Source organism: Wenzhouxiangella sp. 15190, from assembly GCF_003417465.1.
In the GTDB taxonomy this organism is placed as follows: Bacteria; Pseudomonadota; Gammaproteobacteria; order Xanthomonadales; family Wenzhouxiangellaceae; genus Wenzhouxiangella.
In genome coordinates, this window is the sequence record NZ_QVMV01000029.1 from 1 (window position 1) to 50,477 (window position 50,477).

Annotated in this window: 38 protein-coding genes, 1 tRNA gene and 1 pseudogene; 21 read left to right on the forward strand and 19 right to left on the reverse strand. The window is 63.1% G+C overall.

The genetic code is table 11. From position 1 onward, the window contains the following. The first annotated feature begins 490 nt into the window (after positions 1–490). Entirely contained in the window at positions 491–1,117 is a 627-nt protein-coding gene (locus DZK26_RS08335) for a class I SAM-dependent methyltransferase (protein WP_116897868.1), read from the forward strand. On the opposite strand, the gene mgtE is transcribed toward DZK26_RS08335, so the two are convergent. Then, positions 1,088–2,443, reverse strand: a complete 1,356-nt coding sequence (gene mgtE, locus DZK26_RS08340; protein ID WP_116897869.1) for a magnesium transporter — start codon at positions 2,441–2,443, stop codon at positions 1,088–1,090. The genes DZK26_RS08335 and mgtE overlap by 30 nt on opposite strands. 224 nt (positions 2,444–2,667) lie before the next feature. On the opposite strand from mgtE, the pseudogene rpsF reads away from it, so the two are divergent. The 9 genes and pseudogenes from rpsF to DZK26_RS08385 all read left to right on the forward strand — a co-directional run. Beyond that, positions 2,668–3,093 (forward strand): annotated as a pseudogene (gene rpsF / locus DZK26_RS08345) (30S ribosomal protein S6); the annotation flags it as partial. Positions 3,094–3,228: 135 nt separating this feature from the next. Next, positions 3,229–3,453 carry a 30S ribosomal protein S18 gene (gene rpsR, locus DZK26_RS08350; RefSeq protein WP_116897871.1) on the forward strand — a complete coding sequence of 75 codons (225 nt, stop codon included), beginning with the start codon at positions 3,229–3,231 and terminating at the stop codon, positions 3,451–3,453. Positions 3,454–3,470: 17 nt separating this feature from the next. Then, the gene (gene rplI, locus DZK26_RS08355) at positions 3,471–3,926 is read left to right on the forward strand and encodes a 50S ribosomal protein L9 (RefSeq protein WP_116897872.1); all 456 of its coding nucleotides are present in this window, start codon (positions 3,471–3,473) and stop codon (positions 3,924–3,926) included. 212 nt (positions 3,927–4,138) lie between these two features. Next, positions 4,139–6,766, forward strand: coding sequence for a replicative DNA helicase (locus DZK26_RS08360; protein ID WP_116897873.1), 2,628 nt, complete (start codon positions 4,139–4,141; stop codon positions 6,764–6,766). A 21-nt stretch (positions 6,767–6,787) separates the two neighbouring features. Continuing rightward, positions 6,788–7,897 carry an alanine racemase gene (alr, locus tag DZK26_RS08365; protein WP_116897874.1) on the forward strand — a complete coding sequence of 370 codons (1,110 nt, stop codon included), beginning with the start codon at positions 6,788–6,790 and terminating at the stop codon, positions 7,895–7,897. Between the two features lie 28 nt (positions 7,898–7,925). Next, the gene (miaB, locus tag DZK26_RS08370) at positions 7,926–9,269 is read left to right on the forward strand and encodes a tRNA (N6-isopentenyl adenosine(37)-C2)-methylthiotransferase MiaB (protein ID WP_116897875.1); all 1,344 of its coding nucleotides are present in this window, start codon (positions 7,926–7,928) and stop codon (positions 9,267–9,269) included. After that, a complete protein-coding gene (locus DZK26_RS08375) occupies positions 9,270–10,235 on the forward strand; it encodes a PhoH family protein (RefSeq protein ID WP_116897876.1) in 966 nt (321 codons plus the stop codon). It abuts the gene before it with no gap. Further along, positions 10,219–10,698 carry an rRNA maturation RNase YbeY gene (ybeY, locus tag DZK26_RS08380; protein WP_116897877.1) on the forward strand — a complete coding sequence of 160 codons (480 nt, stop codon included), beginning with the start codon at positions 10,219–10,221 and terminating at the stop codon, positions 10,696–10,698. Before DZK26_RS08375 ends, ybeY begins: the two co-directional genes overlap by 17 nt. 32 nt (positions 10,699–10,730) lie before the next feature. After that, the gene (locus DZK26_RS08385; protein WP_116897878.1) at positions 10,731–11,579 is read left to right on the forward strand and encodes an HlyC/CorC family transporter; all 849 of its coding nucleotides are present in this window, start codon (positions 10,731–10,733) and stop codon (positions 11,577–11,579) included. Here DZK26_RS08385 and DZK26_RS08390 read toward each other — a convergent pair whose 3' ends face one another. Next, positions 11,580–12,782 (reverse strand): bifunctional alpha/beta hydrolase/OsmC family protein, encoded by a 1,203-nt coding sequence (locus DZK26_RS08390; RefSeq protein WP_220337100.1) that lies wholly within the window; start codon positions 12,780–12,782, stop codon positions 11,580–11,582. Between the two features lie 78 nt (positions 12,783–12,860). Here DZK26_RS08390 and DZK26_RS08395 point away from each other — a divergent pair, with 78 nt between their 5' ends. Next, on the forward strand, positions 12,861–14,036 hold the full coding sequence (locus tag DZK26_RS08395) for a DUF4105 domain-containing protein (RefSeq protein WP_181918345.1): 1,176 nt from the start codon (positions 12,861–12,863) through the stop codon (positions 14,034–14,036). Here the strand turns inward: DZK26_RS08395 and cydC are convergent. The 7 genes from cydC to hemA all read right to left on the reverse strand — a co-directional run bounded on the left by cydC (position 14,012) and on the right by hemA (position 22,653). After that, entirely contained in the window at positions 14,012–15,655 is a 1,644-nt protein-coding gene (cydC, locus tag DZK26_RS08400) for a thiol reductant ABC exporter subunit CydC (RefSeq protein WP_116897881.1), read from the reverse strand. The genes DZK26_RS08395 and cydC overlap by 25 nt on opposite strands. Next, entirely contained in the window at positions 15,652–17,340 is a 1,689-nt protein-coding gene (gene cydD / locus DZK26_RS08405; RefSeq protein ID WP_147306634.1) for a thiol reductant ABC exporter subunit CydD, read from the reverse strand. Before cydD ends, cydC begins: the two co-directional genes overlap by 4 nt. 22 nt (positions 17,341–17,362) lie before the next feature. Then, positions 17,363–18,370: a cytochrome d ubiquinol oxidase subunit II gene (cydB, locus tag DZK26_RS08410; protein WP_116897883.1), complete on the reverse strand. Its 1,008-nt coding sequence runs from the start codon at positions 18,368–18,370 to the stop codon at positions 17,363–17,365. A gap of 4 nt (positions 18,371–18,374) precedes the next feature. Next, complete coding sequence (locus DZK26_RS08415; RefSeq protein ID WP_116897884.1) at positions 18,375–19,784, reverse strand: cytochrome ubiquinol oxidase subunit I; 1,410 nt, start codon at positions 19,782–19,784, stop codon at positions 18,375–18,377. A 110-nt stretch (positions 19,785–19,894) separates the two neighbouring features. Further along, entirely contained in the window at positions 19,895–20,302 is a 408-nt protein-coding gene (locus tag DZK26_RS08420; RefSeq protein WP_116897885.1) for a secondary thiamine-phosphate synthase enzyme YjbQ, read from the reverse strand. 6 nt (positions 20,303–20,308) lie between these two features. Then, positions 20,309–21,400 carry a peptide chain release factor 1 gene (gene prfA, locus DZK26_RS08425; protein ID WP_116897886.1) on the reverse strand — a complete coding sequence of 364 codons (1,092 nt, stop codon included), beginning with the start codon at positions 21,398–21,400 and terminating at the stop codon, positions 20,309–20,311. Then, positions 21,397–22,653 (reverse strand): glutamyl-tRNA reductase, encoded by a 1,257-nt coding sequence (hemA, locus tag DZK26_RS08430; protein WP_181918346.1) that lies wholly within the window; start codon positions 22,651–22,653, stop codon positions 21,397–21,399. Before hemA ends, prfA begins: the two co-directional genes overlap by 4 nt. Positions 22,654–22,666: 13 nt before the next feature. On the opposite strand from hemA, the gene DZK26_RS08435 reads away from it, so the two are divergent. The 4 genes from DZK26_RS08435 to DZK26_RS08450 all read left to right on the forward strand — a co-directional run bounded on the left by DZK26_RS08435 (position 22,667) and on the right by DZK26_RS08450 (position 26,157). Continuing rightward, the gene (locus DZK26_RS08435) at positions 22,667–24,400 is read left to right on the forward strand and encodes a tetratricopeptide repeat protein (RefSeq protein ID WP_181918347.1); all 1,734 of its coding nucleotides are present in this window, start codon (positions 22,667–22,669) and stop codon (positions 24,398–24,400) included. Then, positions 24,397–25,008 carry a lipoprotein insertase outer membrane protein LolB gene (lolB, locus tag DZK26_RS08440; protein ID WP_116897888.1) on the forward strand — a complete coding sequence of 204 codons (612 nt, stop codon included), beginning with the start codon at positions 24,397–24,399 and terminating at the stop codon, positions 25,006–25,008. The genes DZK26_RS08435 and lolB overlap by 4 nt, the downstream gene beginning before the upstream one ends. Before the next feature lie 97 nt (positions 25,009–25,105). Then, positions 25,106–25,182: transfer RNA gene (locus tag DZK26_RS08445), tRNA-Gln, on the forward strand. Positions 25,183–25,221: 39 nt separating this feature from the next. After that, positions 25,222–26,157, forward strand: coding sequence for a ribose-phosphate diphosphokinase (locus tag DZK26_RS08450; protein ID WP_116897889.1), 936 nt, complete (start codon positions 25,222–25,224; stop codon positions 26,155–26,157). Positions 26,158–26,380: 223 nt separating this feature from the next. On the opposite strand, the gene DZK26_RS08455 is transcribed toward DZK26_RS08450, so the two are convergent. Together DZK26_RS08455 and DZK26_RS08460 are read right to left on the reverse strand one after the other, a co-directional pair. Beyond that, positions 26,381–27,760: a YfcC family protein gene (locus DZK26_RS08455; protein WP_116897890.1), complete on the reverse strand. Its 1,380-nt coding sequence runs from the start codon at positions 27,758–27,760 to the stop codon at positions 26,381–26,383. 132 nt (positions 27,761–27,892) lie between these two features. Beyond that, positions 27,893–29,683 carry an acyl-CoA dehydrogenase C-terminal domain-containing protein gene (locus tag DZK26_RS08460; protein WP_116897891.1) on the reverse strand — a complete coding sequence of 597 codons (1,791 nt, stop codon included), beginning with the start codon at positions 29,681–29,683 and terminating at the stop codon, positions 27,893–27,895. Positions 29,684–29,840: 157 nt separating this feature from the next. Between DZK26_RS08460 and DZK26_RS08465 the strand changes: the two genes are divergently transcribed. Next, complete coding sequence (locus tag DZK26_RS08465; RefSeq protein WP_116897892.1) at positions 29,841–30,314, forward strand: Crp/Fnr family transcriptional regulator; 474 nt, start codon at positions 29,841–29,843, stop codon at positions 30,312–30,314. Here the strand turns inward: DZK26_RS08465 and DZK26_RS08470 are convergent. Beyond that, on the reverse strand, positions 30,226–31,470 hold the full coding sequence (locus DZK26_RS08470; RefSeq protein WP_116897893.1) for a PLP-dependent aspartate aminotransferase family protein: 1,245 nt from the start codon (positions 31,468–31,470) through the stop codon (positions 30,226–30,228). The genes DZK26_RS08465 and DZK26_RS08470 overlap by 89 nt on opposite strands. An 82-nt stretch (positions 31,471–31,552) precedes the next feature. Between DZK26_RS08470 and DZK26_RS08475 the strand changes: the two genes are divergently transcribed. After that, the gene (locus tag DZK26_RS08475; RefSeq protein WP_116897894.1) at positions 31,553–32,041 is read left to right on the forward strand and encodes an Lrp/AsnC family transcriptional regulator; all 489 of its coding nucleotides are present in this window, start codon (positions 31,553–31,555) and stop codon (positions 32,039–32,041) included. A 283-nt stretch (positions 32,042–32,324) separates the two neighbouring features. On the opposite strand, the gene acnA is transcribed toward DZK26_RS08475, so the two are convergent. The 4 genes from acnA to DZK26_RS08495 form a co-directional block, all read right to left on the reverse strand. After that, positions 32,325–35,069 carry an aconitate hydratase AcnA gene (gene acnA / locus DZK26_RS08480; protein WP_116897895.1) on the reverse strand — a complete coding sequence of 915 codons (2,745 nt, stop codon included), beginning with the start codon at positions 35,067–35,069 and terminating at the stop codon, positions 32,325–32,327. A 129-nt stretch (positions 35,070–35,198) separates the two neighbouring features. Continuing rightward, entirely contained in the window at positions 35,199–35,810 is a 612-nt protein-coding gene (hflD, locus tag DZK26_RS08485) for a high frequency lysogenization protein HflD (RefSeq protein WP_181918348.1), read from the reverse strand. Beyond that, a complete protein-coding gene (mnmA, locus tag DZK26_RS08490; RefSeq protein ID WP_116897897.1) occupies positions 35,807–36,943 on the reverse strand; it encodes a tRNA 2-thiouridine(34) synthase MnmA in 1,137 nt (378 codons plus the stop codon). Before mnmA ends, hflD begins: the two co-directional genes overlap by 4 nt. A 552-nt stretch (positions 36,944–37,495) precedes the next feature. Continuing rightward, on the reverse strand, positions 37,496–38,401 hold the full coding sequence (locus DZK26_RS08495; RefSeq protein WP_116897898.1) for a LysR family transcriptional regulator: 906 nt from the start codon (positions 38,399–38,401) through the stop codon (positions 37,496–37,498). Between the two features lie 136 nt (positions 38,402–38,537). Here DZK26_RS08495 and aceB point away from each other — a divergent pair, with 136 nt between their 5' ends. Together aceB and aceA are read left to right on the forward strand one after the other, a co-directional pair. Then, positions 38,538–40,163, forward strand: a complete 1,626-nt coding sequence (gene aceB / locus DZK26_RS08500) for a malate synthase A (protein WP_116897899.1) — start codon at positions 38,538–38,540, stop codon at positions 40,161–40,163. 18 nt (positions 40,164–40,181) lie between these two features. Further along, positions 40,182–41,477 carry an isocitrate lyase gene (aceA, locus tag DZK26_RS08505; protein ID WP_116897900.1) on the forward strand — a complete coding sequence of 432 codons (1,296 nt, stop codon included), beginning with the start codon at positions 40,182–40,184 and terminating at the stop codon, positions 41,475–41,477. 90 nt (positions 41,478–41,567) lie between these two features. Here the strand turns inward: aceA and DZK26_RS08510 are convergent, their stop codons facing one another. From DZK26_RS08510 to DZK26_RS08520, 3 genes are read right to left on the reverse strand one after another with little or no spacing between them, the layout of a single operon-like run. Continuing rightward, positions 41,568–41,873, reverse strand: a complete 306-nt coding sequence (locus DZK26_RS08510) for a circadian clock KaiB family protein (protein ID WP_116897901.1) — start codon at positions 41,871–41,873, stop codon at positions 41,568–41,570. After that, positions 41,873–43,564, reverse strand: coding sequence for an ATPase domain-containing protein (locus tag DZK26_RS08515; protein WP_116897905.1), 1,692 nt, complete (start codon positions 43,562–43,564; stop codon positions 41,873–41,875). The genes DZK26_RS08510 and DZK26_RS08515 overlap by 1 nt, the downstream gene beginning before the upstream one ends. A gap of 22 nt (positions 43,565–43,586) precedes the next feature. Continuing rightward, positions 43,587–47,468 carry an EAL domain-containing protein gene (locus DZK26_RS08520; RefSeq protein ID WP_147306636.1) on the reverse strand — a complete coding sequence of 1,294 codons (3,882 nt, stop codon included), beginning with the start codon at positions 47,466–47,468 and terminating at the stop codon, positions 43,587–43,589. Between the two features lie 239 nt (positions 47,469–47,707). Here DZK26_RS08520 and clpS point away from each other — a divergent pair, with 239 nt between their 5' ends. Both clpS and clpA read left to right on the forward strand, forming a co-directional pair. Next, positions 47,708–48,043 carry an ATP-dependent Clp protease adapter ClpS gene (gene clpS / locus DZK26_RS08525; protein ID WP_116897906.1) on the forward strand — a complete coding sequence of 112 codons (336 nt, stop codon included), beginning with the start codon at positions 47,708–47,710 and terminating at the stop codon, positions 48,041–48,043. A gap of 83 nt (positions 48,044–48,126) precedes the next feature. Continuing rightward, the gene (gene clpA, locus DZK26_RS08530; protein WP_116897903.1) at positions 48,127–50,403 is read left to right on the forward strand and encodes an ATP-dependent Clp protease ATP-binding subunit ClpA; all 2,277 of its coding nucleotides are present in this window, start codon (positions 48,127–48,129) and stop codon (positions 50,401–50,403) included. Positions 50,404–50,477 lie beyond the last annotated feature (74 nt).

The window sequence follows — 50,477 nt, forward strand, 5'->3', positions numbered from 1 at the left end:
TCCCTTAGCAGGGGAGCGCCTTCAGCCACTCGGCCACCTCTCCGTAAACCTGATTGTATCCGCCGCACTCATGCGGCATCTCCCGGATTGTCGACCCGGGCGGTCCTGCCGGACCGCGAGAGGTCGGGATGGACTGCGCGCCTTTCGGCGCTTGCCCTCCGCTTCGCTCCGGGTAGCTCCGCCGACTTCGTCGGCTGCGCATCGAACTCGCTGGCGCTCGGTTCGAACCCTCGATGGAGCTACAAACCCCATACTCCCTTAGCAGGGGAGCGCCTTCAGCCACTCGGCCACCTCTCCGGAAAACTGATTTTCAGGCCCGCCCGGCGTGAGCCGGGGAGCAAGGGCGAGCATTGTACCGCATGCGTTTTGGCGATGCTCGCCGCCCGAGGCGCGAAAGGATAGCGGCAATTGCTTTTGCGGTAAACCCCGGCGATACCGAAATTTCGCGATAGAATGATTAGCTGATCTGCTGACTATCCAAGGAGCTTTCGTGGAAGGCAACGGCAAAGCGCCACCCAAGCGCTCGACGCGCAGCATCGATTTCTTTCGGGGCTTCCTGCGCAGCCCCGAGCAGGTGGGATCGATCATTCCGAGTTCTCGCTTTCTGGAACGCCGCATCATCAATACTTCCGGAGTGGCCTCGGCCAGAACCGTGGTCGAACTGGGGCCGGGCACCGGCGGCACCACGCGCGCCATTCTGGCCGCCATGCCGGAGGATGCGCGTCTTTTGACCATCGAGCTCGATCCGCAGTTTTCGTCCATTCTCGAGGCGATCGGCGACCCCCGCCTGATTCCGCACACCGGCAGCGCGGCTGACCTGGCCGATATCCTGGCCGAGCACGGCCTGGGCGCGCCGGACGTCGTGATTTCGGGTATCCCGTTTTCGACCATGCCGCGCGAGATCGGGTTGGCGATCATCGCCGCCGTCCGCGACAACCTGGCGCCGGGTGGTCGATTCGTCGCCTACCAGTTCCGCGGGGCCGTGGGGCGCATGGGCAAGGAAGTCATGGGCGAGCCCGAGGTGGAGATGGAGATACTCAATATCCCGCCCATGCGTTTTTATACCTGGCAGGTAGACGGTGCGAGTTCAGAGGCCGAGCACCGCACTGGCGATTGAGAAGTAGATCAGGATGCCGCCCACGTCGGCCACCGATGTGATCAGCGGTGTGCTTGCGGTGGCGGGGTCCAGTTTGAGGCGCTGCAGAAGAAACGGCAGCAGCACGCCGATCATGCCGCCCATGACCACCACCGCGAGCATGGCCAGGCCGACGATCAGCGCCAGCTCGAGGCCGATATCCGACCCGCCGCGCCAGGCGCCGATACTGGCGACCGCGGCCGCCATGGTCAAACCCAGCATTACGGCAACCGACAGTTCCTTGCCCCACATTTTCAGCCAATCCGTGGCCGCCACGTCGCCGGTGGCCAGCGCGCGGACCATGAGCGTGGCCGATTGGCTGCCGGCGTTACCGCTGCCGGCGATGATCATGGGCAGGAAAAAGACCAGGCCGATGACGGCCTCGATTGACGGCTGGTACAGGGCAATGGCCAGGCCGCTGAACAGGTTGACGACGATCAGGATCATCAGCCACCCGATACGTTTGCGGTACAGAAAGACCGGGCTGGCCTCACGCATCGACACGTTGAGGCGGCTGCTGCCGCCGAACTTGTGGAAGTCCTCGGTGATTTCGGCCTCGGCCACGTCCATGATGTCGTCGACCGTGACGATCCCGAGTAGCACGCCGCTTCGGTCGGTCACCGGCAGGGTGCTGATGTCGTAGTGCTGGATGGTCTGAACCGCCTGTTCGCGGTCGGCGTCCGCCTCGATCCGGATCACGTCTTCGTCCATCAGCGCTTCGACGTGCGCGTCCTGCTTCGTGAGAATGAAATCCTTTAGCCGGATGGCATCGAGCAGCTTGCCCCGCTCGTCGGTGACGAACACGAAGTTGACGGTTTCCCCGCGATGGGCTTCGTGGCGGATGTGGTCGAGGGCACGGGTCACGGTCCACTCGGGTCGCACGGAGACGTACCGTGTCGTCATCAGTCGCCCGACCGATTCTTCCGGATAACCGAGCAACTTCAATGACTGCTTGAGATCCTCCGGGCCGAGCAGCTTGAGAACGCCTTCGAGCTCCTGCGGTGCCAGGCTTTCCAGGAAGGCGGTACGGTCGTCGGGTACCAGCTCTTGCAGGATGCGGCGGGCCTGGTCTGGCTCGAGGTCGCTGATGACTTCCTGCTGTAGCCCGTGGCTGAGATAGGAAAAGGCGTCGGCGCGTCGTTCATCGGGCAGGGTATCGAGCACCTGCAGGCGGCCTTCCCGCCCCATCTGCGACAAGGCCCTGGCGATGTCCTGAACGGCCGTTTCCTCGAGCCGTTGTTCAAGTTCCTCTTTCCGGCCCGAATTCTGGAGGATGAGCAGTTCGTCGATGACGCCTTTTTCGGTCATGCGCAGAGGGCCTCCCGCTGGCTGTGGATTTGGCGGTAGCAGATCGCTCCGTCAAGAAGGCAGGGCAACGGTGCTATTGCCCGAAGCCCGACCCGCGGTATACAATACCCGGCTTGTCCAGAATTGGGCAATCCCTTGCTCCACGGCGGCTGTTTACCGGCCTGGCCGGGGGCTTTGCAGGCCGGGGCCGGACCCCGGACTTGGAAATCCACGAGGAGTCGACAATGCGACATTATGAAATCGTTCTCCTGGTCCATCCGGACCAGAGCGAACAGGTGCCCGGTATGCTCGAACGCTACCGCAGCCTGGTCGAGGAAAAAGGTGGCACTGTCCACCGCAGCGAAGACTGGGGCCGCCTGCAGTTGGCCTACACCATCGCCAAGCTGCACAAGGCGCACTACCTGATGGTCAACATCGAGTGCGACGGCGAAACCCTGTCCGAGCTCGAAAGCATCTTCAAGTTCAACGACGCCATCCTGCGTCATCTCATCGTCCGCAAGGACAAGGCCGAGACCGAACCTTCGGTGATGCTCAAGCGCAAGGAAAGCAAGGACGAGCGCGAAAGCGCCCGTCGCGAGCGCCCGGACGATAGCGACAATCGGGGTGAAGACGAATCCGAAACTGTTTCCGACACGGATTCCGCGGAAGATTCGGGCGACGACGCCGCAGAAGATTCGGGTGTTGCCGCGGAGGATTCTCCGAGCGGCGAGTCGGACGATGAACCGGAAACCGAGTCGCCCGATGACGCGGACGACGACGACAAGCACAAGGCGGAGGGCTGACCCATGGCGCGATTCATGAGAAGACGCAAGTTTTGCCGTTTCACGGTCGAAGGTATCGAGGAAGTCGACTACAAGGACGTGGAACTGCTCAAGGACTTCATTGGCGAAACCGGCAAGATCGTCCCGAGCCGCATTACCGGCACCAAGGCGCGCTACCAGCGTCAACTGGGCACCGCGATCAAGCGGGCCCGTTACCTGGCCCTGCTGCCGTATACCGACAACCACTGATCGCTTGAGGTGACGTCATGAAGCTGATTCTGCTTGAAAACATCTACAACCTCGGCGAGCTGGGCGACACGGTTACCGTGAAAGCCGGTTACGGCCGCAACTTCCTGCTCCCGCGCGGCCTCGCCGTGCCGGCGACGAAGGACAACGTCGAGAAGTTCGAGGCCCGCCGCGAGGAACTGCAGCGCCAGGCCGACGAACGCGAGGCGGCTGCCGAGGCCCGCAAGGAAGCCATCGACGCGCTAGAGGATGTGCGCTTCGAAGTGCCGGTCAGTCCGGAAGGCCGCTTGTACGGCTCGATCAATCCGCACGAAATTGCCGGCAAGCTCACGGAAATGGGTTACCCCGTGGAGAAGTCCGAGGTCGACATGCCCGAAGGACCGATCCGCGAGCCCGGCGAGTTCGTCGTCGGCCTGATTCTGCACGCCGACGTGCAGACCGAGCTGAAGATTACGGTCGCCGCCGCCGAGAGCTGATGGCCGGTACCCGGTCGAAGCGGTCGGGTACGGTTTCTCAGGGAAACCACCGAAGACGCCGATTCCGATGGCTCTCGCCGCTTTCGGGCTGTTGGTCGAATCGGTGGTTTTCTCATTTCTGACAATCGGCCACGGACGGTTGGCCACGCACGCCGAATCGGGTCTATACTGATCGGCCCTTCGCCCACCATTCGTTCCGGTTCATAGAAACAGTGGCAGAACCCCGACTTTCCACACTCAGCAACGTCAAGGCGCCGCCGAACTCCAACGAGGCGGAACAGTCCTTGCTGGGTGCCCTCATGTTGGGGCCGGACGTTTGGGACCGGGTCGCCGACCAGGTCGATGAAGTCGATTTCTACCGCGAGAACCATCGCCTGATCTTCCGCGCCATCTCCGAACTGGCGCAGGAGGGGCAGCCCTGCGATGCCGTAACGGTGACCGAGTGGTTTTCGCGCCACGACAAGCTCGACAAGGTCGATTCCGGCGCCTATCTGACGATGCTGGCCAACGAAACGCCGGGGCCGGCGAATGCCGCCGGCTATGCGCAGATCGTGCGCGAGAAGTCGATCCTGCGCCAGCTGATCGAGATCGGTACCCAGATTGCCGACAACGCGCTGCAGACCGCCGGCCGTAATTCCAAGGAGGTGCTGGAAGAGGCCGAGCAGCGGATCTACGCGATCGCCGACCAGGGCGCGCACCGGGCTTCCGGCTACGTCAGTGTTCGCGACGTGATGGCCGACGCCATGGACCTGCTGAATGAACTGCAGCAGAACGAGGGCGATCTCACGGGGGTGCCGACAGGCTTTAACGAACTCGACAAGCGCACATCCGGCCTGCAGGACACCGACCTGATCATCGTCGCCGGTCGTCCCTCGATGGGCAAGACCTCCTTTGCCATGAACATCGCCGAACGGGCGGCCATCCGCCACAAGGTGCCGGTCGCCGTATTCTCGATGGAAATGTCCGATACCCAGCTGGTCATGCGGCTGTTTTCGTCCCTGGGCCAGATCAATCAGGAGCGCCTGCGCACGGGCCGGCTCGAAGGTCAGGACTGGGTCAATCTGCGCTCGGCCATGACCCTGCTCAAGGGGGCCAACATCTTCATCGACCAGACACCGTCGCTTACGCCCACTGATCTGCGCGCCCGAGCGCGACGGATGAAGCGCGAACATGACATCGGGCTGATTCTGGTCGACTATCTTCAGTTGATGAAGGTGCCCGGTAATGCCGAAAATAGAACAAACGAAATCAGTGAGATATCGCGTAGTCTTAAAGCGCTTGCCAAGGAGTTGAGCGTGCCGGTGATCGCGCTCTCGCAGCTCAACCGCGCCCTCGAGCAGCGCCCGGACAAGCGCCCCAAGATGGCGGACCTCCGTGAATGCGTCACTGGCGAAACACGCGTGCTGCTGACCGATGGTCGGCCGGTCCCGGTTTCCGAACTGGTTGATTCCAAGCCGCAGGTCTGGTCGGTTAATGCCGAAGGCCAGCTGGATGACGCTGAAACCGACCAAGTCTGGTCGGTCGGAACTCGGCCGGTTGTCAAGGTGTCCTTGGCCAGTGGCCGAACTATACGCTGCACGGTTGATCATCGTCTGCGTGCGCTGTGGGACTGGAAATGTGCCGGTGATCTTGAACCGGGCGACCGGCTGGCTGTGGCCCGATATCTGCCGGAACCGGCCCGTCCGATACGCTGGCACGACCACGAGATTCGCTTACTGGCCCATCTCGTCGGAGACGGCAGCTACGTGAAAGGTCAGCCGATGCGTTACACCACGGCCTGTGAGGAAAACAGCCGGGTCGTGACCGAAGCCGCCAGTGCCATGGGATCGACGGTTAGACGGTGCCCGGGGCATGGCAACTGGCATCAACTAGTCATTAGCGGCAATGGTAATCGCTGGCATCCGCGCGGCGTCGGTAAATGGCTGAAGGATCTGGGGGTGTTTGGCCAGCGATCGCATAACAAGCGATTGCCTTCCGAGCTTTTTACTCTGGCCAACAAACAGCTGGCGCTGTTTATACAACACCTGTGGGCAACAGACGGCAGCATCACAAGGGCGGCCAGCGGCAGGGTGCGCATCTATTTTTCCACGGCTAGTCGCCATCTGATCGGTGATGTAGCCTTACTGCTTCTCCGCTTCGGTATTGTCGGCAGAATTCGTCATGTCAAGCGGGGCGACACGGAAGGCTGGTATACGCTAGATATTTCGGGCACCGCCGAGCAGAAGACATTTCTGGATCGAATCGGAGTGTTTGGCAGGCAGGCAATCTGCGCCGAGACTATCCGGCAGCAGCTCGAGCGTATGAATGACAATACCAATGTCGATACTTGGCCGGCTGAAGTCTTCGACTACATACGCGGCCAAATGGCCCGACAGGGCATTTCGCACCGCCAGATGGCGCGCAGCCGAGGCACGGCGTATGGTGGAAGCGCTCAGTTCAGTTTTTCGCCCTCGCGAGACACACTTTTAAGCTATGCCGAAATCCTCAACGATGACCGCTTGCGTGCGCTTTGCGAAGGTGCCCTCTTCTGGGACCGGGTGGTGTGTGTGGAACCAGACGGAGAAGAGGAAGTCTTCGATCTGACCGTCCCAGGCAATGCCTGCTGGTTGGCTGATGGCATCATCAGTCACAACTCCGGCGCCATCGAGCAGGATGCCGACCTGATCCTGTTCATCTACCGCGACGAAGTCTACAACGAGGATTCGCCGGACAAGGGCAAGGCCGAGATCATCATCGGCAAGCATCGCAACGGCGCCACCGGCAAGCTCGATCTGGCCTTCCAGGGTGAATTCGTGCGTTTCCGCGATTTCACCCCGGACTTCTACGGTCAGGACGGCTAAGCCCGCCTATTATTCGCCCGCATGGCCCGCAACACCATCGCCCATATCGATCCGAGCGCGATCGCCCACAACCTCGGTCGCGTGCGCCAGTACGCGCCTGACAGCCGCATCATGGCGGTGGTCAAGGCCGACGCTTACGGCCATCGCATCGACCTGTGCCTGCCGGCCCTCGAGCAGGCCGACATGCTGGCGGTGGCCACCATCGAGGAGGCCCGTGCCATCCGCCGGCTGGGCAATGGGCTTCCGGTCCTGTTGCTCGAGGGCGTCAGCGATTACGGGGATCTGGCGGTTGCCGCCGATCTCGGCCTGGAGCTGACCATTCATCATCCACACCAGCTCGAGGCGCTCGAGCGTTTCGGTCGCTCACCGGCCCGCCGACTCTGGCTGAAGATCGACACCGGCATGCACCGGCTCGGCGTGCCGATTGATGCGGCCGCGGACATGCACCGGCGCCTGCTGGCGATTCCCGGTGTCGAGCAAGTCAACGTCATGAGTCACCTGGCCTGTGCCGAAACGCCCGATCACCCGCTCAATGCCCTGCAACTCGAGCGCTTTCATCGCGCTACCGAAGGCCTGGAAGGGGAACGCTGCCTGGCCAATTCCGCCGGACTGATTAACTTGCCCGAGACCCGCCTCGACTGGGTACGCGCCGGCCTGGTGCTCTATGGCATTTCACCCCTGCCGGGACGGTCGGGTCCGGACCTGGGGCTGGAGCCGGCGATGACGCTGAGTGCCGAACTGATGGCCGTCAACCGCGTGGCTGCCGGCGAGAGCATCGGCTACGGGGCGCGTTTCACGGCTGATCGCGAGATGTGTGTGGGCGTGGCCAGCATCGGTTACGGCGACGGCTATCCGCGCAGCATGGCCGACGGCGCGCCGGTGCTCGTCGACGGTCAGGTCTGCCGGATGTGCGGGCGTGTGTCCATGGACATGATCACCATCGATCTCGCGCCCTGTCCCGATGCGCGGGTCGGCGACGAAGTCGTGTTGTGGGGACAGGGCCTGCCGATCGAGACGCTCGCCGAGGCCGCCGACACCATTTCCTACGAGCTGGTGTGCCGGATCACCCGACGGGTACGTTTCCGGAGTCACTCAGTGGTCGGCAGTGCCGGCCTTCGTGCGGTAAAATGACGGGTTCTTTCAAAACCTTGAGTAATTGATGGCGGGCAAGCTCTACATACAGACACACGGTTGCCAGATGAACGAGTATGACTCGGAGAAAATGGCCGACGTACTCGCGCACTCGCATGGGCTGGCGTTGACCGACAGCCCCGAAGAGGCCGACGTCATCCTGATCAACACCTGCTCGATTCGTGAAAAGGCCCAGGAGAAGGTCTTCTCGCAGCTGGGCCGCTGGCGGCCGCTCAAGGAATCCCGCCCCGACGTGGTCATCGGCGTGGCCGGTTGCGTGGCCAGCCAGGAGGGCGAGAACATCGTCAAGCGCTCACCGTTCGTGGACATGGTCTTCGGGCCGCAGACCATTCACCGTCTGCCTGCCATGCTCGACAGCGTACGTGAGGGCAGCAAGCCGGCCATCGACATTTCCTTTCCCGAAATCGAGAAGTTCGATCACCTGCCCAGCCCCGGCAAGCAGGGCGGCAGCGCCTTCGTGTCGATCATGGAAGGCTGCTCCAAGTACTGCTCCTTCTGCGTGGTGCCCTATACCCGCGGGGAGGAGGTCAGCCGGCCGCTCGACGATGTCGTCGCCGAAGTGGCCGAACTGGCTGCACAGGGCGTGGTCGAGATCAACCTGCTCGGGCAGAACGTCAACGCCTACCGCGGCCCCATGCACGACGGCGGCACCGCCGACCTGGCGTTGCTGATCCGCTACATCGACCATATCGAGGGCATCGAGCGCATCCGTTTCACCACCTCGCATCCGGTGGAGTTTTCCGACAGCCTGATCGAGGCTTTTGCCGATGTGCCCAAGCTGGCCAACTACCTGCACCTGCCGGTGCAGTCCGGCTCCGATCGCGTGCTGTCGCTGATGAAGCGCGGTCACACCATTCTCGAATACAAGCAGAAGATGCGTCGCCTGCGCGAGGTGCGCCCCGATATCGCGCTGAGTTCGGATTTCATCGTTGGCTTTCCCGGCGAGACCGAGCGTGATTTCCAGCAGACGCTCGATCTGGTCAAGGACCTGGAATTCGATCAGAGCTTCAGCTTCATCTATTCGGCCCGACCGGGAACGCCGGCGGCCTCGTTCCCCGACAACGTGATCCTCGAGGAGAAGAAGGGCCGCCTCAAGCGTCTGCAGGACCAGCTGAACCACCAGGCCCGCGCCTATGCCGAGGCCATGGTGGGCACGCGTGAGCGTGTCGTGGTCGAGGGTGCCAGCCGCAAGCAGGCCAACGAACTGGCCGGACGCACCGAGAACAACCGGGTGGTCAATTTTCCCGGGCCGCCCGAACTGGTCGGCCGCATGGTCGACGTCGTCATCACCGAGGCCATGGCCAACTCGCTGCGCGGCCGGCTGGATCATACGCAGGAAGCAGTCGCCTAGATGTCAGCCGCTCCGGAAACGGCCGTCACGCTCGAGCTCGAGCCGGTCGACAACGAACGCCTGGCCAATCTCTGCGGCCACCTCGACGAACACATCAACCTGATCGAAAAGAGGCTGGGCGTGGCGATTGCCGCGCGCGGCAATTTGTTCAGCATCGAGGGCGAGCCCGACGCGGTCGGGTCTGCACGGCGCGTTTTGCAGCAACTCTATCGCCAGTCCGAAGGCGAGATCCTGAGTCCGGCGACGGTCAATCTGCATCTTCAGCAGTCCGGACTCGATGAGCCCGAAAACGACGAGGTCGAGGCTGGTATTCGCACCCGCCGCGGCATGATTCGCGGGCGTGGGCCCAACCAGAAACGCTACCTCAAGCGCATCAGCGAGAGCGACGTCAATTTCGGCGTCGGGCCGGCCGGCACCGGCAAGACGTTCCTGGCCGTGGCCTGTGCCGTCGATGCCCTGGAGTCCGATCGCGTGCAACGCATCGTCCTCGTGCGCCCGGCGGTCGAGGCCGGCGAGCGCCTGGGCTTTCTGCCGGGCGATCTGGCGCAGAAGGTCGATCCCTACCTCCGGCCGCTGCACGACGCGCTCTACGAGATGCTCGGCTTCGAGAAAGCCGCGCGATTGACCGAGCGCAATGTCATCGAGGTCGCGCCGCTGGCCTACATGCGCGGGCGCACGCTCAACGACGCCTTCGTGATCCTCGACGAGGCACAGAACACGACTTCCGAGCAGATGAAGATGTTTCTCACGCGCATCGGTTTCGGCTCCAGGGCGGTGATTACCGGTGACCTCACCCAGATCGACCTGCCGCCGAAGGTCAACTCCGGCCTGCGCCAGGCGATTGCCCTGCTCAAGGAAGTCGAAGGCGTGAGTACGACCTTCTTCGATGCCCGCGACGTGGTGCGTCATCCGATCGTGCGCCGCATCGTCGAGGCCTACGAGCGCGCCGATGAACGTGATCAGTGACGTGGCCGCCACCGGCCTGTCCATCCAGCGCGAATGCGAGTCGGACTCTCTGCCCGACGACGAGGACATACGCCGTATTGCGGCGGTGGCGCTGGCCGATCTCGACGAGCCCGTGCTGAACCTGCGTATCGTCGACGAGGCCGAGGGACGTGAACTTAACAGACGCTGGCGCGGACGGGATCGTGCCACCAATGTACTCAGTTTTCCGGCCGAGCTGCCCGAGGGCGTCGGCATCAATCTTCTCGGCGATATCGTGCTGTGCGCACCGGTCCTCGAGCGCGAGGCCGCGGAGCAGGGCAAGTCGGCTCGCGCGCATTTCGCCCATCTGCTGATCCACGGCATCTTGCATCTGAGAGGCTTCGACCACATGTCAGCCGAACAGGCCGAGGTCATGGAGTCCCGGGAAATCCGGCTCCTGGCCGATCTGGGTGTTGGCGACCCGTACTTGAGCGATTACAACTGAGATATCGTGATTTAGGCGGTATCCTCTCCAATATGAACGACGAATCCACCGACAGTTCGAACGACAGTAGCAGCGCCGGCTCTCGCGGCTGGCTGGAAAAACTCGGACGCGCCTTCGGCAGCGAACCCAAAAGTCGGGAAGACCTGCTCGAACTGCTGCGCGCTGTCAGCGAGCAGGGTCTGATCGAGCCCGATACCCTCGCCATGCTGGAAGGCGCGCTCGAAGTCGACGAGCTTCAGGTGCGCGACGTGATGATCCCGCGTTCGCACATGGTCGTGATTCCCGACGGAACGCCGCTCGACGAGATTCTGCCGATCATCATCGAGTCGGGCCATTCCCGATTCCCGGTCGTAGGCGAGGACCGCGATCAGGTCAAGGGTATCCTCCTGGCCAAGGATTTACTCAAGCTGGTCGCCAACGGCGACGGCCTGAGCCTGGAGGACCTGGTCAGAACGCCGGTCATCATCCCCGAGTCGAAGCGCCTGAATGTCCTGCTGAGGGAGTTCCGCGTCAGCAAGAACCACATGGCGATCGTGGTCGATGAGTACGGCGGGGTTTCAGGCCTGATCACCATCGAGGACGTGCTCGAGGAAATCGTCGGCGACATCGACGACGAACACGACGCCGATGCCGTTCAGGATATTCAGAAGCTGGAGGAGGGCAAGTACCTCGTCCAGGCGCTGACGGCCATCGACGATTTCAACGAATCGTTCGACAGTGATTTCAGCGATGACGAGTACGACACGATCGGCGGCCTCGTGGTGGCCGAATTCGGCCGCCTGCCCGAAGCCGGCGAGTCGGTCACAATCGACGGCTTGACCTTCGTGGTGACCAGCGCCGACGATCGCCGGCTTCAAGCCATGGAAGTCATGACGGATTGATCAGAGGCTCCCTAGTTTCGAAGTCACCTCGATTTCGGACTCGAGGGTGCGGTGGACCGGGCAGCGGTCAGCGATTTCGAGCATGCGCTGGCGCTGATCGACATCGATGTCGCCCTCGATCGTGATTTCCCGCTCGAGCCGGTCGACCTTGCCACTCGTCGTCTCGCAGTGCTCGCAGTCTTCAGCATGAATCCTGCTGTGTCTCACCCGACAACTGACGCGCTCGACCGGCCACTTCTTGTGGCGTGCGTACATGTTGAGCGTCATCACCGTACAGGCACCCAGGGCCGACGCCAGGTATTGGTAGGGATCGGGTCCGTGGTCATTGCCGCCATTGGCCTGCGGCTCGTCCGCGATCAGGGCGTGACTGCCCGCCTGTAGCCGGCATAGAAAGCCGTCGGCCGTTCGGCCGCGCACCAGCACGCCTTCTTCCGCTTCCGGCTTGTCGATCTCGAGAAAGCGGCCGGCCCAGGCGGCGATGACCCTTGCGGCATATTTTGCGTCTTCGGTTCGGCTGAGGAGGTGATCGGCATGGTCGAGACTGACGAAACTCTTGGGATGCCTGGCGGCGGCGAAGATGCGCTGGGCATGCTCGATGTAGACGGTCCGGTCGACCGGTGAATGAAGCACCAGCAGCGCGCGCTTGAGGCGCGCCAGGCGCTCGTCGAGATCATGGGAGCGTGCATCCTCGACGAAGTCGCGGCGGATGCGGAAGGATCGGCCGGCCAGGTCCACCTCGGCGCTGCCGGATTCGGCGATCTCGTCGAGATGCTCGTCGAAGTGCTTGAGCACGTTGGTCGGGCTCGAGGGCGCGGCGATCGTGGCGATGGCCTGTACGCTGTCGAGGCGTTCGGCGACGGCCAGCACGGCCGCGCCGCCGAGCGAGTGGCCCACCAGGAGCTGCGGGGGCTCGAGTTCTTCGCCGAGATACTCGGCGGCATCCTCGAGATCGTCGAGATTGCTGGAGAAGGTGGTATCGGCGAAGTCGCCTTCGCTTTCGCCCAGGCCGGTAAAGTCGAAGCGCAAAACGGCAATGTCGGCATCCGCCAGGGCACGGGTGATCTCGCGCGCCGCCCGGATATCCCGGCCGCAGGTAAAGCAGTGGGCGAATACCGCCGTGGCGCGGTAGTGGCCTCCGGGGGGTAATTCCAGGGTGCCCGTCAGGGTAACGCCGTCGCGATTGTCGAACTGGATTCGGGACATTTCCTGAACCATATGTGGTGAGGTTGTGCAGCAGTATGGGGCACAATGTCGCTTTGCACGATACGGATTATCCGAGGGATGAAGGAAATGATCGCGGCCCGGCTGCGGCTGCTTGTCATGCTCGTGATCGGCATCCAGGCGCTGCCGGCCGTTGCCCAGGAAGCCTGGCTGGTGACCTACGGGCCGGGCCAGGAAGTATGGGAGCGCTTCGGCCACAATGCGATCTGGCTGCGCGATGCCGAACTGGGTCTCGATCACGTCTACAGCTTCGGCTACTTCGAGATGGACCGCCCGGGCTTCTATACGGATTTTGCCCGCGGCATCATGAAGTATTTCGGTTCGGCGTCCTCCCCGGAAGATGAATTCGCGTTCTATCGGATGCGCGATCGTTCCATTCGCATTCAGAAACTCGATCTCGATCCCGGACAGATTCGTGAACTGCACGGACTGCTGCACGAGAACGTCTTCCCGATTCCGCAGTATTACGACTACGACTACTTCTTCGCCAATTGCTCGACCTGGCTGCGGGACCTGATCGACCGGGTCGTGGACGGCCAGGTTAAAACGCAGCTCGAATCCACACCCGCGAGACTCAATTTCCGCGATCACATCCGCCGCTACAACGAAAGCCGGCTCGAACTCCACGCCGGCCTGATGCTGCTGCTCGGCCCGATGGTCGATCGCCCGCGTACAGCCTGGGAGGAGGGTTTCGTTCCGGAGGCGCTGGCCGACTGGATGGCGACGGTCACGATCGACGGTGAGCCGTTGGTCGGCGAGACCGAAACACTTTACGAGTCGCGCCACCACAACATCCCGGACGAGCCGGTCCTGCAGTGGTGGTCCTACGGCCTGGTTTCCCTGCTGGCGGCCTTGATGGTGGCCGTCGCGTTACGATTCGAGCCGGGTTTCTGGTCCCTGCTGCCGTGGCGGATTGCCGTTCTCGCGACCGGCCTGGGCGGCATCGTGGTTTTATTGATGTGGTTCGGCAGCGGCCACGAGGTCATCGACGGCAATCGGGTGGTGCTCTTGCTCAATCCCGTGTGGCTGCTGATGCTGTTGCCGCTGCCCCGGCCCGCACGGGCCGTGCTGTGGTGGTTGCTCGCGGCCGCTGCCGCTGCCGGCGCCATCCTGTTGGCCTGGCCGGGCAGCCCGCAGTACCGGCCGGAAGTCGTCTTCGGCCTGGTGCCGCTTCTGGCGGCCATGCTGTGGGTCGCCCGGGTGTCTTCTGCCTACAGGCGCAATACCCGGTCGTAGCGCGGCAGCAGTTCCGGTTCGTGGCTGATCATCACGACGGTGCGAGACTCGATCCAGCGCTCCAGGCCCGATGCCAGGCTGCCGGCTGTGGTCCGGTCCAGTCCGGTCGTGGGTTCGTCGAGGATCACGACCGGCGGGTCGACGAGCATCAGGCGGGCCAGTCCGATACGCCGCAGTTCACCGCCGGACAGGCTGGCGCCCCCCTCGTCCAGCCAGGTTTCGAGCCCCTTCTCCAGGCTGGCCAGCCATTGGCCCAGGCCGGCATCGTCCAGGGCCTTCGCCATCGCGGCTTCGTCGGCATCGGGGGCGGCCACGCGCAGGTTGGCGGCCAGTGTGTCGCCGAACAGGGTTGGCTGCTGCGGGAGATAGCCGATGCGGCGCCTGAGCGCGTCGGCGTCGATGTCGCGCAAATCCAGCCCATCCAGCCGGATGACGCCCGAATCCGGATCGATCTGGCGCATCAACAAGAGCGCCAGGGTGGTCTTGCCGCTGCCGCTGACTCCCGTGACCAGCAGGCGTTCGCCCCGGCCGAGCTCGAGGTTCAGGTGTTCGATCAGCGGTTGCGGACTGTCCGGCCAGGCGAAGTGAAGCGCTTCGACTGAAAGTTCGCCGCCGTCGGCCGGGGGCAGCGCGTTGCCGGAATGTGCCAGCAAGGGCTTTCGCTCGGCCAGTTCCGCAACGCGCTCGGCGGCCAGGCGGGTGCGGGTCATCTGGCGCCAGGCGGAGGGCAGGGCCTGCCAGACCTCGATCAGGCCGAGTGTGACGATCACGGCCATAACCGCCACCGGACCCGAAAACTGCTCCCCGGAGAATCCGGTGAGCGAGATCAGCAACACCCCCCACACGCCGAGAAAGCCGGCCAGGTCGACCAGGCCGCGGCCGGCGGCGTCGATCCGGTCGAGGGTCAACTGATGATCGATCTGCCGGGTGGACAGACGCTCGAGCGCCCGGCGATGATCCGGGACACGCCGTTCGGCCACGAGGGACTTGAGCCCTTCCAGGCTGTCGGTGCACCGGCGTCGCAATGCCGGCTCCGACAAGGCACGGGCCCGGCCGGGTGCGCGACCGATCCGGCCCGCCGACAGGGTGATGATCGCGCCCGTCAGGCCAACGCCCGCGATCACCAGCGCGGCCATGGGGGAGACGAGCAGCAGCAGCGTGGCGGCCACGCCAAGCGTTGTCAGCGCGGCCGTCACGATGGGGCCGACCACGCCCGAATAGAGATGGTCGAGCGCCTCGACATCGCGCGTGAATCGGTCCAGGGTCTCGCCTCGCCGTAGCCGCCGCAACTGAAGCTCGTCGAGTTTCAGCAGTCGCTCCAGCAGGCTCACGCGCAAGGAGGCGAGCAGGCCGAGCGTGGCTTGATGCGTGGCCATGCGCTCGCCGTAGCGCGCCACGGTTCGGGTGATGGCGGCCAGCCGGATACCGCCGCCGGGCGTGAAGATGTCGACAGCGGCGATCATTCCGAGCCCCGCCATCGCACTGGCCGTGATCAGCCAGCCCGAAAGGCCGAGCAGCACCAGCGCGGCGGCACTCGAGGCCAGCATCAGGGTGATACCCAGCAGCAGCCAGGGCCACTGCCGTCGCCAGGTCGCGGCGATCAATCGGTTCAGCTTCATCGCCCAACCTCCTCGAGACGCCCGCTTTCCAGCTCGAATATCCGATCGGCCCAGGCTTCGGCCTGCGGATCGTGGCTGGCGCAGATTACGGTCGGGCCGCGTTCCCTCGACAATGCGCCGAGCGTCGTCCAGAGCGACTCGGCGGTGTCGGCGTCGAGACTGGCGGTCGGCTCGTCGAGCAACACCAGAGGCCGCGGCCGCAGCATGGCGCGGGCCAGCAGAATGCGGCGCGCCTGTCCGCCGGACAAACCCTCGCCGGAGGCGCGGATCGTCGTCGCCGTGCCCCGGGGCAGGGTCGCGATCCAGTCGGTCAGGCCGGCGGCCTCGATGGCTGATCCCAACGCTGCTTCGCCCGCTCCCGGCATAGACAACCGTATGTTGTCAGCCAGGCTGCCATCGAACAGGCCGCCGCTTTGTCCCATCCAGGCACGCAGCCGCGAGAGGTCCTGCGAGTCGATGCGCTGCAATTCGATACCGTCGATTCGGATACGGCCCGAGTCGGGCACGAGAAAGCCGCCGATGAGGTCGAGCAGGGTCGACTTGCCGCCGCCGCTGGGGCCGCGTAGCAGCACGCGTTGGCCGGGCTGGATATCGAGTTCGATATCGGTCAGCACCGCGCCGCGCCCCGGACGCTCCAGGATCAGGCCGTCGATCTCGATTCGGCAGGCCGTGCCGGGCGTGATTGCCACGGGATCAAGCGGTTCCGGTCGGGCCGGGGGCGCTTCCAGCACGGCGCGGATGGAACCCGCCGCTGCCAGTCCGTCGGCGCGGTCGTGCCAGGCCTGGGAGAGCTGTCTGAGTGGCTGGAAGAATTCGGGTGCCAGCAGCAGCACAAAAAGGCCGCTATGCAGGGTCAGCGCCGGGGCGGGGCCGAACTGGATGTAGCCGAGCAGGCCGAGTCCGACGTAGATCGCCACCGCGGCGATGGCCACGGCACTGAAGAACTCGAGCACCGCCGTCGACAGGAAGGCCAGGCGCAGGACCGCCAGGGTGCGGCGGCGAAAATCATCAATCAAGGCACTCAACCGGCCGAGTTCGTGCGTTTCGCTGCCGAAGCGCCGGATGGTGTCGAGGCCGCGCAAGCGGTCGAGAAACACCCCGCCCAGGCGGGCAAGTTCGCGTTGCTGGTCGCGGCTGGCCTGTTCTGCCCCCCAGCCGACCAGGATCATGAACAGCGGGATCAGCGGTGCGGCCAGGGCGAGGAACGTGCCGGCCAGCCAGTCCTGCCAAAGGACCGCCATCAGCAAGACCGGGACGGTCACCCCGGCAGTGATCGTCTGCGGCACAAGGCGCCCGTACCAGCGCTCGAGCAGATCGACTTGTTCGACCAGCACGGTCGACAGGGCGCCGGCGCTGCGTCCGGCGACGAAGGTCGGGCCGGCATCGGCGATATGCTGGAACAGTCGCGGGCGCAACTGGCGTTGTATTCGGGCCGCGGCCCCCGAGGCGATCCAGCCTTTCATCGTCTCCGTCCCGGCTCGCGCGGCGAAAACGGGCAATAACAGCAAGAACGGCAGCGCCAGATCGCCGGGCGCACGTCCGTCGATCATGACGGCGTGCACAATCCCGGCCAGCAACCAGGCCTGCATCACGATGAGACCGGACTGGATCAGCGACAGCGTGATCAGGCCGGCGCGGAAGCCCGTCGGCTCCCGCGCCGCCAACCATTGGCTCTCGCTGCTCACGCCGTGGTCAAAGCCGGGGCGGTCAGTGCCCGGAGTAGCCTTCTCCCGGGCGGATCTTGCCCCGGAATACCCAGTAGGACCAGGCCGTATAGCCCAGGATGATGGGCAGCAGGAACAATACGCCCAACAACAGGAAGAGTTGGCTGCCAGGGTCGGAGGCGGCATCCCAGAAGGTATGCTCCGGCGGCACGGCGTAGGGCCACATCGACGCCAGCAGGCCGAAATAGAACAGCGCGAACAGGATCATCGAGCCGATAAACGGCGTGGCGTCCGAACGCTGCTTCAGTTTTTGCAGAACCCAGACGGCGGTAATGACGGTCAGGACCGGGAAGACCCAGAGTAGCGAGGCCTGCCCGAACCAGCGTTCACGCACGTGTTCGCTGGCCAGTGGGGTCCAGAGGCTGACGAGGATGAAGAAGCCCATCACCACCGCCAGCAACCATGGCGCCATGCGATAGGCCCAGTCGCGCGTGGCGCCCTCGGTCTTGAGGATGGCCCAGGTGACACCGAGCAGGGCGTAGCCGGCGACCACGCCCAGCCCGGTCATGACCGTGAACGGGGTGAGCCAGTCGAAGGCGCCGCCGACATAGGAAAAGCCCTCGACCTCGAAGCCCTGAATGTAGGCGCCCACGACCGCCCCCTGGGCGAAGGCGGCAACGGTCGATCCGATCGAAAAGGAGCGATCCCACCAGTGACGCGAGTCGCGGGCCTTGAACCGGAACTCGAACGCCACGCCCCGAAAGATCAAACCGGCCAGCAACAGGAATACGCCGATGTAGAGCGCGGGCAGAAAGACCGAGTAGATCATCGGGAAGGCGGCCAGCAGGCCGGCACCGCCGAGGATCAGCCAGGTCTCGTTGCCGTCCCAGACCGGGGCGACCGAGTTCATCAGGTCGTCCCGCGCTTCATCGCTGGGGGCGAAGGGGAAAAGAATGCCGACACCGAGGTCGAAGCCGTCCATGAGGATATACATGAACACGCTGATGCCGATGATGACGATCCAGATCAGGGTCAGGTCGAACAGTTCCATAATCTCAGCTCCTTCCTTCGGCAGCAGGTTTGTCCGAGCTGTCGCCTACGGCTGACCAGGGTCGCTTGGCGTGAGCCGATTTCATTTCGCCCTGGTCCGCTTTGGATGGCGGCCCCGTCAGGATGACCCGCCGCAGGTAGGTGATGCCGGCGGTAAAGACGGTTGCATAGACGGCGATATAGCCGATCAGGGTCGCCAGCACCATCCCGCCGCTCAGTGAGGGCGTGACGGCTTCGCTGGCGCGCATGAGCCCGTAGATGATCCAGGGCTGGCGTCCGACTTCGGTCACGAACCAGCCGGCCAGAACGGCCACGAAGGGCAGGGGAATCATCCAGTTGATGACGCGCAGAAGCCGCGGCGAGTGCTCCAGGCGCCCGCGCAGGATCTGAATGGCGCCGAGAATCGATACGCCGATGAAGATCAAGCCAACGGCGACCATCACGCGGAAACTCCAGAAGACGATACCCACCGGCGGTCGGTCCTCGGCCGGCACTGACTTGAGGCCCTGGACCTCGCCGTCGAGACTGTGGGTGAGGATCAGGCTGCCCAGGTTCGGAATGCCGATTTCGAAATGGTTCTTTTCAGCGTTGGAGTCGGGAATCGCGAACAGGATCAGCGGCGCGCCCTGCCTGGTTTCCCAGTGTCCTTCCATGGCCGCGACCTTGACGGGTTGCTCTTCGAGGGTATTGAGGCCGTGAAGGTCGCCGACGAACAATTGCAGGGGCGTGACGACGGCCAGCATCAGCAGGCTCATTTTCAGGGCCGTCAGGCTGCTTTCGCGATGCTGTCCCTTTAGCAGGTACCAGGCGCTGACGCCGGCGACCACGAAGCCGCCGGTGATGAACGAGGCCAGGCCCATGTGGGCGAATCGATAAGGCAGGGAGGCGTTGAAGATGGCCTCGCCCCAGGAGGTGACCTTCAGGACCCCGTCGACCATGTCCACCCCGGCGGGAGTCTGCATCCAGCTGTTGGCCGCCAGGATCCAGAAGCTGGAGATGAACGTGCCGACAGCGACCATGCAGGCGGCGAACAGGTGAACGCCCGGCGGCACCTTGTCGCGGCCGAACAGCAACACCCCGAGGAATGTGGCCTCGAGGAAAAAGGCGGTGACCACCTCGTAGCTCAATACCGGACCGAAGAAGTTGGCGGCCTGGTAGGAGAATGTGCTCCAGTTGGTGCCGAACTGGAAGGACATGACGATACCCGAGACCACGCCCATGCCGAAGACGAGCGCGAAAACGCGCGTCCAGAATTGCGACAGCTGAAGATAGACGGGGCGGTGAGTCCGAAAGAACAGACCTTCGAGAACCGCGATATAGGCTGCCAGGCCAATCGTGAAGACCGGGAAGATGGCGTGGAATGACACCACGAAGGCAAACTGGATTCTCGACAGCAGAACCGGGTCCAGATCCATCTCGTGTGCTCCTTTTACAGAAGATGCCTTGCATTATAAAATACTAATATAACGCGTGGGCAGTCGATTTATTGGTTCGATTGAACCTTAGTATGCGCCTCTAAGCCTAGCTAACGGATCGTGACGACAATGTGGCGGCGGTGGGGCTGATAGCGGTGCTCCCACAGGAAGATGCCCTGCCAGGTACCCAGCGCCAGCCGGCCGGCAGCAACGGGTATGGTGAGGTCGGTATGCGTGAGCGCCAGGCGCACGTGCGCGGCCATGTCGTCGGCGCCTTCGGCATCATGCCGAAAGCGCGCGTCGCCGTCGGGTACCAGGTCGGCGAAAAAGGTCTCGAGATCACGCTGGACGTCCGGGTCGGCGTTCTCGTTGATCAGCAGGGAGGCTGAAGTATGCTTGAGAAAGACGTGGCAAAGGCCGGTTTCGATGCCGCTGGCCGCCACTTCGCCGGCAACGCGGTCAGTAACATCAAGGGTGTCACGCCCGGCCGTTTCGATCGTTAGTTCGGATTGGTACATGCGCCTTTAGTGGGAATGCGCCGTCAGTTCAGCGAGCAATTCGGCCTGGTGGGACTCCACCAGCGGCTCGATGACGGCGTCGAGTTCCCCGTCGATGACCTTGTCCAGATCATACAGGGTCAGTCCGATGCGATGGTCGGTAACCCGGCCCTGCGGGAAATTGTAGGTGCGAATGCGTTCCGAACGGTCACCCGAACCGACCTGGAGCTTGCGTTCGGCGGCGCGCTCGTCCTTTTGCTGACGGACCCGGGCTTCGTGAAGGCGGGCGCTGAGCAGGCTCATGGCCCGGGCGCGGTTCTTGTGTTGCGAACGCTCGTCCTGGCACTCGACCACGATGCCGGTGGGCAGGTGGGTGATGCGGATGGCCGAGTCGGTGGTGTTGACATGCTGGCCGCCGGCGCCGGAGGAGCGGAAGGTATCGACGCGTAAATCGTTGGGATCGACGTCAATCGCTTCGACATCATCGACTTCGGGCAGGATCGCCACCGTGCAGGCCGAGGTGTGGATGCGGCCCTGCGATTCGGTCTCCGGCACGCGCTGGACGCGGTGCACGCCCGATTCGAACTTGAGCCTGGACCAGGCTCCCTTGCCGATGACGCGGGCGATGACTTCGCGGAAGCCCCCGGCCTCGTTTTCCTGGGCGGACATGATCTCGACCTTCCATCCGCACCGTTCGGCATAACGGGTGTACATGCGCAGCAGGTCGCCGGCGAACAGGCCCGCTTCCTGGCCGCCGGTGCCGGCACGGATCTCGAGAAACACGTTGCGTTCGTCGTTGGGATCGCGCGGCAGCAGCAGTTTCTGCAGTTTCCGTTCAAGCGCTTCGGTATCGGACTCCAGCGATTCAAGCTCCTCGCGCGCCATTTGCCGCACTTCCCCGTCACGGGCCTCGAGCAACTCCCGTGCTTCCCGGCTCGCCTGCTCGTTGTCGCGGAACTGCTGCCAGACCTGGATGAGCGGTTCGAGCTCGGCGTATTCGCGCGAGAGCTGTTCGAACTGGTGACGGTCGCCGATGATCTCGGGGCTGGCAAGCAGGTGTTCGAGTTCCTCGAAGCGCTCCCGGGCCTCGGCCAGCCGCTGGCGCATGCTTTCGTTCATGAGTCGTCGTCGTTGAAGTAGAAACGTGCCGCGGCGAGCAGGTCCTCGTCTCCCGCTTCGGCCGCCTGGCGCAGCTTGATGCTCGGCCCGTGCAGCAGGCGGTTGACCAGGCGGTGGGTCAGGCGGCGCATGACGTCTTCCGGATCGCCGCCTTTGTCGAGTTCCTGGCGAGCGCGTTCGAGCAATTCATCGCGTTCGCTGTGGGCGCGCTGCCGCAGGTACTTGAGCGTGCCCGACGTTGCCTGAAGCCGAAGCCAGCGTTCGAAGGTGGCCACCTCCGATTCGACAATGGCGTTGGCTTTCTGCAGCGATTTCTGGCGCTTCTGCTGGGCTGACTCGACGATGGCGCGCAAGTCGTCGATGGTATAGAGATACAGGTCGTCCAGGCTGGCGCAGTCAGCGCTGATGTTGCGCGGCACCGACAGATCGAGTGCGAACATCGGTTGCCGGCGGCGCTTGCGCAGGGCATCGCGAATCATCTGCCGATCGATGATGGTCCGGGGGCTGGCGGTGCAGGCGATGACCAGGTCGCTTTCGCCGAGCAGCTCTGGCAGTGCGTCCAGCGTGGCCGCCCGGCCGCCAAAGCGATCGGCCAGCTTGCCGGCACGATCCTCGCTACGGTTGGCGATGGTCAGGGTGTTCATGCCGCTGGCGTGAAAATGCGTGGCGCAGTCCTCGATCATGTCGCCGGCGCCGATGAGCAGCACGCGCAGTTCATCGAGGCCGCCGAAGATCTGCCGGGCCAGCCGCAGCGCGGCAAAGGGCAGCGTCACCGGATCGCGTCCGATGCCGGTTTCGCTGCGTACCCGCTTGGCCGCGGCGAAGGCATGCTGGAACATGCGATCGAGCCGGCTGTCGAGTGTATCGGCGGCCTGGGCAAGCTGCCAGGCCTGCTTGGCCTGGCCGGCAACCTGGGGTTCACCGATGATCATCGAGTCCATGCCGGAGATCACCTTGATGAGATGATAGATGCAGGCGGCGTGTTCGAGTTGATAGACGTGCTCGCGGAACTGGCTCGGCGCCAGGCCATGCCACTCGTGCAACCAATCCGTCAGGCTGCGCGTGATAGCCTGTTCGGACGATACATACAGTTCAGTTCGGTTGCAGGTGCTCAGGATGCTGCAGCCTTCCACGCCTGGCACCGCCGACAGCGAGGCAAGCGCCTCGGGCAGCGATTCAGCCGAGAACGCCAGCCGTTCCCGAATGCTGATCGGGGCGGTCTGGTGGCTGATTCCCAGGGTTAATAACGACATGCAGGACCAGTTGATGGACAAACGTACAATTTTCCTACCCGCAGCGCGGCAGATCAAGCAGACGCTGCTCGCCGGCGGCCTTTGCCTGTGGCTCGGCGCCTGCGCAACCAGCGGCCAGGGCGGTGACGATCCCGCAGGCACGCAAAACGAGCAGGCCGAGTCGGAAGCGATGCTCCACATCACGACGGCCGAACGCCTCGCGGACGTCGGCGAATACGAATCCGCCCTCGAGGAGTACCTCGCGGCCGCCCGGATTTCCAACGACCCTGAAATCGCCCGGATGGTAACTCGCCTCGCCGGACAACTCGAGAACTGGCCCGCGGCTGCTGCTGCCGCGGAACGCTGGCTGGAACTCGATGAAGATGCCGACTCGGCCCACCACGTACACATTATAGCCCGCATCAATCTGGGGCAGCCGGAAGAAGCTGTCGACGCGATGACTAACTGGCTCGATCGGGACAGTTCGGCCGAATCGGCACGCTGGTGGCGTCGAGCGGCCATGTTGCTGGCCGCGACGAGCGACGATGGCACGGCCCGGGAGGCATTCGAACAACTGGTCGACGAGCGCGGAGATATGGCACCGGCCGGGGAGGTCGCCCACGCCGAAAGCATCCTGCTTTGGCGTCAGGGGGAGCAGGCACTTGCGCTGGAGCGCTCGCGTCTGGCGGCCGAATCCAGCAGTGACGTCGAACACCTGGTCTGGGCCGCCCAGTTGGCCGCCGACACCGATGATCTCGAGCAAGCGCTCGACCTCTACGAAAGAGCCAGGGAACGCGATCCCGACGATGTTTCGCTTGCGTTGTCGCAAGCCGAGGTGTTGAGGCAACTCGAACGCGACGAACAAGCGCTGGACTTGCTGCGCTCCCTGTCGGCCGACAGCGAGGTTCTCTATACGCTGGGAATCTACCTGGCAAGGCTCGATCGGGACTCCGAAGCCGATGCCGTCTGGCAGCGCATGCGTGATCTGCCCGAAGCGGCCCAGCGCAGCGGGCACGCCTACCTGGTCGCGCAGTTCGCCGAACTGGTCGGGCGTGACGAGGCGGCGCTTGAATGGTACGAGCGTGTCGATGATCCCGCCCGCCAGGAAGAGTCGATGTTGCGCCGGGCCGCGATATTGGGCCGAATGGGTCGGGTCGAGGCCGGTCGTTCGATCCTGGCCGAGTTGCGAGAGCAGGGCGATGATGAGTTGGTGCTCGACACCTGGCTGATCGAGGCCGAAATGCTGCGCAGCAACGGTCGAGCTGCCGAAGCGGTCGAGCTTCTGGCCGAACCGCTGGCAGAGAACCGCGGAAGCACTGAACTTCTATACGCACGGGCGCTGAGCGCGGCCACGGCCGGTAATGTCGATCTTGCCGAACAGGATTTGCGCCGCATCATCCAGATGGACGGCGATAACGCCATGGCGCTCAATGCACTCGGCTACACCCTGACCGATCTCACCGACCGTCACCAGGAAGCCTATCGGCTGATCCAGCGCGCGCTTGAACTGGACCCCGAAGACCCGGCAACGCTCGATTCGATGGGCTGGGTTCTTTACCGGCTCGGCCGGGCCGAGGAAGCCGTCGATTATCTGCAACGGGCGCTCGAAGGCGATGAGAACCCGGAAATCATGGCTCACCTGATCGAAGTGCTCGACCATCTCGGGAAGGATGACGAAGCGGCTGAGCTGATCGAGCGGGCGTTGGCAGACTATCCTGACGACGACTATCTGCGCAATACCCTGGAAAGACTCGGCCGGCTGCCATGAGCCAACGAGTTGCGCCTGCTCCGCGGGCTGTCATCGCACTCGCTGCCTGTCTTGTGCTGGCCGCCTGCGCCACGCGTGAACCGCGTCCCGCCGGAGCCTGGCTCGATGAGCGCCAGGCCTGGTTCGATGCACACCCGCAATGGCAGATTTCGGGCCGGGTCAGTCTGAGCGACGGTCAACGGGGCGGTTCTCTCGGTTTCAACTGGGAAGCCGAGGGTGATGAGCACCGCATCCATCTGCGCACTTCCGCCGGCGGGCGCCAGTGGCGGCTGAGATTTTCGCCCAATGAAGCCGTGCTCGAGGGTAGCGAGGTTGAACGCCTGAGCGGTTACAGTCCCGATCCGCTGGTCGAGCAGGCGGTGGGCTGGCCCATCCCCGTTTACGCATTATCGTGGTGGATTCGCGGACTGGTGCCGCCGCGCGGTGGCGATGTCCGGTTCGCCGATGATGGGACCCTGGCGGGTATGACTGGCCCAGTCTGGACACTGGAGTACCAGCGCTTCAACCAGGTCGAAGGCCGGCTTCTTCCCACCCGCATGGAGGCCCGGTCAGACCGATACACGGTCCGTCTGGCCATTCGGGATTGGCAATTCGGGCCCTCTGAATAACGCTTCGGGGTCGAAGCGCGGTAAAAAATCGTTATAATGCCCGCCATCGCGATCGGCGCCTTAGACAGATTCGCGGGCTACTGAGTTTTCGTCTTGCAGGGACGTCGCCAAGTTGGTTAAGGCACGGGGTTTTGATCCCCGCATTCGCAGGTTCGAGTCCTGCCGTCCCTGCCATTTTCAAAACGGGGTATTGTCTTGAGTCATCCCTCGCTGATGGTATTCGCCGGGAACGCCAACCCGGAACTTGCCCAGGCCATCGCCGCAAATCTGGGTGTACCCATGGGCCGTGCCAACGTCGGGAGTTTCAGCGACGGCGAGGTCATGGTCGAGATCATGGAAAATGTTCGCGGTCGCGACATTTACCTGATTCAGCCGACCTGTCAGCCAACGGCCGAGAATTTCATGGAGCTGCTGGTGATGATCGATGCACTCAAGCGGGCTTCAGCCTATCGAGTGACCTCGATCATTCCCTATTTTGGCTATGCGCGTCAGGATCGTCGCCCGCGCTCCGCGCGCGTTCCCATCACGTCCAAGGTCGCCGCACGCATGATTTCCGTGGCCGGCACCGATCGGGTCGTGACGGTCGACTTGCACGCCGACCAGATTCAGGGCTTCTTCGACGTGCCCGTCGATAACGTCTACGCCTCGCCGCTGACCCTGGCCGATATCTGGAAGCATTACACCTCCGACGAGATTATCGTGGTCTCGCCCGATGTCGGCGGTGTGGTTCGCGCCCGTGCCATCGCCAAGCGCCTGGATTGCGAACTGGCGATTATCGACAAGCGTCGCCCGCGCGCCAATGAGGCGACGGTCATGAATCTCATCGGCGATGTCGATGGCAAGATCTGCGTACTCGTCGACGACATGATCGATACCGCCGGAACGCTGTGTTCGGCCGCCGGGGCGCTCAAGGACAAGGGTGCTCAGAAGGTCGTTGCCTATTGTGTCCACCCGGTGCTGTCGGGCAAGGCCGTCGACAACATCAACAATTCGCGCATCGACGAAATCGTGGTCACCGACACCATCCCCTTGAGCCAGGCCGCCCGTGACACCGGGCGCATCCGCCAGTTGTCGGTCGCCCAGATGCTGGCCGAAACCATCCGCCGAATGGCCGAAGGGGAGTCCGTCAGCTCCCTTTACGTCGATTGACACCCGCGGCGGACGACTATGCGTTTACTGAGTGTGAAGTGTTAAGTGTTAAGTGTTAAGGATCAATGAGATAGCGTTCTGCTGGCACCTAAACACGTAACACCTAACACGCACCACGTCAGCCGCAAGCCGCAAAACACAAAACTTGAACCTCTCGCCTAACGCCCGCCTCTTCACACTTCACACTTCACACTTCACACTTCACACTCATAACACGTTCAAATTAGCTGTACCCGATTTGAACCGCCACCACCATCGCCACGGCGGCCGCCGCCAGCAGTTTCAGGATCAGCGGAAAGATGAAGCGGAACCAGCGGTCATAGGGGATGCCCGCCAGGCCGAGAATTCCCATCAGCACCGGGTTCGTCGGCACGATCATGTTCATGAACCCGTCCCCGAACTGGTAGGCGAGCACCGAGACCTGGCGTGTGATGCCGACCAGGTCGCCGATCGGCGCCATCAGCGGCATGGTGAGGTAGGCCTGACCGCTGCCCGAAGACACGAAGATGTTCATCACGCTCTGGATGCCCAGCATGCCGACGGCCGACAGCTCCGCCGGCAGGTCGATCAGTGGCGAGGCCATGGCGTTGACGATGGTGTGCAGGACCTGACCGTCCTCGAGAATCAGGGCGATCGATTTGGCGAAGCCGATCAGGATCGCCGTTCCGGCCAGTTCGGATGCGCCGAGGGAAAAGGTCTTCGCCAGGTCGTCGAAAGTCATGCGGTCGATCAGGGCAACTGCAATGGCCAGGGCGATGAACATCGCGCCCAGTTCCACCAGGTACCAGCCGTGCTGAACGATCCCGTAGACCAGAACGCCCAGGGCCAGGGCGGTGACCCCCAGGATTGCCTGGCGCCTTTTGGTCAGCTCCGGCAGCTCGCTCTGCGTCGGCGGCTGGGCCGATTCGATACCGTGGACCAGGCTGGCTTCCGGATCGCGCTGAACCTTGCGTGCGTAGGCCCAGACGTGATGGATGCCGATCGCCAGGAAGGGCCAGAAGATGATCGCTCGATACTGGATGCCCGAGCCCGGCTGCAGCTCGGCGATGTCCTGGGCGATGAACAGGGTGAATGGATTGAGGATGGCCGCCCCATAGCCGACACAGTAGCCGACGACCATGATGCCGATGGCGGCGACCGTGTCCATGCGCATGGCCACGCACAGCGAGATCAGGATGGCTGCCAGTGGAATGTACTCTTCGGCCATGCCGAGCGTGGCCGAAGCGGCAGCGAACAGGAATACGCCCAGTGAAATCAGCCAGAAGGCATTGTTGCCGAAGCGCTGAATGACCGTGCCGAGGAACGCTTCGATGGCGCCGGTCCTGCGGATGACCGCCAGAGCGCCGCCGATGAGCAGCACGAAGAAGATGATGCCCTGAACATCGGCCATGGCCCTCGGGACGGCCGTGAAAAGGTGCCAGGGTGCCAGCGTATCGGCGTCCTCGATCAGGCTGAACGTACCCGGCTGGACGACTTCGCGACCGCTGTCGTTGGTGACGGTCTCGAAGCTGCCGGCCGGCAGCACCCAGGTCAGCACCAGTGCGACGATCATCATCATGAACATCAACACCAGCGTGTGCGGCATCCGCAGCGTCTTGGTCATCCGCTTGCTCTCCCTCAAGGGTTCAAGTTCAACGCGTCACCGGCGGCTATCGAGATGCAGCGCTCGATTCGAGGTTGGACCAAGCGCTGTATTGTGGCAGATCGCCGACCTGAATGCAGGCCGGCACCGCTGTCAGAATGCGTCCTGGTCGAGTGCCATGAGCGTATCGGCACCCGCTGCAATCTTGTCTACCAGTCCGAGCGCCTCAGGCAGCATGCGCTGCATGAAAAAACGGGCCGTGTGTGTCTTGTTTTCGACAATGGCATCGTTCAGCCGCCCGGCAGCCTGTGCCTTGCGTGCCGCATGAACCTGGGCCACCCAGGACCAGGCCATGGCGGTCAGCGCGAACAGATGCAGATAGTCCACCGAAGCCGCGCCGGCCTCCAGCGGGTTGGCAGCCATTCTTTGGTAGACCCCGGCCGTTGTCTTCTTGAGCCGTTCGGCGGCTTCGCTCAATGGCTCGATGAACTCCGACATGCCGTCATCGTCCCTGCATGCGCCAATCAGCGTGTCGACTTCGGTAAAAAAGGATTTCACCACCTCTCCGTTGGCCGCCGTCAGCTTTCTTCCGACCAGATCGAGGGCCTGGATGCCGTTGGTGCCTTCGTAGATTCTTGAGATGCGCGCATCGCGCATGAACTGTTCGACACCGGTGTCGACGATGTAGCCGGCACCACCGTGAACCTGCATGGCCAGGCTGGTGACCTCGAAGCCCATGTCGGTGAAGTAGGCCTTGATGATGGGCGTCATCAGGGCGACCCAGTGGCTGGCGCGTTCGCGTTGGTCAGCATCGGGATGGTTGTGCTCGATGTCGAGTTGCAACGCGGTGTAGACGGCCAGTCCACGGGCACCTTCGACGAAGGCCTTCGAGGTCATCAACATGCGGCGGACGTCCGGGTGCACGATGATGGGGTCGGCGGGCTTGTCGGGATACCTGGCGCCGTCAAGGCTGCGGCCCTGCAGGCGTTCGCGCGCGAATTCAACCGCATTCTGGTAGGCCACCGAGGCCAGGCCCAGGCCCTGGATGCCGGTGCCCAGGCGGGCGCCGTTCATCATCGAAAACATCAGGGGAAGCCCCTGCTGCTCCTCACCAAAGAGATAGCCGACGGCCTTGTCGTAGACCATCTCGCAGGTGGCCGAGCCGCGGATGCCCATCTTGTGATCGAGGCCGGCGCAGGTCACGCCGTTGCGCTCACCGAGCTCGCCGTCTTCGTCTACCAGGAACTTGGGCACGATGAACAGGCTCAATCCACGCGTTCCTTTCGGAGCGTCGGGCGTGCGGGCGAGTACAAAGTGCACGATATTCTCGGCCAGGTCATGTTCGCCGGCGGAAATCCAGATCTTGGTGCCGGAGATGCTGTAACTGCCGCCGTCCCGTCGTTCGGCCCGGGTGCGCACCAGGCCCAGGTCGGTGCCGCAGTGCGGTTCGGTCAGGTTCATGGTGCCGGTCCATTCGCCGGCGATCATTTTCGGGAGCCAGGTTCGCTTCTGTGCTTCGCTGCCGCGTGCACTGATCAGCTCCCAGGCACCGTGGGAGAGGGCAGCGTACATACCCCAGGAAGTATTGGCGGCGGTGATCATCTCCGACATGGCGATGCCGAGAATATGCGGCATGCCCTGACCGCCGAACTCCGGGGGGGCGGTCAGGCCGGGCCAGCCGTTTTCGCAGTAGGTCCGGTAGGCATCGCGAAAGCCCTCGGGCGTGGTGACCTCGTCGCCTTCGAGACGGCAGCCGGCCGCATCACCGGAGGCATTGAGCGGTTGCAGTGCCGACTCGCAAAAACGCGCACCCTCGCCGAGTACAGCATCGATGAGGTCGTTGTCGAGGTCCCCGAGCGAGGGCAGGTCGCTGCAAGTCTCCAGGTCGAGGAATTCCTTGATCAGGAACTGGAAGTCTTCGACGGGTCCGGTGTAGCTCGGCATTCGGTGGCTCCTAAACGGTGGGCTGTCACAACAAAACTACCATACGGTAACGTATGTTATCAGACTAGCACGTTCACGGTCGCGAAAGAATTGACGCGGCGCAAAGGAGTCCCCAGACTTATATGAGATTCTTCCGCCGCCGCAACGGAGTCCCGTCATGACAGCAAACGAGATCGCGAAACGTCTGGAAAATGTGGAGTTCTTCGGCGAGTTGGAAGCGGAATATCGCGAGTGGCTGGCTGAACATGCCACCGAAAGCCGATTCGAGGACGGCCAGCTTCTGGCCCGGCACGGCGATACAGCCGACCGATTCTTTTTGGTCCTGGAGGGGGAACTGGTCGTGGAGGTGCCGGCCCTGACCGGGCCGTCAATGGAGGTCACGCGGCTGGGGCCGGGCAAGATCTTCGGCTGGTCCTGGCTGATCGAGCCCTACCGCTGGCATTTCAATGCCCGGGCGTCGGGCAAGACCCGAGTGCTGGATTTCGACGGGCTGGCGATTCTCAAACGCGCCGAGGCCGAACCGAAGTTCGGCTATGCCCTGCTCAGGCACTTTTCCGCGCTGATGGGAACGCGCCTTGAATCGGCTCAGCGCAAGATGATGGACCAGTGGGCGCCCGACGGGTTGCCCTGAGCGCGTCCGAGAGGTCTTCCCACAGATCGTCAGCCTCTTCCAGGCCGACCGACAGTCTCAGCAGCCCGTCACCGATCCCGCCCGATTCGCGCCCGGTTTCGGAAACGACGCGGTGGGTCAGGCCGGCTGGATGCTGGATGAGGGTGTCGACCGAGCCCAGGCTGACGGCCGGCATCATCAGCGATACGTTCTGCATCACCGTTGAGGCCGACCGGTAGCCCGCTTCCAGCTCGAAGGCCAGGATGCAGCCGCCGCCGCTCATCTGGCGCTCGAGAAGGTCGCGCTGCGCTGCGTCGTTCCATCCCGGATAAAAGACCCGGCCGACGGCCGGATGGCCGGACAGCCTTTCGGCCAGGTCCATTGCCGTCTGCTGGGCGCGTTCGACGCGCAGCTTCAGGGTCGGCAGGCTGCGATGCAGCAGGTAGGCCGCCCAGGGATGCATCAGCGCACCGGTGGCGACACGAACTTGGCGCAGCTTCGCCGCCCGCGCCTCGCTGCACGCGACGGCGCCGGCGATCACGTCGCCATGGCCGCCGAGAAACTTGGTCGCGCTGTGAAGCACAATCGCAGCGCCCAGTTCGAGCGGCTGCTGCAGGACCGGTGTGGCGAAGGTCGAATCCACCACTACCGGCACGTCGCCGGCCTGGCGAACCACATCGGCAATATCGACGAGTTCCAGGGTCGGGTTGGCCGGTGTCTCGATCAGGACGAAAGCCGTCTCGTCGGAGACCGCTTCGGCCACCTGATCGGCGGTGGTCCAGGTCACCCGGTTGCCCAGCAAGCCACTGTCGAGCAGGTGGTCGCTGGTCCCGTAAATGGGCCGCACGGCGACGATCTCGCGTCCGGATTCCTGCGTGGCCAGCACGATGGCCGTCAGCGCGGCCATGCCGGAGGCGAAGCCCACGGCGGCTTCGGCGCGCTCGAGCCGCGCCAGCGCCTTCTCGAAGCGCGCTACCGTCGGGTTGAGCAGCCGGGCGTAGACGGGATTCTCGGCTTCGGCCTGGCCGGCGACCAGGGCATCCAGGCTCGCCGTACCGCTTGCCAGATCCTGTAGCGGATAGGTGGTCGAAAGGTCGACCGGCAGGGCATGGACGCCCAGCTGGCGCAGGTCCTCGCGACCGGCGTGCACGCCGGTGGTGTGGTCGTAGCTGCTCATGTTGCGGCTCCCGGGTTGTCAAACGGGTGCCATTGTAGGAGCATATTCGGTAATAATGTTCTATCCCGAAATAATATCGGTTATGAAACCAAATATTGAACTGGATTCGAAAGATGCCCGAATCGTGCAGCTTCTGCGGAAGAATGCTCGGATGTCCAACAAGGAACTGGCCGCCAAGACGGGTCTGGCACAATCGAGCTGCCTGGAGCGGGTGCGCCGGCTGCGCATGGCTCGCGTACTGACCGGTTATCACGCCGAAGTGAATCCGGATGCGCTGGGTATCGGCCTGCAGGCGATGGTGGCGGTGCGCCTGTCCCGACATGCGCGCTCGGACGTCGAGGCCTTCGAACGGCATCTGGATTCGGTGACCGAAGTGATCACAATCTTCCACGTGGCCGGTGCCAACGATTACCTCGTACACGTAGCCGTGCGCGACTCGGCCCATCTTCGTGAACTCGCCCTGTCGGCCTTTACCGAACGCCCGGAAGTCGACCACATCGAAACCCAGCTCATCTTCGCCCACCGGCGAAACCACGAGCTGCCGGTTTACCTGGATCTGGACGAAGCCTGAGTCTGGGGGGCGGCGGGTGCCGGGTTGCATGCCGGGCTCATACGAAATCCGAGATTTCCAAATCGCCCGGCATGCAACCCGGCACCCGCCTTGAGTGAGCAGAAGGTGCCTGAGCGGAGGGTGGGGAGACGGGGCATGGTTCGAGTGATTTGGAAATCTTCGATTTCGTATGAACTCGAAGCATGCCCCGTCTCCCCAACCGCAGCGCCCCAAAAGAACCCAACCCACAACAGAAAAGGCCCGCCAGTGGCGGGCCCTTACTTCAAAGTTGACTTGAAGGGGGTCAGGCCGCCTTCGCCATGTCCCGCAGTACGTAATGCAGGATGCCGCCGTTCTTGTAGTACTCGATTTCCTTCGGCGTATCCAGGCGTACCCTGGCCTTGAAGGTCGTTTCCTTGCCTTCCGGGTGCGTGGCCTTGACCTCGACTTCCTTCTCGGTACCGTCCTTCAGGCCGGTGATGTCGAAGGTTTCCGTGCCGTCCAGGCCGAGGCTTTCCGCATCCTCGCCGTCGGCGAAGGTCAGCGGCAGTACGCCCATGCCGATCAGGTTGGAACGGTGAATGCGCTCGAAGCTGGCGGCGATCACGGCCTTTACACCCAGCAGGCGCGTGCCCTTGGCCGCCCAGTCGCGCGACGATCCCGAGCCGTACTCCTTGCCGGCGAGCACCACCAGCGGCGTGCCGTCTTCCTGGTACTTCATGGCCGCATCGTAGATCGGCATGACTTCGTCGTCCGGGAAGTAGGTGGTGAATCCGCCTTCGGTATCCGGTGCGACCTGGTTCTTGATGCGCACGTTGGCGAAGGTACCGCGCATCATGACCTCGTGGTTGCCACGGCGCGAGCCGTAGGAGTTGAAGTCGGCCGGGTGGATGCCCTTTTCCTGCAGGTAGCGGCCGGCCGGGGAGTCGGGCTTGATGGCGCCGGCCGGCGAAATGTGGTCAGTGGTGACCGAATCACCCAGCTTGGCCAGCACCCGTGCGCCGGTGATATCACCGATCGGCTCGGGCTCCATATCCATGCCCTCGAAGAAGGGCGGGTTGCGCACGTAAGTGGAGTCCTCGTCCCAGTCGAACATCTCGCCGGTTGGCGTGTCCATGCTTTTCCACAGTTCGTCGCCTTCGAAGACGTGGCTGTATTCCTTTGAGAACATTTCGGTGGTGACATTCGACTGGATGAAATCCTGGATCTCGTGTGCATCCGGCCAGATGTCCTTGAGGTAGACTGGATTGCCGTCGGGATCCTCGCCCAGCGGTTCGTTGACGAGGTCGATATCCATGCGGCCGGCAAGGGCATAGGCCACCACCAACGGTGGCGAGGCCAGGTAGTTCATCTTGACCTCGGGATGGATACGACCCTCGAAATTTCGGTTGCCGGACAGCACCGAGCAGACCACCATTTCGTGCTCCTTGATGGCCTCCTCGACCGGCTCGGGCAACGGGCCCGAGTTGCCGATGCAGGTGGTGCAGCCGTAGCCGACCGTGTAGAAGCCCAGGGCCTCGAGGTCGTCGTCCAGCCCGGACTTTTCAAGGTAGTCGGTGACGACCTTGGAGCCGGGAGCGAGCGAGGTCTTGACCCAGGGCTTGACGTTGAGGCCCTTCTCCCGGGCGTTGCGTGCCATTATGCCGGCGCCGAGCATGACCGCCGGGTTGGACGTGTTGGTGCAGGAGGTGATGGCGGCAATGACGACTGCGCCGTCCTTGAGGATGAAGGTCTGGTCCTTGTACTCGACTTCGGCCGCACCGGGAATCTCGGCTGCGCCCACGGCCGTACCACCGCCTTCGCCAGCGAAGCGATCCATTTCACAGTCGCGCTCGTTGTCACGAGACTTGGTCATGTCCGAAAGCTGGTGCACGAAGGTGTCCTTGGCCTCACTCAGCAACACGCGATCCTGCGGCCGCTTGGGGCCGGCCAGGCTGGGGACGACGTCTCCCAGGTTGAGTTCGAGCACGTCGCTGTATACCGGGTCGGGATCTTCGTCATCGCGCCAGAAGTCCTGGGCCCGTGCATAGGTTTCCACCAGTTCCAGGCGTTCCTTGCTGCGGCCGGAGAGTTCGAGGTAGCGAATGGTCTCCTCGTCGATCGGGAAGATGGCGCAGGTGGAGCCGAACTCCGGCGACATGTTGCCGATGGTCGCCCGGTCGGCCAGCGGCAGATGCGACAAGCCATGGCCGAAGAACTCGACGAACTTGCCGACCACGCCTTTCTCGCGCAGCATTTCGGTGATCGTCAGGACCAGGTCGGTGGCCGTGGTGCCTTCCGGCAGTTTGCCGGTCAGCTTGAAGCCGATGACCTGCGGAATCAGCATCGAGATCGGCTGTCCCAGCATAGCGGCCTCGGCCTCGATGCCGCCGACACCCCAGCCGAGGATGCCGAGACCATTGATCATGGTGGTGTGTGAATCGGTGCCCACCAGGGTGTCGGGCCAGGCCATGGGCTGGCCGTCGACTTCACCGTCGAAAACGACGCGCGAGAGATGTTCCAGGTTGACCTGGTGGACGATGCCGGTGTTGGGTGGCACGACCTTGAAATTGTCGAAGGCGCCCTGGCCCCAGCGCAGGAAAGCGTAGCGTTCCTTGTTGCGCTTGAACTCGATCTGGTTGTTGACGTCGAGCGAGTCGGCTTGCCCGTAACTGTCGACCTGGATGGAGTGGTCGATGACCAGTTCGGCCGGGGAGAGCGGGTTGATGCGGTCTGCCTTGCCGCCAAGAGATTTCATGGCCTCGCGCATGGCGGCGAGATCGACGATGGCCGGTACCCCGGTGAAATCCTGAAGGACCACGCGGGCGGGCGTGAACGAGATCTCCCGGCTCGGTTCGGACTTCGGGTCCCATTCAGCCAGGGCGGCAACATCGTCGACAGTGATGTTGCTGCCATCCTCGAAGCGCATCAGGTTCTCCAGCAGGATACGAAGCGAGTAGGGCAGCTTCTTGACCTGTTCGTGTTGCTCCGCCAGCTTCGGCAGGCTGTAAAAGCCGTATTCCTTGCCGTTGGCCTTGAAGTGATCGAGACAGCCGAGCTCGTCACGCATGGGACTCTCCTTCAGTCAGAATCGGGTGAACCGGGCGAATGTGGTCGTGGCGACCGGGCCCGGCGCCATTCAATCATTTTAGCATGGCGGTTGTCGCGCATCGGCCCGGTTGGGGCCCGATGGGGGCGCTCAGGCCGTCAGCAATGAACGGGCCTGCTCGAGCATCTTCTTTCGCTGGAAAACGAGCCGCCACTGGCGGCCGCCGACCTGGTGCCAGAGGATGGCCGAGCGCAGCCCGGCCAGCAGCAAGGCGCGCACGAAGGCGACCTTGTCGGCTTGCTTGAGATATTCGGGGCGGCCATTGACCGACAGGCGGAAACCCAGGGTGGAGATGTGGCGCTGATAGACGTCGGCCAGCTGGGAGGTCACGCTGTCGTCCAGCGTCTCCGAGGCATCGCGCCAGGCCTTGCCGACCAGTTCGAGTTCTTCACCGACGGCATTGAGCCTTTTCTTGTCCCGCCGCAGTTGCTTGCCCAGCTTGGCCAGTCCCAGCGCGTAGTTGAGGGACTGAAGGCTTTCGTGGTTGTTGCGCGCGCTGAACAGCTCGGTCATCACGCGCAAGCCCATCCTCACGCCGCCGATACCCCCGTAGACATCCTCTGTGGATTCCGGGTCGCGATTGAAGATGCTGGCCACGCTGGCCTGGGCCGCCTGGCCCGAGCAGGTGCCGGATGTGGCGATCTGGCGGACGAGCTCGCTGGCCTGGAGCATGCCGGCGAAGGCGATGGTGGCGTCTCTCATGCTTTGACGGATTCCGTTTGCGTTGTGTTTCGGAGCTGTTCGGGCAACGGCGCATTGTTGGCCGTGATGGTGCCGCCGCCGAGGCATTCTTCGTCATCATAAAGAACTACAGCCTGACCGGGCGTCACCGCCCGTTGTGGTCGTTCGAATGCAAGCACCAGGCGATCCTCGTCGATCGCCTCGATGCGGCAGGCCTGGTCGGGTTGACGATAACGCACCTTGGCGTGCAGGCGCTCGCCGATTTCCGGTTGGCGGCGAACCCAGTTGAGTTCGCCGGCCTTGAGTTCGGTCGACATGAGGGTCGGATGATCGGTTTGTTGCTCGGCGTAGAGCACGTTGTTTTCGATATCCTTGAAGGTTACATACCAGGGGGCTTCGGGAAAGTCCTTGAGTCCGCCGATATTGAGGCCCTTGCGCTGGCCCAGCGTGTAGTGAATCAGCCCCTGGTGGGTGCCGATCACCGTGCCGTCGGATGTACGAATCTCGCCCGGCTCGGCGTCGAGATAGTTGGCGATGAACGAATCGAAGTTCCGCTCACCGATGAAGCAGATGCCGGTCGAGTCCTTCTTGTCGGCTACCGGCAGGTCGGCCCGTGCTGCCAGTTCACGCACTTCGGGCTTGGTCAGTTCACCCAGCGGAAATAGCGCGTGCGACAACTGTTCCTGGTCGAGGGCATAGAGAAAATAGCTCTGATCCTTGTTGTGGTCGATGCCCTTGAGCAGCGAGACCGTCCCGTCGTCGTTATCGCGTCGCCGTGCATAGTGGCCGGTGGCGATGGCCTTCGCACCCAGATCGCGGGCGTGCTCGACGAAGGTGCGGAACTTGATCTCGCGGTTGCACAGGATGTCCGGGTTGGGCGTGCGCCCGGCCTTGAGTTCGGCCAGGAAGTGCTCGAACACGTCGTCCCAGTATTCGGCGGCAAAGTTGCGGCCGTGAAACTTGATTCCGAGGATCTCGGCCACGCGTCGCGCATCGGCGGCATCGTCCTCGGCCGTGCAGCCGCTGACGGTGTCTTCCTCTTCCCAGTTCTTCATGAACATGCCGGCGATATTTTCGCCTTGCTGCTTCAACAGCCAGGCCACGGTGGACGAATCCACCCCGCCGGACATGGCCACCATGATCAGATCACTCATGCTTTCGCATATGGGGTTTGGGTTGGCGGTTTGCGAGGGTTCATTTTGGCGCTTCGAGTTGTGCGGGCGAGGTGGTGAGCAGCGGGTGCTGTCTGGAAAAACTCGGGCGAACGGCCGTAACGGGCCCGCTCACCTGGAGTCGTCTGATTTCAGTCATGTTACCGCCTTGCTTGCTTAGAGGTTGATGCTTCCTCGATGTGCACAGGTGCGGAAGGCGCGGAGAACCTGGCGGCTCTTCCGCGCCCGACTTTTTGCAGACAGCACCCACTACTCACCACCTGTAAGGTTGGAGGAGGCTGCTGCTCACCGTGAATAGCCACCCAACCCGTCAGAGCGGGTGGTGTCGGGCGAAATGGGTTCCTGAATGATGCGGAACCCTCTCCGTTACCTTCCGTTTTTGAGCGCCGTTATCTTGCTAGTTGCAGTGTTGGTGAAACGGCAGCAATACGAATCATAATGGTGCCAAAACGACTCTAGGCGAGAGGTGCCCGCCGGGCCGTACATCATTCAGGGGCGCATTTCGCCCGGCACTGCCCGTGACAACTCCAATCCTTACTCCCCGAACAAATCCGGGCTCATCAAATCGATGAACCGCTCGGCCTGGGGTGAGAGATAGGCGCCGCGGCGCAGCACCACCCCGTAGGAGCGAGGCGGAAAATAGCGGCTCATGTCGCGCACCACCAGTTGCTTTCGGTCGGTCTCGGTCAGGCAGATACTGGTGACGATCGAAATACCCATGCCGAGTGCGACATAACGCTTGATCACCTCCCACCCACCGACTTCCAGGTTCACCCGGAAGGGCAGGCCGTGCTTCTGGAAGACCAGGTCGACCAGTTGGTACGTGCTGAGCCTGCGCGGCGGGAGAATCAGGCCGTGCGGGCTGATGTCGGTCAGGTCGATGTCCCGGCGGCGGGCCAGGGGATGATCGCTGCTGGTGATCAGCGCGGGATTGAAATGCCAGATCGGACGGTAGTCGATGTCGTCGGGCACGTCGAGCATCGAGCCGACGGCGAAATCGACATCGTCATTGCGGATCATGCCCAGGCCGTCCGCGCCGGTGACGTTGTGCAGGTGCACGAAAATGCCGGGATGCTGGCGGCGGAAGCGCATCATCAGCGACGGCAACAGGTGGAGAATGGTCGATTCGCCCGCCGCGATGCGAACCTCGCCGGTATCGAGCGAGCCGTAACGGCGCTGGAATTCGTCGGGCAGGGCATCGAGGCGGTCGACCAGGGGACGGGCCATTTCCAGCAAGGCCTTTCCGGCGGGGGTGAGCTGCAGGCGGGGCCCGTGTCGTTCGAACAGGGGGCGTCCGAGTTCCTCTTCCAGGGCCCGGATCTGCTGGCTGACGGAAGGCTGGCTCAGGAACAGTCGTTCCGCGGCTGCGGAGACGCTCCCGGTTCGCGCCGTCTGGATGAATGCGCGCAGGTGCTTGTGGAGATTGCCCTTGTAAGCCATTGAAACAAGTGTGAAGTGTTCAGTGTGAAGTGTGAAGTATTACATAAAGTGATATATAAGATCGGAAGATTTAATTCGACAAATAGTTGCTCGGGCTCTAGGCTTCACGTATCCATACGCCACGGAATGGGAGTTGATGAACAAGCAGTCGAAACATCACGATCTCGATCAGCCCGGAGGCAGGGAACTCGAATTGAGCCGGGAATTGCCCGCAGCGGCGAAACCGCTTTTCTCCGACGGCCTGCGGCGGCTCCTGGTGCGCCTGGGCAGCCGCTATCGCGAGCGTGTGGATGCCTTGCTTGAAGCCCGCCAGACGTTTCAGGCCCGCCTCGACGAAGGCGCGGTTCCGGATTTTCCCGCTGAGACCGCCGATATCCGTGAAGCGGATTGGAAAGTAGCGCCGATTCCCGAGGATCTTCGTGACCGGCGCGTGGAAATCACCGGTCCGGTCGATCGCAAGATGATCATCAACGCCCTCAATTCCGGCGCAAAGGTGTTCATGGCCGACTTCGAGGATTCATCGACGCCGACCTGGGACAACATGGTCGACGGGCAGGTGAATCTGTTCGATGCCGTGCGCCGCAATATTGAATTCACCGCTGACAACGGCAAGCAATATCGGCTCGATCCGGACCCGGCGGTTCTGATCGTGCGTCCGCGCGGCTGGCACCTTGACGAAAAGCACGTGCAAGTCGACGGTCGGTCCGTCCCGGGCGGCATCTTCGACGCCGCGGTTTACCTCTACAACAATGCGCACGCGCTTATCGATCAGGGCAGCGGTCCCTACCTTTACCTGCCCAAGCTGGAGAACCGGCACGAGGCTGAACTATGGGAAAGGGTGCTGACCGATATCGAGGGCACGCTGGAACTCGAGCCGGGCACGATCAAGGTCACCGTTCTGATCGAGACCATCACCGCGGTTTTCGAAATGGACGAAATCCTGCACGCGCTCAAGAGCCGCATCGTCGGCCTCAACTGCGGTCGCTGGGACTACATCTTCAGTTATATCAAGCGGTTCTGCGCACATGCTGACAAAGTGCTTCCGGATCGTGCACAAGTCGGCATGACCGTTCCCTTTCTCAAGGCCTACTCGCAACTGCTGATCAAGACTTGCCACCGGCGTGGCGCTTTCGCCATGGGCGGCATGGCCGCGCAGATCCCCATCAAGGGTGACGAGGCGGCCAACGAATCAGCCATCCAGAAGGTCGTCGACGACAAGGAGCGCGAGGCTGGCGATGGTCATGACGGTACCTGGGTCGCCCACCCGGGCTTGATCTCTCTCGCGATGGAGATTTTCGACAAGCACCTCGGTGACAAGCCGAACCAGCTTGACCGCAAGCGCGAAGACGTGGAAGTCAGCGCCGCCGACCTGATCGCTCCCTGCGAGGGCAGCATTACCGAAGCGGGGGTGCGCGGCAACATAAACGTCGCCATCCGCTACATGGGTGCCTGGCTGGGCGGGCAGGGCTGCGTGCCGATCAATCACCTGATGGAAGACGCCGCCACTGCCGAAATCGCCCGCGCCCAGTTGTGGCAATGGGCCCGGCATGCCCGTGGCGTACTCGAGGACGGCCGCGACATCGACCTCGACCTGATCCGCCGCTGGCAGGGCGAAGAGCTCGAGAAGATTCGCGCCGACGTCGGCGACGAGGCTTTCGCAAGCGGCCATTTCCTGCATGCGGCCGAACTGCTTTTCGAAGTCACCGCCGATGACGACTTCGTCGAATTTCTAACCCTGCCGGCCTACGACCGGCTCGACTGACATTACCGGAGCGAATGCATGAACAAGGACGTCACCCCGATCATCGAGATGGAACGCGACTGGCTGGAGAATCCGCGCTGGAAGGGCGTGGAACGGCCCTATGACGCCAACGAGGTGATTCGCCTCAGGGGCAGCGTGACCATCGAGCACACCCTGGCCCGCATGGGTTCGGAAAAGCTCTGGGATCTGATGCAGGAAGAAGACTTCGTCAACGCGCTCGGCGCGCTGACCGGCAACCAGGCCCTTCAGCAGGTGCGTGCGGGTCTCAAGGCCATCTACCTGTCGGGCTGGCAGGTCGCGGCCGACGCCAACATCGCCGGTCAGATGTATCCGGACCAGTCACTGTACCCGGCCAACTCGGTGCCGTCGGTGGTTCGCCGAATCAACAACACCTTCCAGCGCGCGGATCAGATTCAGTCGACCGAAGGGGAGGGCGAAATCGACTGGTTCGCGCCCATCGTGGCCGATGCCGAGGCCGGCTTCGGCGGCGTGCTCAACGCCCATGAACTGATGAAGGACATGATCGATGCCGGTGCCGCGGGCGTGCACTTCGAGGACCAGCTCGCCTCGGCCAAGAAGTGCGGTCACATGGGCGGCAAGGTGCTGGTACCCACCAGCGAGGCGGTGCAGAAACTGGTGGCCGCGCGTCTGGCCGCCGACATCGCCAACGTCCCGACCATCATCATCGCCCGGACCGACGCCATGGGCGCCAGCCTGCTCACTTCCGATGTCGACGAGTCCGATCGGGGTTTCATCACCGGTGAGCGCACGTCCGAAGGCTACTACCATACCCGGGCCGGTCTCGATCAGGCCATCGCCCGCGGCCTGGCCTATGCGCCTTATTCGGACCTGGTCTGGTGCGAGACCTCGAAGCCGGATCTGGGCGAGGCGAAGCAGTTCGCCGAGGCCATCCGCGCCGAGTACCCGGACAAGTTGCTGGCCTACAACTGTTCGCCGAGCTTCAACTGGAAGAAGAACCTGTCGGATGCCGAGATCGCGACGTTCCAGAAGGAACTGGGCGCGATGGGCTACAAGTTCCAGTTCATTACCCTGGCCGGCTTCCACGCGCTCAATCACAGCATGTTCCAGCTCGCCCGCGGCTACAAGGAACGCCAGATGTCGGCCTACGTGGAACTGCAGCAGGCCGAGTTCGCGGCCGAATCGCAGGGCTACACGGCCACTCGCCACCAGCGCGAGGTCGGCACCGGTTATTTCGACGAGCTTGCCCAGGCGATCAGCGGCGGCCAGTCCTCGCTCGGCGCACTGTCGGGATCCACCGAGGAAGACCAGTTCGACGACGCCAGGAGCGCCTGAAGGGGATTTCCCCGGCCGCCACGCTACCGTTGCGGCGGCCGGGGAAAGCGATGCGCCAAACCGGAGGGGGCGGCGAGGACTGCTGGCCGATCAATCGTTGAAGCTGCCGAGAAAATCAAGCAACTTGCTTTCGTCGGAGAGATCGCCGTAGATGACCGAGATCTCGCCGTCGTTCCTGGCTCTCAACAGGGCGGGGGTGGCGAATACGGAGTGATTGATCGATTGTTCGGGGTGCTCGAGCAGATCGATCTCCAGCGGCTTGATCGAATCCTGGCCAAGCTTCTTCAGTGCGGCGTTGAGGTGTCTGCGTGCGCGTCGGGAACGCGGTGCATCTCCGGTGACGAAGAGCGTCAAGGCCGGGACAGTCGATTCGACTTGTTGTTTGCCCGAATTCATTACCCTTCACCTCCTTCATCGTCCTGTGCATCGGGTTGCCGCCCTCGGGTCACAGCCTCTGCATGACGGTATGCGATCCGGCTGGACTCTTTGGCCTCCTGTTCCTGAAGCTCCAGTTCGGTTGTCAGACGGGACAGCTCGTTGCGCGCCTGTTCAACGCGGCGTTCGAGATCCTTGCGGCGTCGCTCCCGTTCCATGGCGGCGCGGCGCATGGCCGACTGCTCTTCACTCTGCTTCTGGGCGCGGGCGGTTCCCATCAGGACTTCGGTGCCGAATTCGTAGACGTCGGCGAGATCAACGCCGTCGTCGGAAAGCAGCAACTCGCGCTGCTGGTTGGAGTGCGCGGTACCGCGGGACTTGACGATCGAAATGGAGCGATTACGCTCGCCGGCGCGCACGTTGTAGTCGAGCGAAATCCAGGTGTCGGCGATGGTCGATACCTGTCCCAGCGTGGACTCGCCTTCCGGGTCGCCCTCGTCGGTGAGCGCCGTCATGACGGCGGTTATGCCTTCCTTGCGGGTCAGATCGATCAGCCATTCGATCGCCGGGCGGGGGCCCTCGGAGCCGGGCGCCTTGAGCAGCGCCGAGATGGGGTCGATGACCAGGCAGTGCGGCCGGAAGTCTTCGATCAGCCGCTGCAGTTCCAGCAGGTGCTCGCTGATCAGGCAACCCGTTGCCGAACGCGAATAGAAGCGAATGCGCTCTTCGTCGATCTGGGGTTGAAGCTCGAGACCCACGGAGACGAGGTTGCGGACATAGGGCGCCTCCATCTCGTCGAAACTGACCAGCAGGGCTCTCTCGCCCCGCTCTGCCGTCGCCTGCGCGATGCTCGCCGCCAGCGTGCTCTTGGCCGTGCCGGGACGGCCGGAAATCAGCAGGCTCGAGCCGCGGTAAAGGCCGCCGCCGAGCAGCTTGTCGAGGCGCTCGATGCCGGTGCTGACACGCTCGGTATCGGCTTTGGCACGCCATTCGCCCGGAGCCGTTACGTACGGCAGCTGGATGCCCCGGGAATTCATGACCATGGGGATCTCGTCGGTCATATGATCCGATCCCCGGTACTTGGCCACGCGCAGGAACCGGTTGAGGCGCCGGTCGATCACCCTGGCCGTCAGCAGCACCATGGTGGGGAGCATGAACTCGATGCCCTCGAGGTACCGGGGCGACAGCCCCGAATCGCCGGTCTTGCCGCTGAGCAGCAGGGTCCAGCCGTGCCTTTCGCAGTGATCATTGATCTGCCGCACCTGGTCGATGGCGGCCCCTGGCTCGGGCTGGCGCTGCAGCAGCTGGTCGATGCCGTCGATGACGATCCATGGATCTTTCCGCCCCTTTACGCGGCTCGTGATCACCGCCAGCAGGCCGTCGATATCAAAGCCGCCGGCGATTTCGGTGCCGATACTGCTGCGCGCGTCGATCGCCGACCAGGCTTTGGATTCGGTCAGCGTGCCGCCCCAGGAGAACGAGTCGGCGTTTCGCTTGAGCTGGGCCGGCGATTCCTCGAAGGTCACGAACAGACCTCCCTCGCCCTGTTCCACCGCGTTCGCCAGAATCTGGAGACCGAGCACGGTCTTGCCGGTCCCGGGATCGCCCAGGACCAGGGTCGCCTGGCCCCTGGGCAGACCGCCGTGGGTGAGCCGGTCCAGCCCCGGGATGCCGGTTGCCTGTTTCTGGAGGCGCCAATCCGCTTCGCTCATGTTCATATCCACCTGTATTCAGTCAAAGGTCGCTGCGACCGGCCGCGTCCCGTTTTGAAGCGCCCAAGGGCAGCTTGCTGCGCTGGCGAAGCAACCAGCGAAAATCTTCCGATTCCAGGGGCATACTATAATAAAACCCCTGTCCGACTTCACAGCCCATCTCGAGCAGGGCTTCGGAAATCTCTTTTGATTCAATGCCTTCGGCGACGACCTCGGCATCGAGCGCGCGCGTCAGGTTCATGACGGCGAGCACGATGTCACGGCTGTACGCATCGTCGAGCAGGCGATTCACGAAGCCGCGATCGATCTTGATTTCGTCGAAGGGATAGCGCTGCAGGTACAGCAGCGAGGAATAGCCGGTGCCGAAATCGTCCAGAGACAGCCGCACACCCAGCTTGTGCAATTCGTGGATCTCGGAAAGCAATCGCTCGGACTGTCGTTCGAAGACGCTCTCGGTGATCTCGAGTGAAAGATGTTCGGGGGCGACGTCGAACTCCTCCAGCGCCGAACGAACCTTGGCCGAGAAGTCGCCCAGCATGAACTGGACCTGCGAGACGTTGACCGACACGGGAATGGCGTCGAGTTTGTCGCGTCGCCAGTCGCGCAACTGCCTGCAGGCGGCGCGTAGCGCCCAGTCGCCGATCGGTCCGATCAGCTGGCTCTGCTCGGCCACCGGAATGAAAAGTCCGGGGGAAAGCAGTCCGCGTTCCGGATGCCGCCAGCGAATCAGCGCCTCGGCCGAAATCATGCTGCCGTCTGAAAGATTTACCTTCGGCTGAAAGTGCAGCTCGAACTCCTCGGCCTCGAGCGCGCGGCCCAGCTCACGGGTGAGCCGAATGCGCTGGCGTGTCCGCTCGTGGATGTCGTGAGTGAAGGGAATGCGGCCTTCCCCGGCCGAAGCGCGCCGGCGATGCTCGAACAGGGCCAGTTCGGCTTCCCGGATCAGATCGTGGGCATCGCGCGATTCTTCTCCCAGGGTGGTGTAGCCGATCCGCAAGTCGATCTCGATGGCGAGATCGCCGTCGTCGAGGTGGAAAGGCTTTTCGACGGCCTGTTCGAGCCGGTCCAGAAATGCGTGCGGTCTGTCCGTGTCCGCAAGTGTGGAATAGACGACGAACTCGTCTCCGCCGGTGCGGCCGGTCAGACCCCGGTCACCCGCGAGGTTCTGCAGGCGCCGGCTCAGGGCGACCAGCAGACGGTCGCCCCTGTCGTATCCGTGAGCGTCGTTGATATCGTGCTGGTTGACCACGTCGACGATGGCGACGACGCCATTGTCCGGCCAGCCTTCCTGCTCGAGCCGCTCATTGAGGGATCGGACGAAGCCGTTGCGTGACAGCGTGCCGGTCAGCGGATCCTGGTAGGCGAGGCGATTGATTTCCTGCTCGGCGCGCTTGCGCTCGGTGATGTCGATATGCATGGCGACGGCACCCCCGGTTACGGTTCCCTCCGTCGACAACCTGCTGAACATCACGCGGAACCAGCGTTGCTTGTCGGGGGAATGGCATGGATATTCGAGTGCAAAGGTTTCCCGCTCGCCCTGAAGTACGTCCCTGAGACCGTCCGCCACGATCTTCGCTTCCTCCGAGCCCTCGCCTTCGGCGGCTTCGCATAGCTCGACGTAGTTGGTGCCGACGCCGAAATCGGAACTGCCGTTGTGGAATTGGTTCTGTTCACCGTAGTGGCGCCACTGGTCATTGACATCGAGGACGGTGCCGTTTTCATCCAGCATGGCGATATGGGCGGGCAGGGAGTTGATCAGGATCTGGCGGGTATTCAGTGCGGCATCCAGTTCGTCGCGGGAGGCGCGCAGTGCGGCTTGATGCGCCTGGAGCTGCTCGAGCATGCGCCGGGTTTCTGTAACGTCACGGAAGAACACGGCCACGCCTTCTTCCGACGGATAGGCGTGCGCCTCGAACCAGGCATCCAGGGGTTCGAAGAATTCCTCCGCCGTACTGGAGACGCGCTCGTGCATCGACTCCTTCAATGCCCGTTCGGTGGGCGTTCCGGCGAGGTCGGGAAACTGCTCCCAGACGCTGGTTCCGAGCAGTTCCCTCGCCGATTTGCCGAGCATCCGTTCCGCCTCGGCATTGACGTACGTATACCGCCATTGCTCGTCGAAAGCGACAAAGCCGTCGGTAATGGCTTCGAGCATGGCCGCCAGGCGGTCGGCCAGACGACTCTTTTCCGACTCCAGCTCCTTTCGCGGGGAGATATCCTGGAACGCCCCCTGTACGCGAATGACGTCGCCCTCTTCGTCACGTACCGCTTCGCCGACTACCCGTACCCAGCGGCGTTGACCGTTTGCATCGATGACCTGCAGCTCCTCGTCGTAAGGCTCGCCGAGTTTGGCACAGGCCCAGAAGAGATCGGCAATCCGCTCGCGATACTCCGGCGCATAAAACTGGATGCCTTCTTCAACCGTCGGCGAATAACTGTGCGGCATGCCGTGTAGCTCGGCCACCACGTCCGACCACTCGATCCGGTTCGACTCGAGATCGACTGACCAGGCGCCGAAGCGGGCGGCCCGGCCGGCCACGTCGAGTAGGCGGCCCTGCCGCTCTACCTCGGCTTCAGCCCGCCGCACGTCGGTGATATCGGTGATGACTGCACCCAGCAGGCGGGTCGTTCGCCCGAGCATATCCACGGGATAGTAGCGAACCAGCAATTTCCGGTCAGGTTGCCCGGGCAAATCCCGTGTTGTTTCGAAACGCTGTATTTCTCCGCCAAGACAGGCATCGACACGCGGTCGAAGTACGCTTTCGAAATAGGTCTGGCCGACGATATCGGCGAGTGGCGTTCCCGGCAGGGCGTCCGGGTCGAGGCCATACCGCTCGATGTAGGCGCGATTGGCCCAGAGGAATCTGTAGGATTCGTCGATGATGCCGTACCAGTCATCCGAGCTTTCGATGAGCAGCTGGAGTTGTTTCACACGCTCGTCTAGGCGGTGCTGGTCGGTGATGTCCTGCACCGTGCCTGTCGTGGAAGCGGGTCGACCGTTCGGGTCCGGGATGACCTGCGCCTGCTCCCGGACCCAGCGGACGTCCCCGTTCGGCCGTACAATTCGGTGATCCACCTCGAGCACACCGCCGCTGTCCAGCCATTCGGTCATTTGCTGGCGCAGCCATTCCCGGTCCTCGGGATGGACGCATTCGAAGAAGGTCTCCAGCCTGCCGTCGAACTCGTCGCGTCTTAGGCCGAGAATCCTGAACACCTGGTCGCTCCACTCGAGCCGCTCGTTCTTGAGATCGAAATCCCAGCTGCCGATATCGGCGATGGCCTGGGCCCGGACCATGCGGTCGCGGGTATCGGCGAGGCGTTCCAGCGCGGATTGCAACTTCTCCTGGCGTTCGATCAGCTCCGCGTCCGCCGCATCGCGTTCGTCGAGCGTCTTGTTGAGCGTCTCGGCCAGGCGCCGCTGCTCGTCGTTTCCGGTCACCGGTGCACGAGCGCCGGTTTCACCCTTGCGCAGTCGTTCGAGCGTGTTTGTGATCGAGCGTGTGGGGCGGGCAACACGGCGGTGAATGAAACCGATGACAATGACAGACAGGGCACCAAAGATCAGTGCCGCGGCGGCCAGGGTGGCGTCGGCCCAGGTCGCCTCGCGCGGATGGATATCGCGGCCGCGCCGGGACGGTTCATTGACGGCATCACTGGTGCCCGGTGGCTCGCCGTCGCGCAGTTTCGCCATGCTCAGCTTGCCCGATGCGTGATGCGTTACTTCGGCCTGATTGCCCTGATCGGCGAACAAGCCGCGTTCCTCGGCGACGACGGTTGGTGCATCCTCCAGATAGACTGCGCTGGCAATGTGGCCCGCATCCGTTGGTTGCTGGGCATGCAAGTCAGTGCGCGAGTACAGGGTCAACAACAGCGACAAAATGGCCGCCACGCTCAGCGAGAAGGACATCACGAATTTGCTCCGAATGTGCAACGCAACCCCCTCTTTTCTCGCAAATTTTTTCAATTGTGTAATAAACCGAGCGTGCCACTTCCCGGCGGCAATTGCAATTTCATGAATAGTTTTGAATATAGGGTGTGGACGAGGCCTTCAGCGGGGGTCGGGGAGCCTGCATTGAGGTGCTTGAAAAGCCCTCACGGCTGCCGCAGTATGATGAGCGTGAGCAACGTCATTCAACGCAGCATTCGATGAGCGATAACGAACAGCATCACGACCCCAATAGCGGCGACGGCCTGGCGCTCGAGGAAGCCCGCCCGAAAGTACGCAAGCCGCCGCTCTACAAGGTCGTCATCCTCAATGATGATTTCACCCCGATGGAGTTCGTGGTGGAGGTTCTGCAGCGCTTTTTCAGTCTCTCGAGGGACAAGGCCACGAGCGTCATGCTGCATGTGCACACCCGGGGCCGCGGGGTGGCCGGCGTCTACACCTACGAAATCGCCGAGACCAAGACCGTGATGGTCAATGACTACGCCAGAGAGCACGACCATCCGCTACAGTGCACCCTCGAGGAGACGGATGACTGATACAGGCCGTGGAATCATCGGCGACGTTCAGGGTCTCACCATTTTGAAGTCACATAATTTGCCGTACGCGCAAGGTTGCCCAGATGTTCAGCAAGGAACTTGAACTCTCCATTTCGCAGGCCTATCACACGGCCCGCAGCAAACGCCACGAATTCCTGACGGTGGAGCACCTGCTGCTGGCGTTGCTCGACAACGATTCGGCGCGGGAGGTGATGCTGGCCTGCGGCGTCGATGTTCAGCTGCTCGGTCACGAGCTCGACCAGGCGCTGGACGAGTCCGTGCCCGTGCTCTCCGAGGGCGATCAGCGTGATACCCAGCCGACCATCGGATTCCAGCGGGTGCTGCAGCGCGCCCTCTACCATGTGCAGTCGGCCGAGAAGAAGGAAGTGCTCGGCGCCAACGTGCTGGTGGCGATCTTCAGCGAGAAGGACTCGCATGCCGTCTATCTGCTGGGCAAGCAGGACATGGCGCGCCTGGACGTGGTCAACTACCTGTCGCACGGCATCGCCAAGACCGACGAGACCGGACCCCAGGCCGGCGCGGAGGCGGCGCAGGCGGCCGAAGGCGGCGCGGAAGAAGAAAAGTCCGCGCTGGCCAATTACGCCACCAATCTCAACGAACGCGCAAAGGCCGACAAGATCGACCCGCTGATCGGCCGGGCGCTGGAAGTCGAACGCACCATCCAGATCCTTTGCCGGCGGCGCAAGAACAATCCGCTCTACGTGGGCGAGTCCGGAGTCGGCAAGACGGCGCTGGCCGAGGGCCTGGCGCTGCGCATCGTCCGCGAGGAAGTGCCGGAGGTGCTCCACGATGCCGAAATCTGGGCGCTGGACTTAGGCGCGCTGCTGGCCGGCACCAAGTACCGCGGCGACTTCGAGAAGCGACTCAAGGCCGTGCTGGCCGAGCTCAAGTCGCGCGAGAAGGCGGTGCTGTTCATCGACGAGATTCACACCATCATCGGCGCCGGTGCGGCTTCGGGCGGCGTCATGGACGCTTCGAACCTGATCAAGCCGGTGCTGGCCAATGGTGATCTGCGCTGCATCGGCTCGACCACCTTCGAGGAATACCGTGGTGTTTTCGAGAAGGATCGCGCGCTGGCTCGGCGCTTCCAGAAGATCGATATCGTCGAGCCCTCGGTGGGCGAGACCATCGAGATTCTCAACGGGCTCAAGTACCGCTTCGAGGAACACCACGGGGTGACCTATACGCCCGAGGCGCTCGAAGCGGCGGCCCAGCTTTCCTCGCGTCACATCAACGACCGTCATCTGCCGGACAAGGCGATCGACGTGATCGACGAAGCCGGTGCGCGCGAACGGCTCAAGCCCGAGGAAGAGCGCACCCAACAGATCGGCGTGACCGAAATCGAGGAAGTCATTGCGAAGATGGCGCGTATTCCGCCGCGACAGGTCTCGCGCTCGGATCGCGATGCGCTCGAGACGCTCGAACGCGACCTCAACATGGTGGTCTTCGGGCAGGACGAGGCGATCTCGACCCTGGCCTCGGCGATCAAGATGTCGCGCTCGGGCCTGGCCGACGCGGACCGGCCCATCGGCAGCTTCCTGTTCGCCGGGCCGACGGGCGTGGGCAAGACCGAGGTCACGCGCCAGCTTGCGATGACCATGGGCATCGAACTGATCCGCTTCGACATGTCCGAATACATGGAGGCGCACACGGTCTCCCGACTGGTCGGCGCGCCTCCGGGCTACGTCGGTTTCGACCGGGGCGGGCTGCTGACCGAAGCGGTCACGCAGACGCCGCACGCCGTGCTGCTGCTCGACGAGATCGAGAAGGCGCACCCGGACGTCTACAACCTGCTGCTACAGATCATGGATCACGGCAAACTGACCGACGCCAACGGGCGCACGGCCGACTTCCGCAACGTGATCCTGGTGATGACCACCAATGCCGGCGCCGAACTGATGAGCCGACGCGGCATCGGTTTCCTGCCATCGGACAACGCCACCGACGGGATGGAGGCCATCCGCAAGCAGTTCACGCCGGAATTCCGCAACCGACTCGACGCCATCATCCAGTTCCGCTCGCTGCCGATCGAGGTGGTCATGCAGGTCGTCGACAAGTTCCTCATGGAAATGGAGAACCAGCTCGCCGACAAGGGTGTGAGCATCGAGGTCAGCACGGCCGCGCGCGAGTGGCTGGCCGAGCATGGATTCGACGAGAAGATGGGCGCGCGGCCGATGAAGCGCATCATCCAGGAGCACATCAAGCGGCCGCTGGCCGACGAACTGTTGTTCGGCGACCTGTCCGAGGGCGGGGAAGTCGAAGTCGGCATCCGCGAGGACGGTACGGGTCTGGAGGTGGTCTGCCGCAGTTCTGCTGCGACGGCGCCGGTCGCCGACTAGAAAACCTGTGAAAAACTACTGCGCGTGCGCCTGACGGCGTCCGGCGGTGCTCGGAATCCTCATGTATTCGCACA

Excerpts from the sequence above, each read along its gene's own strand:
- hemA (WP_181918346.1), bottom strand. The coding sequence starts at position 22,653 with ATGTCGTTATTAACCCTGGGAATCAGCCACCAGACCGCCCCGATCAGC.
- cydC (WP_116897881.1), bottom strand. The coding sequence starts at position 15,655 with ATGAAGCTGAACCGATTGATCGCCGCGACCTGGCGACGGCAGTGGCCC.
- rpsR (WP_116897871.1), top strand. The coding sequence starts at position 3,229 with ATGGCGCGATTCATGAGAAGACGCAAGTTTTGCCGTTTCACGGTCGAA.
- DZK26_RS08515 (WP_116897905.1), bottom strand. The coding sequence starts at position 43,564 with ATGAGCGAAGCGGATTGGCGCCTCCAGAAACAGGCAACCGGCATCCCG.
- hflD (WP_181918348.1), bottom strand. The coding sequence starts at position 35,810 with ATGAGAGACGCCACCATCGCCTTCGCCGGCATGCTCCAGGCCAGCGAG.
- clpA (WP_116897903.1), top strand. The coding sequence starts at position 48,127 with ATGTTCAGCAAGGAACTTGAACTCTCCATTTCGCAGGCCTATCACACG.
- DZK26_RS08395 (WP_181918345.1), top strand. The coding sequence starts at position 12,861 with ATGAAGGAAATGATCGCGGCCCGGCTGCGGCTGCTTGTCATGCTCGTG.
- DZK26_RS08385 (WP_116897878.1), top strand. The coding sequence starts at position 10,731 with ATGAACGACGAATCCACCGACAGTTCGAACGACAGTAGCAGCGCCGGC.
- DZK26_RS08420 (WP_116897885.1), bottom strand. The coding sequence starts at position 20,302 with ATGTACCAATCCGAACTAACGATCGAAACGGCCGGGCGTGACACCCTT.
- lolB (WP_116897888.1), top strand. The coding sequence starts at position 24,397 with ATGAGCCAACGAGTTGCGCCTGCTCCGCGGGCTGTCATCGCACTCGCT.
- clpS (WP_116897906.1), top strand. The coding sequence starts at position 47,708 with ATGAGCGATAACGAACAGCATCACGACCCCAATAGCGGCGACGGCCTG.
- DZK26_RS08520 (WP_147306636.1), bottom strand. The coding sequence starts at position 47,468 with ATGTCCTTCTCGCTGAGCGTGGCGGCCATTTTGTCGCTGTTGTTGACC.
- mgtE (WP_116897869.1), bottom strand. The coding sequence starts at position 2,443 with ATGACCGAAAAAGGCGTCATCGACGAACTGCTCATCCTCCAGAATTCG.
- DZK26_RS08495 (WP_116897898.1), bottom strand. The coding sequence starts at position 38,401 with ATGGCTTACAAGGGCAATCTCCACAAGCACCTGCGCGCATTCATCCAG.
- DZK26_RS08460 (WP_116897891.1), bottom strand. The coding sequence starts at position 29,683 with ATGCCGAGCTACACCGGACCCGTCGAAGACTTCCAGTTCCTGATCAAG.
- miaB (WP_116897875.1), top strand. The coding sequence starts at position 7,926 with ATGGCGGGCAAGCTCTACATACAGACACACGGTTGCCAGATGAACGAG.
- acnA (WP_116897895.1), bottom strand. The coding sequence starts at position 35,069 with ATGCGTGACGAGCTCGGCTGTCTCGATCACTTCAAGGCCAACGGCAAG.
- prfA (WP_116897886.1), bottom strand. The coding sequence starts at position 21,400 with ATGAACGAAAGCATGCGCCAGCGGCTGGCCGAGGCCCGGGAGCGCTTC.
- DZK26_RS08510 (WP_116897901.1), bottom strand. The coding sequence starts at position 41,873 with ATGAATTCGGGCAAACAACAAGTCGAATCGACTGTCCCGGCCTTGACG.
- alr (WP_116897874.1), top strand. The coding sequence starts at position 6,788 with ATGGCCCGCAACACCATCGCCCATATCGATCCGAGCGCGATCGCCCAC.
- aceB (WP_116897899.1), top strand. The coding sequence starts at position 38,538 with ATGAACAAGCAGTCGAAACATCACGATCTCGATCAGCCCGGAGGCAGG.
- DZK26_RS08475 (WP_116897894.1), top strand. The coding sequence starts at position 31,553 with ATGAAACCAAATATTGAACTGGATTCGAAAGATGCCCGAATCGTGCAG.
- DZK26_RS08455 (WP_116897890.1), bottom strand. The coding sequence starts at position 27,760 with ATGACCAAGACGCTGCGGATGCCGCACACGCTGGTGTTGATGTTCATG.
- aceA (WP_116897900.1), top strand. The coding sequence starts at position 40,182 with ATGAACAAGGACGTCACCCCGATCATCGAGATGGAACGCGACTGGCTG.
- DZK26_RS08465 (WP_116897892.1), top strand. The coding sequence starts at position 29,841 with ATGACAGCAAACGAGATCGCGAAACGTCTGGAAAATGTGGAGTTCTTC.
- ybeY (WP_116897877.1), top strand. The coding sequence starts at position 10,219 with ATGAACGTGATCAGTGACGTGGCCGCCACCGGCCTGTCCATCCAGCGC.
- DZK26_RS08470 (WP_116897893.1), bottom strand. The coding sequence starts at position 31,470 with ATGAGCAGCTACGACCACACCACCGGCGTGCACGCCGGTCGCGAGGAC.
- rplI (WP_116897872.1), top strand. The coding sequence starts at position 3,471 with ATGAAGCTGATTCTGCTTGAAAACATCTACAACCTCGGCGAGCTGGGC.
- DZK26_RS08390 (WP_220337100.1), bottom strand. The coding sequence starts at position 12,782 with ATGTCCCGAATCCAGTTCGACAATCGCGACGGCGTTACCCTGACGGGC.
- DZK26_RS08450 (WP_116897889.1), top strand. The coding sequence starts at position 25,222 with ATGGTATTCGCCGGGAACGCCAACCCGGAACTTGCCCAGGCCATCGCC.
- mnmA (WP_116897897.1), bottom strand. The coding sequence starts at position 36,943 with ATGAGTGATCTGATCATGGTGGCCATGTCCGGCGGGGTGGATTCGTCC.
- DZK26_RS08435 (WP_181918347.1), top strand. The coding sequence starts at position 22,667 with ATGGACAAACGTACAATTTTCCTACCCGCAGCGCGGCAGATCAAGCAG.
- DZK26_RS08415 (WP_116897884.1), bottom strand. The coding sequence starts at position 19,784 with ATGGATCTGGACCCGGTTCTGCTGTCGAGAATCCAGTTTGCCTTCGTG.
- cydB (WP_116897883.1), bottom strand. The coding sequence starts at position 18,370 with ATGGAACTGTTCGACCTGACCCTGATCTGGATCGTCATCATCGGCATC.
- DZK26_RS08375 (WP_116897876.1), top strand. The coding sequence starts at position 9,270 with ATGTCAGCCGCTCCGGAAACGGCCGTCACGCTCGAGCTCGAGCCGGTC.